The 56,616-nt window shown below is 69.6% G+C and carries 48 protein-coding genes (2 of these 48 running past the window's edge); 27 read left to right on the top strand and 21 right to left on the bottom strand.

What is annotated here, in order from left to right:
• From HUA78_RS11705 to HUA78_RS11695, 3 genes are all read right to left on the bottom strand, one after another.
• On the bottom strand, positions 1-281 hold the 5' end (the start) of the coding sequence (locus HUA78_RS11705) for an FIST signal transduction protein (RefSeq protein WP_174476291.1). 883 nt of this gene lie to the left of the window's left edge; the window shows 281 of its 1,164 coding nt (coding positions 1-281); it begins with the start codon at positions 279-281; the stop codon falls past the left edge of the window.
• A gap of 28 nt (positions 282-309) precedes the next feature.
• Entirely contained in the window at positions 310-2,166 is a 1,857-nt protein-coding gene (locus HUA78_RS11700) for a cytochrome C (RefSeq protein WP_174476290.1), read from the bottom strand.
• Between the two features lie 263 nt (positions 2,167-2,429).
• Positions 2,430-4,280, bottom strand: a complete 1,851-nt coding sequence (locus HUA78_RS11695) for an ATP-binding protein (protein ID WP_174459948.1) — start codon at positions 4,278-4,280, stop codon at positions 2,430-2,432.
• Between the two features lie 303 nt (positions 4,281-4,583).
• On the opposite strand from HUA78_RS11695, the gene HUA78_RS11690 reads away from it, so the two are divergent.
• The 5 genes from HUA78_RS11690 (at position 4,584) to HUA78_RS11670 (ending at position 12,210) form a co-directional block, all read left to right on the top strand.
• Positions 4,584-7,637 carry a helicase-related protein gene (locus HUA78_RS11690; RefSeq protein WP_174476289.1) on the top strand — a complete coding sequence of 1,018 codons (3,054 nt, stop codon included), beginning with the start codon at positions 4,584-4,586 and terminating at the stop codon, positions 7,635-7,637.
• Between the two features lie 158 nt (positions 7,638-7,795).
• Complete coding sequence (locus tag HUA78_RS11685; protein WP_174476288.1) at positions 7,796-8,590, top strand: TadE family protein; 795 nt, start codon at positions 7,796-7,798, stop codon at positions 8,588-8,590.
• Positions 8,569-10,104 (top strand): pilus assembly protein, encoded by a 1,536-nt coding sequence (locus HUA78_RS11680; protein WP_174476287.1) that lies wholly within the window; start codon positions 8,569-8,571, stop codon positions 10,102-10,104. Before HUA78_RS11685 ends, HUA78_RS11680 begins: the two co-directional genes overlap by 22 nt.
• A gap of 1 nt (position 10,105) precedes the next feature.
• Complete coding sequence (locus tag HUA78_RS11675; protein WP_141641799.1) at positions 10,106-11,056, top strand: hypothetical protein; 951 nt, start codon at positions 10,106-10,108, stop codon at positions 11,054-11,056.
• Positions 11,057-11,619: 563 nt separating this feature from the next.
• A complete protein-coding gene (locus HUA78_RS11670; protein WP_174457501.1) occupies positions 11,620-12,210 on the top strand; it encodes a hypothetical protein in 591 nt (196 codons plus the stop codon).
• Positions 12,211-12,228: 18 nt separating this feature from the next.
• Here the strand turns inward: HUA78_RS11670 and HUA78_RS11665 are convergent, their stop codons facing one another.
• The 4 genes from HUA78_RS11665 to HUA78_RS11650 all read right to left on the bottom strand — a co-directional run bounded on the left by HUA78_RS11665 (position 12,229) and on the right by HUA78_RS11650 (position 14,327).
• Positions 12,229-12,603 (bottom strand): VOC family protein, encoded by a 375-nt coding sequence (locus HUA78_RS11665; RefSeq protein WP_174457416.1) that lies wholly within the window; start codon positions 12,601-12,603, stop codon positions 12,229-12,231.
• Between the two features lie 124 nt (positions 12,604-12,727).
• Positions 12,728-13,291, bottom strand: a complete 564-nt coding sequence (locus HUA78_RS11660; RefSeq protein ID WP_141641797.1) for a hypothetical protein — start codon at positions 13,289-13,291, stop codon at positions 12,728-12,730.
• 3 nt (positions 13,292-13,294) lie between these two features.
• The gene (locus HUA78_RS11655) at positions 13,295-14,056 is read right to left on the bottom strand and encodes a hypothetical protein (protein ID WP_174457415.1); all 762 of its coding nucleotides are present in this window, start codon (positions 14,054-14,056) and stop codon (positions 13,295-13,297) included.
• 46 nt (positions 14,057-14,102) lie between these two features.
• The gene (locus HUA78_RS11650; protein WP_141641795.1) at positions 14,103-14,327 is read right to left on the bottom strand and encodes a hypothetical protein; all 225 of its coding nucleotides are present in this window, start codon (positions 14,325-14,327) and stop codon (positions 14,103-14,105) included.
• A 174-nt stretch (positions 14,328-14,501) separates the two neighbouring features.
• Between HUA78_RS11650 and HUA78_RS11645 the strand changes: the two genes are divergently transcribed.
• Positions 14,502-15,155 carry a hypothetical protein gene (locus HUA78_RS11645; protein ID WP_141641794.1) on the top strand — a complete coding sequence of 218 codons (654 nt, stop codon included), beginning with the start codon at positions 14,502-14,504 and terminating at the stop codon, positions 15,153-15,155.
• On the opposite strand, the gene HUA78_RS11640 is transcribed toward HUA78_RS11645, so the two are convergent.
• The 3 genes from HUA78_RS11640 to HUA78_RS11630 all read right to left on the bottom strand — a co-directional run bounded on the left by HUA78_RS11640 (position 15,041) and on the right by HUA78_RS11630 (position 18,419).
• On the bottom strand, positions 15,041-16,099 hold the full coding sequence (locus HUA78_RS11640) for a hypothetical protein (protein WP_174464945.1): 1,059 nt from the start codon (positions 16,097-16,099) through the stop codon (positions 15,041-15,043). The genes HUA78_RS11645 and HUA78_RS11640 overlap by 115 nt on opposite strands.
• 38 nt (positions 16,100-16,137) lie before the next feature.
• Entirely contained in the window at positions 16,138-16,515 is a 378-nt protein-coding gene (locus HUA78_RS11635; protein WP_141641792.1) for a hypothetical protein, read from the bottom strand.
• Positions 16,516-16,655: 140 nt separating this feature from the next.
• Positions 16,656-18,419 carry an ABC transporter ATP-binding protein gene (locus tag HUA78_RS11630; RefSeq protein ID WP_174459943.1) on the bottom strand — a complete coding sequence of 588 codons (1,764 nt, stop codon included), beginning with the start codon at positions 18,417-18,419 and terminating at the stop codon, positions 16,656-16,658.
• A gap of 158 nt (positions 18,420-18,577) precedes the next feature.
• On the opposite strand from HUA78_RS11630, the gene HUA78_RS11625 reads away from it, so the two are divergent.
• The 4 genes from HUA78_RS11625 to HUA78_RS11610 all read left to right on the top strand — a co-directional run bounded on the left by HUA78_RS11625 (position 18,578) and on the right by HUA78_RS11610 (position 24,364).
• The gene (locus tag HUA78_RS11625) at positions 18,578-19,018 is read left to right on the top strand and encodes a hypothetical protein (protein ID WP_174457411.1); all 441 of its coding nucleotides are present in this window, start codon (positions 18,578-18,580) and stop codon (positions 19,016-19,018) included.
• A gap of 175 nt (positions 19,019-19,193) precedes the next feature.
• Positions 19,194-20,327, top strand: coding sequence for a molecular chaperone DnaJ (dnaJ, locus tag HUA78_RS11620; protein ID WP_141641789.1), 1,134 nt, complete (start codon positions 19,194-19,196; stop codon positions 20,325-20,327).
• A gap of 249 nt (positions 20,328-20,576) precedes the next feature.
• Positions 20,577-22,742, top strand: a complete 2,166-nt coding sequence (locus HUA78_RS11615) for an ABC transporter substrate-binding protein (RefSeq protein WP_174457410.1) — start codon at positions 20,577-20,579, stop codon at positions 22,740-22,742.
• A complete protein-coding gene (locus HUA78_RS11610; protein WP_174476286.1) occupies positions 22,739-24,364 on the top strand; it encodes a WD40 repeat domain-containing protein in 1,626 nt (541 codons plus the stop codon). Before HUA78_RS11615 ends, HUA78_RS11610 begins: the two co-directional genes overlap by 4 nt.
• Here the strand turns inward: HUA78_RS11610 and HUA78_RS11605 are convergent.
• Entirely contained in the window at positions 24,358-25,050 is a 693-nt protein-coding gene (locus HUA78_RS11605) for an NAD-binding oxidoreductase (RefSeq protein WP_174476285.1), read from the bottom strand. The genes HUA78_RS11610 and HUA78_RS11605 overlap by 7 nt on opposite strands.
• Before the next feature lie 58 nt (positions 25,051-25,108).
• Here HUA78_RS11605 and HUA78_RS11600 point away from each other — a divergent pair, with 58 nt between their 5' ends.
• Complete coding sequence (locus HUA78_RS11600) at positions 25,109-25,879, top strand: transglycosylase domain-containing protein (protein ID WP_141649303.1); 771 nt, start codon at positions 25,109-25,111, stop codon at positions 25,877-25,879.
• A 39-nt stretch (positions 25,880-25,918) separates the two neighbouring features.
• Here HUA78_RS11600 and HUA78_RS11595 read toward each other — a convergent pair whose 3' ends face one another.
• From HUA78_RS11595 to HUA78_RS11580, 4 genes are all read right to left on the bottom strand, one after another.
• Positions 25,919-27,733, bottom strand: a complete 1,815-nt coding sequence (locus HUA78_RS11595; RefSeq protein ID WP_174457407.1) for a serine/threonine-protein kinase — start codon at positions 27,731-27,733, stop codon at positions 25,919-25,921.
• A gap of 144 nt (positions 27,734-27,877) precedes the next feature.
• Positions 27,878-29,566 (bottom strand): hypothetical protein, encoded by a 1,689-nt coding sequence (locus HUA78_RS47495; protein ID WP_174457406.1) that lies wholly within the window; start codon positions 29,564-29,566, stop codon positions 27,878-27,880.
• Positions 29,567-29,580: 14 nt separating this feature from the next.
• Positions 29,581-30,531 (bottom strand): hypothetical protein, encoded by a 951-nt coding sequence (locus tag HUA78_RS11585; protein WP_371745554.1) that lies wholly within the window; start codon positions 30,529-30,531, stop codon positions 29,581-29,583.
• Positions 30,532-30,688: 157 nt separating this feature from the next.
• The gene (locus HUA78_RS11580) at positions 30,689-32,422 is read right to left on the bottom strand and encodes a CpaF family protein (RefSeq protein ID WP_174459940.1); all 1,734 of its coding nucleotides are present in this window, start codon (positions 32,420-32,422) and stop codon (positions 30,689-30,691) included.
• A 168-nt stretch (positions 32,423-32,590) separates the two neighbouring features.
• On the opposite strand from HUA78_RS11580, the gene ung reads away from it, so the two are divergent.
• The 5 genes from ung (at position 32,591) to HUA78_RS11555 (ending at position 36,904) form a co-directional block, all read left to right on the top strand.
• Positions 32,591-33,268 (top strand): uracil-DNA glycosylase, encoded by a 678-nt coding sequence (gene ung, locus HUA78_RS11575; protein WP_174459939.1) that lies wholly within the window; start codon positions 32,591-32,593, stop codon positions 33,266-33,268.
• A 74-nt stretch (positions 33,269-33,342) separates the two neighbouring features.
• On the top strand, positions 33,343-34,146 hold the full coding sequence (locus HUA78_RS11570) for an acyl-CoA thioesterase II (protein WP_141648105.1): 804 nt from the start codon (positions 33,343-33,345) through the stop codon (positions 34,144-34,146).
• Between the two features lie 51 nt (positions 34,147-34,197).
• Positions 34,198-34,692 carry a DUF3592 domain-containing protein gene (locus tag HUA78_RS11565; protein WP_174459938.1) on the top strand — a complete coding sequence of 165 codons (495 nt, stop codon included), beginning with the start codon at positions 34,198-34,200 and terminating at the stop codon, positions 34,690-34,692.
• An 89-nt stretch (positions 34,693-34,781) separates the two neighbouring features.
• A complete protein-coding gene (locus tag HUA78_RS11560) occupies positions 34,782-35,723 on the top strand; it encodes a hypothetical protein (protein WP_174466661.1) in 942 nt (313 codons plus the stop codon).
• The gene (locus tag HUA78_RS11555) at positions 35,723-36,904 is read left to right on the top strand and encodes a tetratricopeptide repeat protein (protein WP_174476284.1); all 1,182 of its coding nucleotides are present in this window, start codon (positions 35,723-35,725) and stop codon (positions 36,902-36,904) included. Before HUA78_RS11560 ends, HUA78_RS11555 begins: the two co-directional genes overlap by 1 nt.
• Before the next feature lie 76 nt (positions 36,905-36,980).
• On the opposite strand, the gene HUA78_RS11550 is transcribed toward HUA78_RS11555, so the two are convergent.
• Positions 36,981-37,349, bottom strand: coding sequence for a response regulator (locus HUA78_RS11550; RefSeq protein WP_141648109.1), 369 nt, complete (start codon positions 37,347-37,349; stop codon positions 36,981-36,983).
• Positions 37,350-37,423: 74 nt separating this feature from the next.
• Positions 37,424-38,782 carry a M24 family peptidase gene (locus HUA78_RS11545; protein ID WP_174459935.1) on the bottom strand — a complete coding sequence of 453 codons (1,359 nt, stop codon included), beginning with the start codon at positions 38,780-38,782 and terminating at the stop codon, positions 37,424-37,426.
• Positions 38,783-38,952: 170 nt separating this feature from the next.
• On the opposite strand from HUA78_RS11545, the gene HUA78_RS11540 reads away from it, so the two are divergent.
• Entirely contained in the window at positions 38,953-39,714 is a 762-nt protein-coding gene (locus HUA78_RS11540) for a M48 family metallopeptidase (RefSeq protein WP_141648111.1), read from the top strand.
• 233 nt (positions 39,715-39,947) lie between these two features.
• A complete protein-coding gene (gyrA, locus tag HUA78_RS11535; protein WP_174457398.1) occupies positions 39,948-42,731 on the top strand; it encodes a DNA gyrase subunit A in 2,784 nt (927 codons plus the stop codon).
• A 78-nt stretch (positions 42,732-42,809) separates the two neighbouring features.
• Here the strand turns inward: gyrA and HUA78_RS11530 are convergent, their stop codons facing one another.
• From HUA78_RS11530 to HUA78_RS11520, 3 genes are all read right to left on the bottom strand, one after another.
• A complete protein-coding gene (locus tag HUA78_RS11530) occupies positions 42,810-43,397 on the bottom strand; it encodes a hypothetical protein (protein ID WP_174476283.1) in 588 nt (195 codons plus the stop codon).
• A 135-nt stretch (positions 43,398-43,532) separates the two neighbouring features.
• Positions 43,533-44,369: a PfkB family carbohydrate kinase gene (locus HUA78_RS11525; protein WP_174476282.1), complete on the bottom strand. Its 837-nt coding sequence runs from the start codon at positions 44,367-44,369 to the stop codon at positions 43,533-43,535.
• 7 nt (positions 44,370-44,376) lie between these two features.
• Positions 44,377-45,048 carry a nuclear transport factor 2 family protein gene (locus tag HUA78_RS11520; RefSeq protein WP_141647562.1) on the bottom strand — a complete coding sequence of 224 codons (672 nt, stop codon included), beginning with the start codon at positions 45,046-45,048 and terminating at the stop codon, positions 44,377-44,379.
• Positions 45,049-45,283: 235 nt separating this feature from the next.
• On the opposite strand from HUA78_RS11520, the gene HUA78_RS11515 reads away from it, so the two are divergent.
• From HUA78_RS11515 to HUA78_RS11480, 8 genes are all read left to right on the top strand, one after another.
• On the top strand, positions 45,284-46,267 hold the full coding sequence (locus HUA78_RS11515) for an iron ABC transporter substrate-binding protein (protein ID WP_141647563.1): 984 nt from the start codon (positions 45,284-45,286) through the stop codon (positions 46,265-46,267).
• Positions 46,268-46,277: 10 nt separating this feature from the next.
• On the top strand, positions 46,278-47,843 hold the full coding sequence (locus tag HUA78_RS11510; protein WP_174476281.1) for an iron ABC transporter permease: 1,566 nt from the start codon (positions 46,278-46,280) through the stop codon (positions 47,841-47,843).
• A 93-nt stretch (positions 47,844-47,936) separates the two neighbouring features.
• Positions 47,937-48,155 (top strand): hypothetical protein, encoded by a 219-nt coding sequence (locus HUA78_RS11505; protein WP_174476280.1) that lies wholly within the window; start codon positions 47,937-47,939, stop codon positions 48,153-48,155.
• Between the two features lie 35 nt (positions 48,156-48,190).
• Positions 48,191-49,246, top strand: a complete 1,056-nt coding sequence (locus tag HUA78_RS11500) for an ABC transporter ATP-binding protein (RefSeq protein WP_174476279.1) — start codon at positions 48,191-48,193, stop codon at positions 49,244-49,246.
• Between the two features lie 89 nt (positions 49,247-49,335).
• Positions 49,336-49,641: a YkvA family protein gene (locus HUA78_RS11495; protein WP_246137681.1), complete on the top strand. Its 306-nt coding sequence runs from the start codon at positions 49,336-49,338 to the stop codon at positions 49,639-49,641.
• A 113-nt stretch (positions 49,642-49,754) separates the two neighbouring features.
• Complete coding sequence (locus HUA78_RS11490) at positions 49,755-50,585, top strand: SDR family oxidoreductase (protein ID WP_174457392.1); 831 nt, start codon at positions 49,755-49,757, stop codon at positions 50,583-50,585.
• 66 nt (positions 50,586-50,651) lie between these two features.
• The gene (locus tag HUA78_RS11485) at positions 50,652-51,323 is read left to right on the top strand and encodes a TIGR02269 family lipoprotein (protein WP_174476388.1); all 672 of its coding nucleotides are present in this window, start codon (positions 50,652-50,654) and stop codon (positions 51,321-51,323) included.
• Between the two features lie 6 nt (positions 51,324-51,329).
• A complete protein-coding gene (locus HUA78_RS11480; RefSeq protein ID WP_174459924.1) occupies positions 51,330-52,052 on the top strand; it encodes a double-CXXCG motif protein in 723 nt (240 codons plus the stop codon).
• Here the strand turns inward: HUA78_RS11480 and HUA78_RS11475 are convergent.
• Positions 52,049-52,444: an SRPBCC family protein gene (locus HUA78_RS11475; protein WP_141647570.1), complete on the bottom strand. Its 396-nt coding sequence runs from the start codon at positions 52,442-52,444 to the stop codon at positions 52,049-52,051. The two genes, HUA78_RS11480 and HUA78_RS11475, sit on opposite strands and share 4 nt — an antisense overlap.
• 264 nt (positions 52,445-52,708) lie before the next feature.
• Here HUA78_RS11475 and HUA78_RS11470 point away from each other — a divergent pair, with 264 nt between their 5' ends.
• Positions 52,709-56,616, top strand: partial view of a myxosortase-dependent M36 family metallopeptidase gene (locus HUA78_RS11470; RefSeq protein WP_174476278.1) — the 5' portion only. It continues 43 nt past the right edge of the window; the window shows 3,908 of its 3,951 coding nt (coding positions 1-3,908); it begins with the start codon at positions 52,709-52,711; its stop codon lies off the right edge, out of view.

Raw genomic sequence — 56,616 nt, 5'->3', positions numbered from 1 at the left:
AGGCCGACCTCCAGGTCGCCGGAGAGCGCGGACAACACCACGCTGCCCTCGTGGATGCCGGTGTTGTCCAGTTCGCCCGCCGTCGTGGCGCCCACCAGCCGGGTGCCCGGCGGCAGCCGCGCGCGCACCGCGCGGTTCAGGGCGTACGGGTCCCTGTCCCGCGAGGCGAACATCGTCACCAGCACGGGCTTGATGGCGCCCAGCTGGCTCAACAGGTCCTCCGCGGCGGCTTCGGGCTCCTTCAACGTGGTGCGAGCCGTCTGCATCTTCACTTGTGCCATGAAGGACCTCCGGGGGGACTGGCGGCGGCTAGAGGCCGGCGCGCGGGTGCTCGGTATGACAGGCGCCGGTGCACTGCTGGAAGGACTCTCTGCCTCCCCCGACGTACATGCTCTCGATGGGGCCGAACTTCGCCACGTGGCTGTCCGGGTAGCTCGTGTGGCACGACAGGCACGCGGCCTTGCTGGTGCGCTGGATGCTCTCCTTCGTCAGGTGACAGGAGGAGCACTTCTCCAGGGGCGCGTCGAAGCGGTTGGAGCGCGAGTGGATGAAGTGCGTGCGCACGAAGATGGGGCCTTCCAGTTCGAAGCCCAGCGGCGAATGGCACCCGTTGCACGCGGCGCGGTTGTCGTTGCCGTGCAGCACCTCGGACAGCTCTCCGCCCTCGCTGTGGCAGCTGTTGCACGGGCCCGTCGTCAGCGTCGCCTCGGTGCGCTTCTTCGTGCCCACCTGGATTTCGATGGTGCGCGAGCCCGGCACGTCCTCGCCCAGGTACACGCGGCGGCCCTTCACCGTCACCAGGTACGTGCCCGGCGTGGCGTCGGCGGGAATCTTGTACTGCCACATGTCCGTGTTGGGGCGGTCCCAGAGGCCCTCGCTGGGGAAGAACGCGCCGCGGAAGACGATGTTGGCGAAGGGCAGGATGGCGAACTGGGAGAAGACGCCATCGCGCGCCTCGGTGGCGACCACCTGCTCATCGACCTCCGGGTCCAGGAACGCGTCGATGTCGATGATGGAGCGGATGGGCTGGATGTTCTGTGCGGGGCCGATGATTTGCGTCATCAGCATCCGCTCCCGGTGCTTGCGGCGGTAGTACGTCGTCGTCGCATCGAAGAAGGCCCGATAGTACTGGATGCCCGCCGCGTTTCCGCCGACGGGCGCGACCTCATTGTAGGACGGCAGACTTCCCGAGGGGTGAAGCCGTTTTCCTTCCCCGTCCCGCAGGGTGACCTGGAAGGTGATTTCGGACCCGGGCGCGTAGGTGCCGTCGTGGCGCGGCGGGGTGAGGGCGGCCACGTCGATGCCGAAGCCGTACGCATAGTCCGGGTTCTGCACCTGCTCCACGGGGATGGAGTAGGGGGCGAAGGGACGCAGGCTCCAGCGCAGGCGCAGGGAGGTGGTGCCGGAGGTCAGCTTGAGGGTGCGCTGCTTGGCGTGCTCGTAGGCGTTGCGGACCTCGACGAGCGCCTCCTCCTCGAAGCTCCTGGCGCCCGTGCAGTCGTTGGGCGCGCGGCAGTCGGTCGTCGTGTGGATGGCGCGCAGGCGGCGGATGAAGAAGTCGTCGGTGCGGTCCCGGCGCTGGTGCTCGGCGCCGATGTTGAGGAGCACGGGCAGGCCGGTGAGGCGGCCGCGCGAGTCCACCGGCTCCACGGTGAAGAAGCTGGGCACGTCCATCCACGCCGCGCCCCGGTAGAAGCGGCGGCGGGTGAAGCCCGTCGGCCCGCCCAGGAGCACCGGCTCCTCGTCCACCGCGCGCACGCCCGACCAGCCCAGCCCGGCGAAGTCGCTGGTGGTGCGCAGCGTCTTCAAGTCCTTGTGGTCCGCGAGCGCCTGGACGGTGGCGCGGATATCAATCTGGCTGATGAAGAAGGTGCCGCCGGCGCGCACGCGCACCAATTCGCCCTGGCCGTTCTTCACCTCGAGCGCCAGACCCACGGGCTCGGGGGGGCGCGGGCGGCGCGAGTCGTCCCGGCCCGACAGCGCCTGGGCCTCCGACTCCAGCGCGTCCACCGCGACAGCCTCTTGCGAGTCCAGGTCCGGTCCGCCGCAGGCCACCAGCAACCCCGTCACCGCCGCCAGCAGCAACGTCTGGCTGGTCGTGGGGTAACCGAGCGGGCGGTGCGTACACGCCTCGCGCTGGGACCAGGGTGCTCCAAGTCCACCCATGGGTGAATCTCCTCGTACGTGTGGTTTCGGACGCCGCCATTGGCGCCCCGGCCAGTGGACCCTGTAGCCCTTCGTCGGGGGGACGATGTGGGCCGGGTCTCTCCCGTTTCCGGGTTTCCCCGGTTCGAGCCTTTTTAGCCGTACGAAGAATATCTGGATTGAACAGATGCCTTCAACTTCTAGGAAAATAATCCGCTGGGCTCAAACCCAGGAAGGCGTCAAGTGTCGGAATTTTCGCAATTCACTGAAGGAGTTACAGGAGGTCAGGCGCTGACTTGTAGGGGAAGGCAGGACCTGCCCTGGAGCGTCCTGGGAAGTTCAATGGTGAATTCCGCGCCTTCCCCGATTCGGCTCCGAAGGAGGATGGAGCCGCCGTGGGCTTCGACGAGCTGGTGGGCGATGTAGAGGCCCAGGCCGGTGCCGGGGTGGTGATGTCCTTCGCCGTGGACGCGCTCGAAGCGGCGGAAGAGGCGCTGCTGGTCGCCGGGGGCGATGCCGAGGCCCGCGTCCTTCACCGTGACTCGCACATGGGTGGCGTCGCCGTGGACGCTCAGGTCGATGGGCTGGCCGTGGCCGAACTTGAGGGCGTTGCTCAGGAGGTTCGTCACCACGCGGTCCAGGCGCAGCCGGTCCCACTGCCCGGAGGTGTCGTCCTCATGGATGCGCACGGTGAGGGCGCAGCCGGCGGCGGTGGCCTGCTCGGCGTGGCGTTCGGCCACTTCGCGCACCAGGGCGGCCAGGTCCATGTCCTCGCGGTCCAGCGTCATGTGGCCGGCGGACAGGCGCGACAAGTCGAGCAGGTTGTGCAGCAGCCGGCCCATGCGGCGCGCCTCGCTCTCCGCGCCGAGGAGGCCGTCCCGCATGCGGGGCTCGTGCGCGGTGACATCCAGCAGGCGCAGCCGGCGCAGCCTCAGCTGGAGCGAGCTGAGGGGGTTGCCCAGGTCATGCGCGGCCACGCCGATGAGCTCCAGCGCGCCCTGGGTCTCCGCGAGCAGGCGCGCGTTGTCCAGGGCGAGCGCGGCCCGGGCGGCCAGCTCCTCCATGAAGGCCCGGTCCACCTGGCCGTAGCGGCGAGCGCCGGTGGACAAGAGGCACAGCGCGCCCAGCACGCGCGGGCCCACCGCCAACGGCACGGTGAGGGAGGACGTCACGCCCAGCACGCGCAAGAGCTCCCCGTGCGCGGTGCTCTCCAGCGCCTGCGGCAGTCGCTCCGCGTCCACCTCTGGCAGCAGCTCCACGCGGCCCGTGCACACCACATGGTGGGGGCCCACCTCGTCGCCGTGCGGGCTGCGCAGGAGCGGCTCCCACATGCGGCTGGCCGCCTGCGCGTCCGCGCACGCCACGGCCTGGGGACGCACCTGGCCGTCCGCGGAGGGCAGGAAGAGGATGCACGCGTCGGCGACCTCGGGCACGCACAGGCGCGTGAGGGCCTCGCCCACTTCACGGGCGCCAGAGAGGGGCTGGAGGACGCGGCCCGCCTCGGCGAAGAGGGCCTGGGCGCGCTCCATGCGCCGGCGCTCGGTGATGTCGCGCGTCACCTCGGCGAAGCCCCGCAGGTGGCCGCGCGAGTCCCAGAGCGCGGTGAGCAGCGTCTCCGCCCAGAAGCGCGAGCCGTCGCGGCGCACGCGCCAGCCCTCGGACAACAGGCGCCCCTCGCGCGCGGCGCGCTCCAGGTGGGCCTGATGCACGCCCGCGGCGACCGCGTCCTCGGGGTGCAGGGGCTCCAGCGTGCCGCCGGTGACGTCCATCTCCGCCCAGCCGGTGAGGCGCTCGGCGCCGGCGTTCCACGCGGTGACGCGGCCGTTGGGGTCCAGGAAGCACAGCGCGTAGTCGGTCACCGCCTCCATCAACAGCCGCAAGCGCTGCTCGCTGTGCTCGTGCCGGGCGTGCAGCGGCGCGAGCGCGTGGTGCAGCACGAAGCCCAGCGCGCCCACGCCGGCAAGGCCCACGCAGCCGGCCAGCAGCGCCTGTCGCAGCGCGACGTGCGTGGTCTCCGTATGTGTGAGCAGTCCGTGCACCGCGGACAGGAGTGTCACGAGGAGCAGCAGACCGGCGAGCATGCAGGCGGACACACCCGCCCCGACTCGCTGAGCGAACGTCCAACGTCGCATCATGTGGCACTCCCCCCCATCCCTAGCGGGAACCCGCATCAGGAAGGCGACGTCCAGCATCCCTGATGTGAGGGAGCGGGAACATTGCCCGGTTGGACAAAGTCTGAGTCGCCCCAGGGCGCTTCGTGACTCTCCCAGGGTGGAAGTTGGACCACGCGGGGACCCCTGTTTCGGGGTCGGCGCGCGTCGGACGCGACAACTGGGGGTGTTGCGTGGCGGGCGCGGGGGCCCATCAGGAATGGCCATCGCCAGGGCAGGGGGTTATGAGGCGGACCCCCTCTTTGCTCGGGTCGTCCCGCACCGCCTATGTCCCTCGTCGAAGGTCTGAAGGTCCGCTACCTCCCGCAGCCCGAATGGGGTGTGGGACACCTGCTGTCGCTCCAGGAAGAAGGCGCCAAGGCGCTCGTCGTCTTCCCCGCTCGGGAGGACGCCCCGGTGCTGGTGTCCACCAAGGGCGGCGCCCTGGTGTCGTATCCGCTGCCACCGGGTGAGCCGGTGCTGACGTACAAGGGGCGGCTGGCCCTCGTCGTGGCCGAGGAGCCGGGCGCGCGAGGCCTGCGCCGTTACGTGTTGCGCTACGCGGACACGGGCGAGGAGGACGAGCTGCCGGAGTCGGAGGTGCGCGCGCTGCCCCCGCGCTCGGACCTCTTGTCCACGCTGCGCGAGGGCCGCGTGGGTGAGGCCCGCGCCTTCACGCTGCGCAAGCAGGCCCTGGTCCTGGACGACGAGCGCCGCTGTGACGCGCTGGGCGCGCTCCTGGCCAGCCGCATCATGGTGAAGCCGCACCAGGTGGGCGTGGTGCAGCGCGTGTTGTCCGCCCGCCGGCCGCGCTTCGTGCTCGCCGACGAGGTGGGCCTGGGCAAGACGATTGAAGCGGGCATGGTGTTCAGCGCACTGCGCCTGTCGGGCCTCGTGCGTCGGTGTCTGGTGGTGGCGCCCAGCCACCTCACCGTGCAGTGGTTGGTGGAGCTGTTCCACAAGTTCAACCAGCTCTTCACGCTGATGGACTCGGACCGCTACGCGCAGTCGCTCAAGGAGGTGCCGGATGTCTCCCCGTGGGCGCGCTTCCCGCTGGTGGTGACGAGCCTGGAGCTGCTCTCCCGCAGCGAGGAGCACCGCCAGGAGCTCGGCGCCGAAGGCGCGTTCTGGGACCTGGTCATCATCGACGAGGCGCACCACCTCAAGGGTGAGCGGGCCTTCGAGGCCGCGCGGGTGCTGGCGAAGAACTCCTGGGGCCTGTTGCTGCTCACCGCCACGCCCATGCAGCTGGACCCCGCCGAGTACCACGGGCTGCTCACGCTGATTGACGCGGCCACCGCGCCCAGCGTCGCGGGCTTCGAGGAGCGCCTGGCGCGCCAGGAGGAGCTGTCCACCGCGGTGCGCGCGCTGATGGAGGGCGGCAAGGGCAAGCCCGACGCGGCGGTGAAGGCGCTGGCGAAGCGCTTCCCCGAGGACGCGCGGCTCAAGACGCTCAAGGAGCCGGAGGCCCTGCTCCAGCACCTGGCGGAGACGTACAGCCTGAGCGACAGGCTTGTGCGTAACCGCCGTGCGGTGGTGGGTGGTTTCTCCACGCGCAGGCTGCATCGCCACCCGGTGACGCTGCCGGCGGAGGAGCTGAAGGTCCGCGACGCGGCGCTCGCCACGTTGGCGGCGGGCACGCTGCGGGGCGCGCCGCTGGGCAACGTGCTGCGCCGGCTGGAGTCGAGTCCTGCGGCCTTCGCGGGCGCGGTGCGGTCCAACCCGGTGTTGAAGGCGCAGTCAGAGGTGCTGAAGCTGCCCTCGCGCGACGCGAAGTTCGGCGCGTTCCTGGGGGTGCTGCGCGGCGTGTGGAAGGCGGAGCCCGCGGCCAAGGTGCTCGTCTTCACGGAGAGCCGGGACACGCTGGAGATGCTCCAGGCGGAGCTGGGGCGCGAGGGCGTGGAGGCGCTGGGCTACCACGGCGACCTGCCGCTCTTGGAGCGCGACAGGCAGGTGGCGCGCTTCCGGGGGCCGGAAGGTCCGAAGGTATTGCTGTGCACCGAGGTCGGCGGCGAGGGCCGCAACTTCCAGTTCGCGCACCACCTGGTCCACTACGATTTGCCCTGGAGCCCGGCCACGGTGGAGCAGCGCATCGGCCGGTTGGACCGCATCGGCCAGACGCACCCGGTGGAGATTCACGTCTTCGACTCGGCGGGCACGCTGGCGTCGGACGTGCTGACGCTGCTGGCGGACGCCGTCGGTGTCTTCGGCGAGACGGTGGGCGGCCTGGACGCGGTGCTGGAGGAGGTGGAGGACCGGCTCGCGGAGCTGGCGCTCCTGCCGCGCGAGGCGCGCGTGTCCTACGCCGCCGAGCTGAAGGCGAAGGTCGAAGCGGCGCGCGAGCAGGTGAAGCGCGCGTATGACCCGCTGCTGGACGTGCGCAGCTTCGACCGGCCCGCGGTGGAGCGGCTGGTGAAGCGCGCGCAGGAGCGGATGGGCCTGGAGCCCGACGAGGACGAGGACGGCGAGGCGCCCGGCGTGGAGGACGGCCTGTGGAGCGTCGCCCGGGACTTGGACGAGCGACTGGAGGAAACCGTCGCGGAGCTGGCGCGGCGGGTGGGCATTGGCGTGGACATCGACGAGCAGGTGGAGGCCTTCCAGGTGGCCTTCCAGTTCGGTCACGCGCTGAAGGTGGACGGGCTGCCGGGGCTGGACGTCATGGAGGACCACACGCGGCTGGGCACCTTCTGGCGCGACACGGCGGTGGAGGCGGAGGAGCTGGAGTACTTCGCCACCGGGCATCCCCTGGTGGAGGCCCTCTTCGGCTTCCTGCGCGACGGCCCCTATGGGCGCAGCGCCTTTCGTTTCATCGAGAAGCGCGGGCCGCTGAAGGCGCGTGGGGTGGAGCTGCTCTACCACGTGCAGCTCCCGGAGCCGGAGGACACCTCCCCGGGCGCGCGTGTGCCCAGCCGTCAACTGGCGCGCTTCCTGGAGCGCACCCTGCTGCACGTGGCCGTGGTGGATGGCGGCGCGGCGGGGCCCAAGGTGGAGGACTCGCTGATCCCCGCGCTGGAGGCCGATGGCAAGTCGCTCAAGGGCGACGAGGTGTCACGCGCCTTCCCGGGCTTCGACGCCTTCGTGGACGCGGCGGTGCCGGTGGGCCAGCGGGGCGCCGAGGCGGCCCTTGCGAAGCTCACCACCTCCGCGCGCGAGGCCATTGAAGCCGAGCGGGACTCCGCCCTGGAGCGCCTCCGGCTGTCCCTGGACCATCAGGGCCTGTCCGACGATGCTCTCGCTGCCCAGCTCGGCGCCGAACACTCGCACTACGAGCGGTTGCTCCAGGCCCTGAGTGGGTCCAAGGTGACTCTCGACTCCGCCTGCGGGTTCGTCATCAATCGCTGAGAATCCTCTCGGCGGGAAAGAAGTTGTGACGCGAGGTGTCAATTCGCTGATGCAGACAGTCCCACTGTGTCGTTGACAGTGGGACTGGGTACTGACTTTGGTTACCGGTCCACTTGACCGATTCCTCAATCAACAAGATTCAGGGAATTGAGTGATGTATGGTTCCCCGCGCCACGTCACCCACATCCAAGCAATCCGGACAGGCAGCGGTGGAAGCGGCTTTGACGCTCCCGCTGGTGGTGTTCCTGGTGTTGGGGACGCTGCAGCTCTTCATGATGCTGCAGGCGCGCATCCTCGCGCAGGTGGCGGTGTACCGGGCGGTGCGGGCGGGCAGCCTCAATCACGGTGACTGCCTGCCGATGATGCACGCGGCGATGGTGACGATGCTGCCGTCCATCGTCCGCACGGACAGCCCCCAGGTTCTGGCGGATGCGTTCCGGATGCGGCGGGACAACGAGTACCGGGTGATGAGCTCCTACGGGAACCTCTTCAACGGGCCCATGGTGGAGATTGTCCGCGACTCGCCGGACCCCGCGTGGGTGAACGCGCTCGCGGGCAACGAGGACCTGCTCTTCGACCAGCCCACGGACAACGACGCGGCGCTCGACAACCGCACGTTGGAGATCCGCATGGTGGCCTGGTACTACATGCGCATCCCCTTCGCGAACTGGGTGATGAGCCGGATGTTCCTGGCCCACTTCGGACTGCGAAACTACACGGCCACCAATCCGCTGATGCCGGCGCAGAAGCGCTCGGACTGGTGGAACGACGAGGCGCCGCCGCTCGGGCCGAATGACTGGCCGGGTGGCGCGCTGGACGAGCGCATGGTGACGTGGAGCAACCGGGGACACTTCGTCTTCCCCATCCAGGTCCACGCGGCGATGCGGATGATGACGCCAGTGATGGCCGACAACTTCTCGCGAGGTGCCGAATGTCCCGTTACCGGCTTCTGAAGACCTCGCGAGGGCAGGCCCTCGTGCTGTTCGCGCTGACGCTGCTCTTGCTCGCGCTGATGGTGCTGATGACGCTGGGCTTCGGCATGCGCGCCAAGGAGCGCGTCGAAATCCAGATGGCCGCGGACGCGGCGGCGTACAGCCAGGCGGTGGCGACGGCGCGCACGTTCAACGCGATTTCGGTGATGAACCGCGCGCAGGTGGCCCACATGGTGGCCATGGCCGGCACGCAGGCGCTCATCAGCCGCAGCAGCCAGGTCTACGCGGCCCACCTGGTCTGCACGCCCGTCTTCACGCCGGTGGTGTGGGAGCTGATGGACAAGGCCGCCGCCACGCAGGTGAAGATTCTCCAGGGCAGCGCGGGCAACCTCTACCGCGCGGGGCTGAACATCTACGGCCACCTGCTGCGCGAGCACATCTCCGAGCAGCGGCTCGCGCTGCGCATCGCCCGGGGTGCGAACCCGGAGCTGGAGGCCACGCCGGATGGTTCGGGCAAGAGCTTCCAGGAGCTCAACGGCGACGACGCGGTGCCCAACCACGAAGACCTGATGAACGCGGTGCGACGCGGCGGTGGCGGGTGTGGCAGTGGCGCGGTGTGCGCGGTGGGCGGCAGCACGTCGGCGCACCTCAACGCCACCATGGGCAGCCTGGGGTGGACGTGGGTGCACAACCGGCCCACGGGCGGCGCGGGGTTTGGCACGGGCGGGGCCGCGCGGTCCGCGGCCTTCCGGCGCTACAGCGCGGCGGCGGAGATGGACCCTTCGACGTACACCACCGTGTCGGGCCGCAACTCCTCGGGGCATGACCATGCGACCGCCATCCTGCCCACGCGGTGTGCCAGCAACCCGCCCCCCATTCCGGTGCCGGTGACGGATGCGTGGGTGATGTCCGACGAGCAGCAGACGCCCGAGGACCAGCACGTGTATGGCCTGCGCCTGCCGCCCGGTCAGGCGCCGGAGGCCGGCGAGCCGCTGTTCGAGCGGCACACGCTGGGCGCCTGTGTTTCCTGCCCGGGCATCTGGCCGTTCGCCATGGGCTACAACGTGGACTCGCTGCAGCGGGGCGCGGGCAACCACTATGGGCAGCCGAAGCTGTACTCGGTGCTGCACCGTGACTACGGCAGCGATGCGCGGCGGCGGAGCCCGGACCCGTGGAACCTCTTCTTCCGGTTCAAGTTCTCCGCGGAGAACACGACGGAGTTCGACAACGCCATTCCGCTGGGGCGCTCGCGTCCCACGGGGCGTGAGAGCGTGCAGCGCAACCAGGTCGCGTTGTCGGCGGGCATCGTCTACTACCACCGGCCGCGCGCGGCGGGGCAGGGGGGTGGATGGCGTGAGCCGCCGAACTTCCTCAACCCGTTCTGGCGCGCCACGTTGGTGAGTCCGGAGGGCTCCACGGATGACAGGCCCGCGGCGAGCCTGGAAGCGGCGGGCTTCGCCGAGCACGGGCGGGTGTTGAGGGAGCTGGAGCAGGCGGGGTATCGCGGCGGCAGCCGGCGGGGAGCGGGGTACTGACATGCGCTCGCGAGCGGCACGAGGACAGTCCCTCATCGAGACGTCGCTGGGGTTGATGGTGTTCATCACCATCCTCCTGTTCGGCATCTACTTCGCGGAGGTGGGGGCGCTGACGTTGAAGGTGCAGGAGGCCGCGAACTTCGCGATGTGGAACGCGACGGGCCGTGTGATGCACGACCCGGAGGACCGCGAGTGGCAGCGCCCCTCGGCGGTGACGGGGGCCCTGGCGGAGGCGAACGGCCGCTATGTGGACTACGACGGCCGCAGCCGTATGGATGGCGCGGGTGGAGTGCCGCTCCAGTTGGCGATTGCGCGCGCGCAGCCCATCCGGGTGGACTGTGAGGCGGAGCTGCCCGACGGTGTGCCCACGCTGAGGCCGGCGGATGCACAGGGGCCGCTGGCGTCCATGCGGGTGTTGTCGGAGGGGATGCGGTGCACGGCGTCCACGCAGCTTCGCGCCGAGCGCATCGGTCGCTTCATGGAGCCGAGCTTCTTCCAGGCGTCGCAGCGGCGCGCGGCGGCGACCTTCCGGGTGTGCGCGGCGGGGCGTGCGACGGGTGGCGAGTGCCGGGGACGGTTTGGCTTGTTCCTGGATGACTGGGGCCTGTCGACGGTGGATGAGGGGCGGGCCTGTCCGCTGAGCATGAACAGTGGGGCGGTCTGCGGCAATCGGGACTACTACCTCTGGGCGGAGCGTGTGTACCGGACGAATGGTGGAGGCGGTGGGGCGGGGTCGGCGCTCGCGGCGCTGGTGGGCTCGGAGTCGGTGAACGAGGACCAGTTCTTCATGAGCTTCCGGGGCGAGGAGGACCGCTATCAGGAGAACATCGGTGGGACGCACGCGGGTGGCCAGTCGGTCTGGGAGACGACGCCCTTCAGTGCGCCGAACCTGAATCGCCCGTACAACGTGGCCCGGCAGAACCGGTGGCTGGGCGGAGTGCGGGTGCGGTGAGGTCCGTGTTCGCCGCGCTGGTGCTGCTGAGCGTGGCCGCCGTGCATGCCGCGCCCGTGAACTCCAAGCCGGAGGAGGGCGCGAGCACCGCGTCCGCGAGTCCGAAGGTTGAAGCTGGTGCGAAGGCCGCGAAGGCTGGCTCCTCGCCCGCGCGCCCGACGGTGGAAACAGGTGGGAGCGCGGCGAAGTCGAGCGCTGTGTCCGCGAGTCCGAAGCTTGAGGCGGGTGCGAGTGCCGCGAAGTCGAGCGCTGCTTCTCCGAGTCCCAAGGTAGAAGCCGGTGCGAGCGGAGCGAAGTCGAGCACACCTACTTCGAGTCCAAGAGTGGAGGCAGGTGCGAGCGCGGAGAAGTTGCGCGCCTCGTCCGCGGTTCCGAAGGTTGAAGCCAGTGCGAATGCCGCGAAGTCGAGCGCTGCTTCTCCGAGTCCCAAAGTAGAAGCAGGCGCGAGCACAGCGACGAAGCCCGGTTCCGTGCCCACGAGCCCCAAGTCTGGAGCCGGCCCGAGCAGCGCACCCACGGGCGCGCCATCGCCGGACAGCGCGCCCCGCTTCGCCTGGCCGTCGATGCGCGTCCTGGAACAGGTGGACGCGAGTGAAGTGGTGGAAGCGGGCGGCGTGCCGGTGGTGCTTCGCGCGGTGGTGGTGAAGGAGCGCGCGGAAGACCTCATCCAGCGCTTCGCGGATGCCTTCCGTGCCGGCGGCCTCCATGTCCCTCCAGGCGCCGAGCAACCCCAGCTCGCGAGCGGCGCGGCCATGCTCACCGCCATCGACATGTACCGGGGCATCACCTTCACCGTCATCCTCCAGCCACAGGATGTCGGCGTCACGCTCGTCTACCTGGGCGAGGCCAACCACACCCTGCGCCGTGAACCAGGCACCGAGGGCGATGTCGCGTCACTGCCCCCAGGGGCCCGACAGGTCTTGCGTGTGAATGACGAGGGCTCGAGGACGCTGTCCTTCCTCGTGCCCATGTCCGCGGGCGAAGTGGATGCCTTCTACGCCCAGGCGCTGCGCCGCGACGGTTGGCGCCGCGAGGACGGCGACATGACGGTGTACACGCGCTCGGGCGAAGAGCTGCGCATCGTGCACGAGCCCGCGGAGGGCGGTCTGCGCTCCGTCGTGCTCGTCCATCGGGGCCGCTCCCCCGCGCGGTAGACGGCCCACCCCGAGCCCTCAGTGCCCCGCGTGCGCGTGAAGCGCCACCGCGTTCCCCTCGGTGTCCTGGAACACCGCGAACGACCCCAGGGCCCCGATGGACGTCTTCTCCACCAGCACCTTGCCTCCCGCCTGGGCGACACGGCGGATGGCGCCATCCAAATCGGAGCCCGCGTCCAGGAACACCCGGCTCCCCTCCAGCGAGGGACGCATGTGCGGCGAGTGGATGAGCGCTCCCGTCACATCCCCCTCCTGCTTCCGGGTGAAGACGGCGATGCGCGTGCCGTGGAAGTCCTCCACCTTCAGCGTGGTGGACAGGACGGACTCGTAGAAGCGCGTGGCGCGCGCCAGGTCGACGACGGGAATCTCGAACCAGTTCAGTCGGTGGGCCATGACAGGTCTCCAGCTCGGCGGAAGTGCCGATGGGAGTCACCATGACCTCTGTTCCTGTCAGCCTTGTGTCAGGTTTGTTGCTCGCGACGGCGCGGCGTCCAACGCCCGCTCGCGGCCTCCTGCTTCAGGCGCGCAGCTTCTCGCGCAGCGTCTTGGCGCGGCCCTGCATGTCGGGGTCCATGCTGGTCAGCTCCACCGACTTCAGCCGCTGGTCCAGACTCTGCGGCACCTTCTTCGGCAGCTTGCCCTCTTCGGCCAGTCCCTCCAGCCGGGCCAGCGCCTTGTCGACGATGCGCTCGCGCGGATGGTCCAACAGGCTGTCGAGGAAGTACGCGTCCTCGGGCAGCTCCGGGTACTTCTCCAGGTAGTCCACCACGGCCTTCACCCAGTCGGCGCGCGTCTCGGACTCCGTGACTTTTTGCATGGCCTGCTTCTGGGCCTTGCGCTTGCCCTCTGGGTCGAACGTCTTCGCCAGTCCCTCGGGAAGCTCGCCGCCGGTGAAGAGCGCATCCGCGGCGGTCTTGTACTTCTGGTAGCTCGCGCTGCGCTCAATCTTCTGCTGCGCGGGGTCATCCTGGCGGGAGTGGTACTTGCTGCCCTTGGCGCGCCCCGCGTCGATTTCTCGCCACGTCTTGTCGCGCTTCCCGGAGAAGCCGCCGCCGCCGTTGTCGTCCCTGTCCTTGGCCATCCTTCATCTCCCCTTGCGTGCGCCCCAGAGCGCCGCGAGTCCGCTTTGGACGAGGGTGCGCACCGCCTCCAGCTCCTGTGCGGTCAGGGGCTGCTCCTCGTCCTGCTCCGCCTCGAAGAGCGCCTCGTCCGCATACGTCCGCAGGGACTGGGGCACCGGTGGAGCCGTCGTGTCCGCCACCAGCGCCGCCGAGCGCACCGAAGCGACTCCCGGCGACCACCCCAGCTCCAGCATGGCGTACAGCTCGAAGAGCAGGTGGCGGGCGACTCCGTATCCTTCGTCCGTGAGCCCCGCGGCGTCAAGCGCGCCCAGCAAGGCATCCTGCCGGTTCTCGAAGGAGTGCATCAGCCGCGTGCGCGCCTTCTCGTCGTCCTCCAGGTAACGCCAGGCCGCCTCGACGAATTCGCCCGTGGGCTCGTCCGGGTGGAAGGCTTGCGGCAGGGGAGCCTTGACCTTCTTCGGCCGGGGCGGCCGGGGGCCGTCCTCCAGGCGCACCGCGCGCCCCTCTTCCACCAGGTCCCAGAGGCCCAGCAGGTTCTGGTACAGCAGCCGGGCGATGTCGGGCGAGGGGAAGCGCGGCTCCTCCTCGAACAGCCCGGGGATGACGTCGCTGTGCGGGCGCCCCTCGGCGTGGGCCGCCTGCATGCGGGCGAGCACCTCCGCGGTGTCGCAGGGGCTGCCGGACACCTCCAGCAGTCCGTCGAGTGTCTGCGCGCCCTCGAACTCGCGCGTGAAATCGGCACCTCTGTCCTTGGAGCGGCTCATGGCGGCGGGGACGCTTACCCCGGCGGACAGCCGAGCGCACGCGGCATCAGTGCTCCTCGGGCCACTCGCCCATCAGCGCGTCCTGGCGCTCCTTGGGATTGGAGGTCCACTCGAAGTCCTCCGGGACGTAGCCGCCGCCGTGCTGGCGTTCGCCGTCCCAGCTCACCTGCGCGGTGAGGAAGTGTTCGTCCGGCTCACCCGTCACCTCGGCGCGGTTGCCGGGAACGGTGAAGGGGGTGTCCAGGGGTTCGTCGGGGATGATGATGGCCATGGTGGGGCTCCGCGCGGAGGCGCTCTGACGCCAGATGTCCGCTGGCGCACGCGCCCGGTGCTTCGTCGTTCAACCTGGGCAGGCGGACGCGGACACGGGAGCGGGTGGGAGCGAGCGGGCGTGGGCACGGCCGCCTTCCGTTTCCGACCCGACGCCCCTAGTCTCCGGCTCCTGATGGCCGAGTCCTCGCCCGAGACGTTGAAGACCGCGGTGCAAGCACTCTCCCGCGTTCACGCGGTGGAGGGCCCGCCGGGAGAGAATGGCCTGCGCACCGTCTGGCACATGGGCACCGACGGCGCGGAGCTGATGTCCCAGGTGGACTCGGACGGCCGGGTGCGGCGGCAGGAGCTGACGCTGCTGGAGGACCACTACATGTGGGCCAGCGGCGAGGGCGTGCGCACCGGCCGCGTGGAGTCCGAAGGTGAGCGCGCCCGTCCCGCGGCGGCCGTGGTGAAGGCGGACCCTCAACTGGTTCCCCACCGGTTGGTGCGAGCCGCCCAGGCGATGGGCACGTACACCGGGCAGGACCGCTACATCCTGCACATGCAGCGCGTGCTGGCGCTGGCCCGCGAGGGGCTGGAGATGGCGGGTGCGGGCATCATCCTGCGCGAGGCGCAGCGTCCGTCGGAGCCCACGCTGCCCTCGCTGGAGGCGCCGTCACCCGCGCCCGCCCTCGCGCCGGCGGCTCCCCTGCGATACGTGCATGGCGCGCCTCACCCTGAGGAGGTGACGCCGCCGGAAGCTCGTGGCTCCGAGGGGGTCATCATGCTCGTCGTGTTCGGCGTGGGCGTGGTGGCCGGAGTCCTGTTGCTCATCTGGCTGCTCTGAGCCGGAGCGACGTCGAGCCCCAGCAGCCGCAGCATGTCCAGCGTGGTGGGCACCGCGCCCCGGTTCCGGGGCAGGGTGATGTGCGCGTTCTCGGCCACGGATTGCACCGGGTGCACATCCATCACCAGCAGGGCCGTCACGGCGGCCGCGGGCACCAGCCGGGGGGCCCAGCGAGGCGTGGGACGTGAGGCCTCGCGGCCACTGCCTCGCGCCACCAGCATGATGCCCAGCACCGCCAATACCGACGTGCACAACCAGCGCACCTCACGCAGTCGCGTGGCCGCCTCCATGCCCGTGGCCACCCACTCCTCACGCGCCGATTCGGGCACCTGTCCCAGCCCGGTGAGCATCTCGAGGAAGTGACGCGCCTCCAGCGCGCCCACCACCGCCACCGAGCCCAGCGCCGCCGTCACCCCGCTGGCGAGCAGCAGTCCCCGGCCGCGCCTGCGCCCTCCGGCTGCCTCCGCGCACGACGGACCAAAGCGCGCCAGCGCGAGCCCCAGCGCGAGCCCCAGGAGCAGCGCGGCGCTCGTCCACGCACCCAGCAGCCGGGGCGCCATGGCGTGGCCGGTGCTCGTCGCGACGTCCAGCACCGTGGCCTGGGTGGACAGGCGCGTCAGGCCGGACATGGCGCGGCCCACCAGGACCTCCGTGCCCAGCAGCCCCACCATCCACGGGAGGGTGGCCATGCCCAACATGACGGCGAGCGGCACACGCCGCCCCAGCCCCGTGCCGGCCAGCGCGAGCGACAGCAGGGGCAACTCAATGAGTAGGGCCAACGCCACCACGGCGGCGAAGGGACCGGCGGCATCCACCGTGCCCGCAAGGGCCTCGGGACCGTGCAGCAGGGGTGCGAGCGTGAAGCACCACAGGAACACGGTAACGGGCACGGACGAGGCCACCGAGAGCCCGGGCATGAAGCGGAGCCGCAGAGTAACAAGCATTCCAGGAGAGACTAGTCTCTCCAGGTAATTCTTGGAATTCAGACTGGGGGACGACCGACCAGCCAGTAGACGACGCTGGAGAGGGCTCCGGCGACAGGAGACACGAGCACACCCAGCAGGTAGAGGCCGGGACAGTCGCCTTCGGTGCAGCCGATGCGGCTGTAGGCGAGGGCGCCGGCGAGCAGCAGCGGGACGTGCATGCCGATGAGGAAGATGCCGGCGCCGCGCACGACGAGCCCCCGGTACCAGGTGCGTGTCCACAATCGGAAGACGATGGGGACCAGGACCAGGGTGCCGGTGGCCGCGGCGGCGAGCGCGAGGTGGCGCGCGGACACGGCCACACACGCCAGGGCCGCGAGGGCCAGCGCGGGCACGAGCAGCAACGCGTTGAGGGACAAGGGCTCCCGATGACGCATCAGACAGGGGAACGCTGGCAGAGCCCGCGTGTGCAGGCAAGCGGCGCGGTGGGGGAATGTCCCCGGGTCCGCTTCCGCCAGGCCCGCGCGGTCGCCATCAACGTCTGAGTGGACGAGAACCCGTCGTGCCGCCGCCGTCGCTACGCCGCGACGGCGCCTTCACCCAGCAGCCGCAGGTAGCGGCCCCGCAGCGCGAGCAGCTCCGCGTGCGTGCCTGACTCCACCACGCGGCCTTCCTCCACCACGGCAATCACATCCGCGTCGCGCACGGTGGACAGCCGATGTGCAATCACCAGCACCGTGCGGCCGCGCATCAGCGTCTCCAGCCCCGCGCCTACCGCCGCCTCGCTCGCCGCGTCCAGCGCGCTGGTGGGCTCGTCCAGCAGCAGCACCGACGGCTTGCACAGGAACGCGCGCGCCAGCGCCAGCCGCTGCCGTTGCCCGCCCGACAGCCGGCTGCCTCGCTCGCCCACGGACTCGTCGAGCCCTCCAGGCAGCGCGCGCACGAAGTCCTCCGCGTGCGCCAGCGCGAGCGCCTCCCACAACTCCGCGTCCGTCGCTTCGGGCCGGCCCAGCCGCAGGTTGTGGCGCACCGTGCCGGAGAACAGCACCGGCTCCTGCGGCACCCACGCCACCTGTCCGCGCACGCTCGACGGCTTCAGAGACTCCAGCGGCGCGCCGTCCCACAGCACCCGTCCGCCCGACGACGGCAAAAACCCCAGCAGCACGGAGAACAGCGTCGTCTTCCCGGCGCCCGACGGCCCCACCAACGCCACGCGCTTGCCCGCGGGCACCACCAGGTCCACGCCCCGCAGCGCCTCGCGCCCGTCCTGATACGTGGCCTTCACGCCCTCCAGCACCAGCGCCTGCGACAGCGGATGGGCCGCATCCCCCGTGTCCGGAGGCGAGGGCTCATCCGCGATGGCGAACAGCCGCTCCGCCGCCGCCAGCCCCGTGAGCACCTGGGACAGCGTGCCGCTCAGGGATTTGATCGGCTGATACAACAGCAACGCAGCTGCGAGAAAGGACAAGAGCCGTCCCGCGAGCTCGGGGTCCGCGGACACCGCGCGCGCGCCCCACGCCACCGCCATGGCCACGCCGGCGATTCCGAGCAGCTCCACCGTGGGGCTCACCGCGCCGCGCAGGAACAGCGAGCGGCGCATCTCGCCCAGGTACTTGTCCGCCTCCACGTCGAAGGACTCGAGCGCGCGTGCCTGCCCGCCGTAGGCCTGCACCACTGGCAGGTTCTGCAGCTGCTCGGCCGTCAGCGACGTCAGCGCGCCCAGGCTCTGCAGCGAGCGGGCGGCGACCTTCTTCAGCGAGCGGGCGAAGCGATTGATGGGCAGCACGGTCACCGGCACCACGATGAACGTGAAGAGGAAAAGCTTCGCGTCGATGAGGAAGCACGTCGCCAGCAGGGCCACCGCTTGCAGCCCATCCTTCACGTACGATGACAACGCCTGCGTTATCGAGAACTCCACCAACGGCACGTCCGACGTGAAGCGAGACAACAGCTCACCGGAGTGTCGCCGCTCGAAGAACGCGGGCGGCTGGCCGAGCAGTCGCCCGTAGAGAAAACCGCGCAGGTCCGCCATGACACGCTGGCCCAGCCGCTGCATAAGGCCACCCTGGAGGAACTGGGCCAGGGCCTTCACCAGCGCGAGCGCCACCACCACCAGCGGCAATCGCCGCAACAACACGTCGCCAGGCAGCGACACCCCGGCCACGGTGACGGGCTGGTCCGTGAGCACCGCGCGCAACAGCGGCCCGACGACCCAGGCATACGCGGAGGTCGCCGCGGCGGCGACGAGTGACGCGCAGACACCCGCCGCCAGCAGCCGGCGGTAGGGGCGCAGGTAGCCGAGGAGTCGGCGGTAGACGTGTGGGGAGGGACGAGGAGCCACTGTTTGGCGGCGGACTCTGTCACCGAGTCGCCAAGAGGTCCAAGTCTAGAGGGACGTGAAACGTCGTGCCTTGCCGCCTGCTTTCCCACCAGCCGTCATCAGCAGGCAGGCCCGTTCCGTTGCCCCCCTCCGTCCCTGCGGACAGGTTCAGGGGAGCCATGGACACCAATAACGAAAAAGAGGTCCTTTTCAATCCGGGCTGCGAGCCGGTGGTTGAAGACGAGGAGCGTCGCCGGCTCCTGTGGCTCATGGCCGAGTACTTCCGCACCATCGGGTACACGGACATCAAGGCCCGTCTCCCTGGATTCATGCCGCCTCCCATCCTGTCGGGCACCATCGAGGACGCACGTCCCGACTTCACCTGCCGCCAGTCCGACTCGGCGCGCACGCCCATCATCCTGGAGATTGTCACCCCGGGCATGGTGGACGAGCCGACCGCGGAGAACCGGTGGAGCCTGCTGGCCAGCGCCGCCAAGCTCTACAACGCGGAGCTGCACTTCGTGGTGCCCAAGTGGGCGTCCAACGGAGCGGTGGATCCGGCGCTCAAACGCAGGCTGGCCCGGATGGAGCTGACCGCCAACCGCGTGTGGACCGTCTAGTCCTCCCGCCCCTACCCTGACCGCCCCGTCTCTCTTCAAGCCGCCCGGTGGCCTCCATGGCCCCCGGGCGGCCTTGGTTTTGCCCCTTGGATTGCTGGCGCGTTCCGCTGCGTTATAGTGACTCAGAGTTTTTCGCGGCGTCAAAAAGTCCAGCAAATTCCAGGGGTTGAAGCGAATGCCAGCAGCGGCGGCCGGTCAGAAACGCGACTATTACGAGATCCTGGGCGTCCAGAAGACCGTCTCCGCGCAGGAGCTGAAGAGCGCGTTTCGCAAAGTGGCGCTCCAGTACCATCCGGATCGCAACCCGGGAAACAACGAGGCCGAGGAGAAGTTCAAGGAAGCCTCGGAAGCCTACGAAGTGCTCAGTGACCCTGACCGGCGGGCGAAGTACGACCGCTTCGGGCACTCGGGCAACCCGTTCGAGGGCTTTGGTGGCGCCGGCGGTGGGTTCCAGGGCGTCAACATCAACGACATCTTCGGCGAGATTTTCGGCGACATCTTCGGCGGTGGCCGGGGGGGGGGGCGCCGCACCAGCTCGCGTGGCGCGGACCTGCGCTACAACCTGGAAATCACCTTCGAGGAGGCCGCGTTCGGCAGCCGTCCCAAGGTGACGATTCCGCGGCCGAAGAAGTGTGAGACGTGCACGGGCTCGGGCAGCAAGAGCGGCGCGGGCCCTCGCGCGTGTGGAACGTGCGGCGGCAGCGGAGAGCTGCGCTACACGCAGGGCTTCTTCGCGGTGTCGCGTCCCTGCGGGGACTGCGGCGGCACGGGCGCGGTGGTGCCGGACCCCTGCGCGCGCTGCAAGGGCTCCGGGAAGACGCCTTCCGAAGAGGTGATTGAGGTCGCCATCCCCGCGGGCGTGGACAACGGCACGCGGGTGCGGCTGACGGGCATGGGCGAGCCGGGAGACCGGGGCGGCCCCGCCGGAGACCTCTACGTCACCGTCATCGTCAAGGAGCACCCGCTCTTCCAGCGCGAGGAGTACGAGGTCTTCTGCGAGGTGCCCATCTCCTTCACCCACGCGGCGCTGGGCGCGAAGATCGACGTCCCCACGCTCGATGGGAAGGTGAAGATGACCATCCCCGCGGGCACCCAGTCCGGGAAGGTCTTCCGGCTCAAGAGCAAGGGCATCCCCCACCTGCACAGCCAGCAGCGGGGAGATCAGCACGTGCGCGTCGTCGTGGAGACGCCCACGGAGCTGTCCTCCAAGCAGCGCGAGCTCCTGGAGAAGCTCGCGGAGCTGTCCGGTGAGGAGTCCCATCCGCAGTCCAAGAGCTTCTTCGCCAAGGTGAAGGAGCTGTTCGGCTGAGCGAAGTCGCGGTGCGCGGGGGAGCCACGGCCGGCCGCTCGCCCTGGGAGCAGGGCCTGGGCCGGCGCGTCGTGGCCCGGGGGCCGCGTGCGTGTGGCCCTGGCGCCGCGCCAACGTGAGGAAGTCAACGTCCAGGGGCGGTGGGCGGTCGGGCACGAGGGGTGCAAAGCGGGAGGGGTTCCACGCGGAATCTTCTCCCCGCTCCGTTGTCGACGGAGGCGCATCGCCGCTGCTATGCACCCCACTGCCATGGAAGTCCTGCCCACCTTGCGCCGCTCGCTCCTCGTCGCGCTGGCCCTGCTGCTGACGGCCTGTCCTCGACCCTCACGCACCCCGCCTGCCGGTGGCGACACGGGAGAGGATGTCCCCACGGGAGATCCGTTCCCCAAGCGGCCCGCTGTCGAGGCGAGGAAGGACGCGACCGCGGACGCGGCGCTCGCCCAGGCGAGGCAGACGGCCCAGGCCACGCCCGACAAGAAGAAGGCCGCCGAGGCCTACCTGTCCGTGCGCAAGGCGTACCCCGCGACGACGGCGGGCCAGGACGCGCTCTACCAGGCCGGCGTCCTCTTCTTCGAGTCGAAGGACTACGTCAACGCGCGCAAGTCCTTCAACGAGCTGCTCTTCGAGAACCCCCTCTACAACCAGGCCGAGGACGCCAAGCGCAAGCTGGCGCTGTCCGCCATGGAGGTGGGCGCCTACCGCGACGCGTACCAGACGCTGTCCAGCCTCGCCGAGCGCGCCGAGGGCGCCGAGCGTGAGCAGCTCCTGCGCGACGCGGCCCGGGCGGCCGAGGGCGCGGGGCTGTATGGCCAGTCGCTGACGCTGGCGGTGGAGCAGGCGGGGCAGGCGAAGACGCAGCAGGAGCGCGACGCGGCGGTGGCCCGGGTGGAGGCGCTGGTGGAGGGCCGCGCGGACTTCGTGGACATCGCGCGCGTGGCGGAGGGCCTGCCCGCGTCCAACCCGGCGTGGCCCGTGCTCACCTTCAAGCTGGCGCGCGTCTACTACCACCTGCGCGAGTGGACGCGGCTGGAGGAGACGCTCAACCGCTTCCTCGCGGAGGCGCCGCAGAGTCCCTTCGCGCCCCAGGCGAGGGAGCTGCTCGCGCGGGCCACGCGGCGCGTGGAGGCGAAGCCGAAGACGGTGGGCGTGCTGCTGCCCATGACGGGTCGCTACCAGCCCATCGGCGAGGCGGTGCTGCGCGGCATCCAACTGGGCCTGGAGGGCAGCGACATCGAGCTGGTGGTGAAGGACACGCAGGGCGACGTCAACAAGACGGGCCAGGCGATGGAGCAGCTCGCCTTCGACGACGGCGCCATCGCCGTGCTGGGGCCGCTGCTGGGTGACGACTCCAAGCGCGCGGCGCTGGTGGCCGAGGAGCTCCAGCTTCCGCTGCTCACCATGACGCGCCAGGAAGGCGTCACGGACCTGGGCCCCTACGTGTTCCGCAACATGCTGACGAACGCCGCGCAGGCGGACGCCATCGCGGACTACGCCATCAACGTGAAGGGCTACAAGAAGTTCGCCCTCCTGTACCCGAACATCCCTTACGGAGTGGAGCTGGCGGACTCGTTCTGGGACCAGGTGACGGAGCGCGGCGGAGTCGTGCGGGGCGCGGAGCGCTACTCGCATGACCAGACGACCTTCACCACCGAGGCCAAGAAGCTGGTGGGCCGCTACTACCTGGAGGACCGCGGCGACTACGTCGAGGGCGTGAGGGACTTGCAGGGCGAGAACCTGGACGCCTTCCGTCGCCGCAAGGCGCTGGAGAAGGTGAAGAGTGGCGTGGAGCCCATCATCGACTTCGAGGCCATCTTCATGCCGGACGACTGGCGGCGGGTGAGCCTGGTCGCCCCGGCGCTGGCGGTGGAGGACATCGTCACCAACGCGTGCGACCCGCGCGATTTGGAGCGCATCCGCAAGACGACGGGCAAGAAGGAGCTGAAGACGGTGACGCTCTTCGGCGCCAACCAGTGGAGCAGCCCCAAGGGGCGCTCGGGCCTGCCGGAGCTGATTGAGCGCGGCGGCAAGTTCGTCACCTGCTCGGTGTACGTGGACGGCTTCTTCGTGGACTCGCAGCGGCCGGCGACGCGCACCTTCGTGCGCAAGTACCGGGAGGCCTACAAGCAGGAGACGGGCAAGGACCCGGGGCTCCTGGAGGCCATTGGTTACGACTCCGGGCGCATGCTGCGGCAGCTGGTGGAGAAGAAGGAGGGCGGGCCCCGCACGCGCGCGCAGATGCGTGACGCGCTGTCCAACCTGAAGGACTTCGACGGCGCCACCGGCCGCACCTCGTTCAACGAGAAGCGCGAGGCGGTGAAGCAGCTGTTCCTCTTGTCCATCGACAACAAGGGCGTCACCGAAATCAACGTGGACAAGGAGCGGGAGAAGGCGGCGTCGGGAGGCTCGGGTTCATGAGGCGGACGGCGGGGCTGCTGGCGGCGGGGCTGCTGGCGGCGGGGGGCGGCGGGTGCGCGCACCAGGCGGCGCGGCTGGCTCCCGACGTGGAAGCGCGGTTGGGTCAGACGCAGGGCGCCTTTCTCACCGGCGCGACGGCGGGGCTCGACAAGGGCCCCATCCTCAACCGGGCTGACTTCATCTGGGGCCTGGACTTCTCGCCCCGTCAGCACCGCGTCGCGTACACGCGGCTGGGCGCGCGCTCCTACTTCCTGTCCATCTGGGCGCTGGAGACACCGCCCCGGAAACTGGGCGACCCGCTCATCAATGCGTACGAGTTCGACGTGGAGGGCGTGGCCTTCTCGCCGGACGGCGGACTTGTCGCCACCGCGGGCCGTGACGGCGCCGTGCGCCTGTTCGACGCGGCCACGGGCGAGGCTCGCGGCGTTCGCGTCACCGAGGAGCCGCTCACCGTGGTGGCCTTCCACCCGGAGGGTCGCTGGCTGGTGGCGGGGGGCGTGAAGGGTCTGCTCACCGTGCTGTCCGTGCCGGACCTGGCCCATGCCTCCGAGGAGCGCGGACACGAGGGGCCGGTGAGCGCGGTGGCCTTCGCGCCGGACGGGACGCTGTATTCGGGCGGCTGGGACAAACACGTGCGCGCGTGGCGCACGGGGCTGGAGTCCCTGTCCTCACAGGCGACGCGCGCGCGCTTCGAGCGACGGGGTGGCTCGGCGGTGGTGGGCGGCTCGGTGAATGGCAAGGCGCCCGTCAGCTTCGCGCTGGACGCGCGCGTGCCCGCCATCGTCGTCACCGGCGAGGCGGCCACGGCGGCGGGCATCGACGTGGCCTTCCTGAAGGAGACGGTGGACGTGCCGGGTCCGCTGGGCACCACCCAGGCGCGGCTGGCGCGGGGCCAGTCCCTGCGCTTCAAGTCGCTGGTGGTGCGCGACGTGGACGTGGCGGTGTGTGACGCGTGCGTGCCCCAGGGTGTGCAGGGCGTGCTGGGCGCTCCCTTCACGGAGCGGGTGGGCGTGTCCTTCGACGAGGTCAACCACGAGGCCCTCTTCACGCTGAAGTCCGCGGCGCCGGAAGGCGCGGCGACGGTGGAGACGCTGGTGCTGGCGGCGCGTTCGGACTTCACCTTCCCCGCGTACGTCAGCGACGTCACCGTGGACGCGCGCGGGCAGCGGCTGGGCGTGGGCCTCTCGGAGCAGAAGCCGGAGCGGGACAGGGACGTGTACGAGCGCGAGCGTCAGGGCGTGGAGGAGCCGCAGGGGCCCTTCAACGCGGGCGCGGTGGTGGACGCGGCCACGGGCCAGGTGCTGCACAAGTGGCCCGTGCACCACGGCGTGGTGTCCACCGCGGCCATCTCTCCGGACGGGCGCTCGCTCGTCTCCGGAGGCTGGGACAAGAAGGTGCACCTCTTCACCGAGGGCGAGCCCACCGCGCGCGGGACGCAGACGTTCGACTGGTCCGTGCGCCGCGTGCGCTTCAGCCCGGACGGGCGCCTGGTGGGCGTGGCCGCGTGGACGCCGCAGGTGGCCAGCCGCACCGGGGAGAGCGAGCCGTCCGCGGTGCTGCTCGACGTGCGCTACGCGGAGGGCGCCTCCGTGGTGCCCCCCGGGGCGCCCGCCGCTCAGTAGTTGAAGAAGATGTGCTCTCGGGGCACGCCCCGGTCCTTCAGGGCGTCCATGACTCCCTGCACCATCCTCGACTGTCCGCAGACGAAGGCCCTGGAGTCCCCCACCGTGTCCTCGCCGAGGTGGGCCTGCACGTAGCCGGTGAGGCCCAGCCAGCCGCTCACGCCGGGCTGGCTGACGGTGCGCACCACCTGGATGCCCCCTTCCTCCCAGGAATGCAGCTCTCCCTGGTACGCGAAGGCGCCGGGGGTGCGCGCGCCGAAGTAGAGCTTCACGCGGCCGAAGGCCTCCCGCTCGCGGCGGATGCTGGCGATGACGGGGCGGATGGCGGAGATGCCGGAGCCGGTGGCGAAGAGGAGCACGTCATGTCCTCGGGCCCGCTCCAGCGGGAAGCCCTTCCCCTCGGGCGCGGACACGTTCACCTGGGCGCCTGGCGGCAGGCGGATGAGGGCGTCGGGCAGCGGGCTGCCGTCCTTGAGGAGGAACTCCCACCGTGCGCCTCTCGGCTCGGGCGGGGAGGCGATGGCGAACAGGCCCGCCTCCATTCCGGGCAGGCAGAGGCGGACGTATTGCCCTGGGTGCGCGTGGGTCCCCACAAGGGGCGTGCCTTGGATGTCGAGCACGAGGTCGGTGAGCCCGTCGGCTGCGGGGGCGCGGGAGGTGACGATGGCCGGATGCCAGTCGGGCATGGTGAGTGCGGTTTTAACCCGTGTGCCGGGAGCGTGCTGCCCCTGGTAGCCTGGGGCGGTGAAGAGTCTTCTCTGGATAGTCTTGTTCATGCTCGGCCTGGCCGGCGTGCTCATTCCGCTGACGTATCTCTATACGGCCAGCAAGCTGCCCCAGTTGGAGAGCGAGTTCGACGTCGACAAGCTGCTCAAGCACAGCATCGAAGGCGAGCGGATGAGCCTCCGCGCCGGGCAGTCCGAGCGCAACCCCCGTCCCATCGCCTTCAACCGCCCCGACTTCTCGCGCCTGCCGAAGGACCTGGTGGCGCTCTATATCCGCCACATGGAGTGCCCCCGCTACTTCCAGACGCCGCGCGAGGACGGGGCGGCGTGGGCGTGGCGCCTCTTTGTCGGCGCGACGGTGGGGACGGCGCCTCCGGGAGAGGGCGCCTGTGAGCGCCTGCTGGCCATGCGCATCGCCCAGGGCCTGGGCATCTCCGGCAACCTCCAGCTCACCGTGGCCGCGCACCGGCTGCACGCCTTCATGCAGAAGGACCAGCTCATCGCCTACGACCTGGCCATCCTCTACTTCGAGCGGGGCGTCGTGGGCGTGGAGGACGCGGCCTTCACCCTCTTCAAGAAGGAGCTCAGCGACCTGCAGCTCCCGGAGCTGGCGGAGCTCCAGCTCGCGCTGCCGCCCTTCTATCGCTACTGGGATATCCGCCAGTGCAAGAACCCCACGGTGCTGCGTCAGGACCGGGACACGCTGCTGGCGGACCTCGCGGGGTGGAAGCTGGTGAGCGAGGACCGGGCTCGCAACGCGACGTCGCAGAAGCTGGGCTGCCTGGAGTAGCGCGCACGACGTGCTGGAGGGCCTCGTTGTGCCCGGTGCTCAGGGCTTGATGAACATGCTCTCCAGCGAGTTGAGCCGCTTGTTGATGTCACGGCGGGTCTCCGTGTCCTCGGCCGCTTCGGCCTGCCGCCGGTACTTCGTCAGCAGATTCAGCATCGCGTCGGGGCTCGTCACGCGGCCCTGACCGATGAGCTCCGGCATCGACTCCTCCAGCGAGTCGATGCGCTTGAGGAGCCTGCCCCGGGACATCGCGTCCGCGCTGACCGTGGGCTTGGAGGTGCTCGCGGGGCGACCGGAGCGAGCCACGGCGGGGGTCTCCGGCTCCTCGAGCGCGGGCGGTGGGCGGGCCGTGGGAGGCGCCTGCTCCGCGTGGTCAGCGGGGGCCGTGGCCGCCAGCGCTCCGTTCGTGTCGAGCGGCGTGGGGGCCGCGTCTTCTTCGGCCGGGGCTGGGCTGCCTCCTGGCTGGTCCAGTGCGCCAGTCGCGAGCGGGGCGGGCGGAGGCGGCTCGGCGAGGACCTCGCGCGAGGGGACGTCTTCCCGCGCGGCGGCATGCGTGAGCGGCACGGCGCGGGGCGGCTCCCGGAAGACGATGGCGGCGGCTCCGGCGAGCAGCGCCACGGAGGTTCCAAGGGCGACTGCGACGGGCAGGTACTTGCGCGTGCCGGTGGGCTGGGGAGCGGGCCGGGCGCCTTTCTCCGGCGTCAGCTCCGGAGGCACGGGGACGGGCGTGGTGGGGCGTCGCGAGGCCGCGTCCTCCGCCGAGGGGGGCTTCTCGTGGGTGGGCGCGAGCGCGCTGGGATTGGAGCGGGTGGAGCGCAGCGAGCGGCGCAGCTTGTGGAGTTGCTGGCGCAGCGCGTCCGCCGAGTTGGGCCGCGTCTCCGGGTCCTTCGTGAGCATCTGGAGGATGAACGCATCCAGCGCGGGCGGCAGGTCGGAGACGAACTCGGAGGGGCGGGGAGGCCGCGCCTCCACGTGCTTCATCAGCAGATCCACGGGCGAACTGCCCACGAAGGGCAGCCGGCCCGTCACCATCTCGAACGTCACCACGCCCAGGGCGTAGAGGTCGGTCATCGGACCCACCTCCTGGCCTCGCGCCTGCTCCGGGGCCATGTACTCCGGCGTGCCCACCACCATGTCCGTGCGCGTCTGCGCGGTGCGGCCGGTGGGGCCCTGGCCCCGCTTGGCGAGCCCGAAGTCCAGCACCTTCACGTAGCGCGAGCCGTCCGGCTGGCGCACGAGGAAGATGTTGCTCGGCTTGAGGTCCCGGTGCACCACGCCCGCGCCATGCGCGGAGGCCAGCGCGGCGAGCACCTCGTCCAGGATGGGCAGGGCCTCCAGCACGGGCAGCCGGTTCTTCTCCGACAGCACGGCGTCGAGCGGCTGACCCTCCAGGTACTCCATGACGATGTACTGCCGGCCGTCCGGCACCTGGCCGAAGCCGAAGATGTCGATGATGCCCCGGTGGCGGATGGCGTTCACCGCGCGGGCCTCGGCCAGAAGCCGCTCCACCTGCTCGTTGGAGTGGGCCAGCTCCGGACGGAGCACCTTCACCGCCACGCGCTTGCCGATGAGCGGCTGGATGCCCTCGTACACCAGGCCCATGCCGCCCACGCCGATGCGAGCGCGCAGCTCGTACTCACCCAGCTTCAAGCCGATGAGCGGATCCTTCGGCACGTCCGTCAGGGCCTCCAGGGTGCTCTGCACGACGACCTTCGGCTCGTCCGCCATCGGCGATGCCGGGGCCGACGGTGGGACGTGGAACGAAGCGAGTGCCACGGTGCCGTCCCTCGGACACACACCAGTGTCCGCGGGGACGGGAAAACCACAGGTTTCGCAGTTCAGCTCGGAAGCCATCTCGGGCCAGGAAGAAAGGTCAGCGTACCAAGACGAGGTGAATGACGCGATGTGGTTCGGACCCGAGTGCAGGGCGAGCGTTCAAGCACCGCACACCCCGCGGCGTCGACCTGTCCAACAGCGTCGGACAGCCGACGGATGACCCTATTGGATGGGCACACATCCCGTCGTTGGCAGGGATGCGCCCTCACCGCCGTTGTTCTCGCCGCCCGCGCCGCCGGCCCCCTGGGCGATGGTGACCCCGCCATCCAGGGTGACCTGACCCCGCTGACACCAGATGCCCACCGATGGACCGCCGCCCCCACCGCCCCCCATTCCGCCGGGGCCGCCGGGGCCGCCTGAGCCCCCGTTGCCGCCGACGCCGCTGTAGGTTCTGATGGTCTGGCCGGACTCCTCCGTGATGATATCGGCGAAGGCGCTGCCCAGGCCTCCGTCCCCGCCGAGTCCGCCGACGCCGCCCGCGCCGCCCTTGCCGCCCGCGCCGCCTCCGAGCGTCTCGATACGGGAGCCCGCTTCCAGGGACACCTGGGCGTCGAACACGAGCAGGCCGATGGACGCCCCACCCCCGCCACCACCCGTGCCGCCCGTGCCGGGGCAGCCTCCCGCGCCGCCGCCGCCGCCACCGCCGCTGGCCGCCACGTCCACGGTTCTGTTGGTGAGGATGCAGCCGCCGCCGCTGCTGCCTCCGCCACCGCCGCTGCCCGTCTGGCCAGGCTCCCCAATTCCTCCTTGCTGCTCAACGCCCACCGACCAGGTCTGGTTCTCCTTGGAGAGCACCCCCAGGCCGGAACCGCTCGAGCCCGCGTCGCCTCCGCCCCCCTGGGCTCCCCTGCCGCCGTGCGTGCCCGTCCCCGCGACGCAGATGCAGAGGCCGCTTGCCGGACAGGTGAACTCGGTCTTGTCGCCGCCGATTCCTCCAGCGCCTCCCAGCAACGGGGCTCCGGATGAGGGGCCCGGCTCGCCCGGGCCGCCGTCGGCACCCGAGGTCAGGTGCGCGCCATTCGCGCCTCGGCCTCCAGCGCTTCCGCCGACGCCGGGACAGAGGACGTTGACGCCGCCTTCACCTCCGATTCCCGGTATCACCCTCGGGTTTCCCGTGGTGACCGCGCCCACCAGGCCCACCGGACCCTCCGCGCCCGCATCGCCAGTCAGGCCCTGTGCACCCGTCGCGCCGCGTCCCGCCTCCAGCACGGTGTGACGCAGCCGCACGCCCGAAGCGTCGATGACCTTCAAGGCGATGGAGGGCTGCCCGGGCTCCACCGCGTCCGCGGAGCGGATGTGCAGGTACTCCAGTACGATTCCCGCGTCCGTCACGCCCCGCACGGTGAGGCCCGTCGTGCCGCCGTTGTCCAACACGGCCACCTGGCCACTGACGCGTCCCCAGCCGCCGTCGCGCCCCGAATAGCCACCGTGCACGGAGACGGGCATGTCCAGCACCAGCTCGCCCTCGTCATAGGTGCCGCCCGCGAGGTACAGCCGCGTCGGGGCGCCGCCGTCCCACTGGCGCAGCAGCCCGAGCGCGTGGCGCACGGTGCGCAGCGGAGCCTCGCGGGTGCCCGTGCCGGCGACGTCGTCGCCGTACACCGGGTCGATGAAGAGGCCCGCGCTGGCCCGACCATCCACGCCGTCGCAGTCGGAGTCCTTGAACTCATCGTCCGGAGGGTCCTCCCCGGTGTTGGTGGGGATGCAGCCCGCGTCTGGCACGACCTGCTGCTCGCACCGTCCCTCGTCGCGGCAGCGCTTCTGCGCGGCGTCGAAGTCGTAGCAGCCCCCCGCGGAAAGCACCGCCGCGAGCGCCGTGCCCATCGCTCCGAGCGTCCAGATTTTTCGCATGGGATTCCTCGAAGTCACGGCCACGTCCCGGACAGTCCGACCATGGCGCCACCGGAGCTCACGGCGGCGGAGGGGAGGACCTGCGGGGGCGGGTCATCGGGCCACAGGAACATCACCGCGCCAGCGACGATGCCCGCGGCGCCCACGCCAAGGGCCACGCGGCTCACCGTCTGCGCCTGCTTTCCTTCCGACACCAGCGCCTTCGAGTCGCGCACGGGCGCGTCGACCGTCCCCTTCTCCAGGGTGTCATACCGGTCCCGGGCCTTCAGGTAGAACACCGTCCCCACTCCCGCCAGCACCACGCCTCCGGCCGCGGGCAGCCACGCCCAGCGGCGCGCGGAGGACGTCGTGGCGACGGCGACGGACGGTGTTTCCGTCGGCGGTGGCGTGACGCGCTCCACGGGCGGCGGCGCGTCCTTCACGGAAGGCCGGGCCACCCGCGTGGGAGGTGGCACGTCGTCGATGGGCGGCGCGGGAGGCAGTCCCCGCAGCGCGCGCTGCGTGTTGAGCACCACCACGTCCAGGGCCTGGGTGAGGGCGTCCAGGAGCTTGTCCTCCGGCACGTCGAGGACGAAGTGCTCGGAGATGAGCATGCCGTCCTTCGCCGCATAGGCGCGCGCCCCGGCGCGGTAGCCGCCAGCACGTGGGCCCAGCTCCGCCACCAGGACGACCTCCGCCTTGCTGGCCGTGCCGAGCCACTGGAGACACGGGGCCTCCGTGCGCTTGCAGCGCAGCAGCGTGCGGCGCCGCGTGGCGGGCAGCTTCCGAGTGACGTTCTCGATGCGGATGACGCGCAGCCCGCGCGACTCGAGCTGCTCCGCCACGTGCTCCTGCGCGAACTCGACGATGTGGGCCGGGGCTCCCGTCGCATCCGGTGGGGCGATCAACACACTCAGGGGCCCCTGCGGGAGCGCCGTGGGCGCCTGGGCGACCACGGAGAGAACGGCGACGAGGGAGATCAACACACGATCACTTTCCCCCCGACACGACCTCCTCGCAAGGCCGGGAATCAGGGGCTGCTCACCTCGGGTGGCATCGCGCACGCTCTCGGTGCGTGCGGTGGGAGCTGACCCCACCGCCCAGGTAGGGCGGTGGGAGCACTCGAGGACTGTCAGTCAAACTTCAGCGGCGGGGGCGCTCGGGGGGCGCGGGGCGGATCTGCGTCTTCTCGGAGGTTTCCTTCGGCCCCGAAGGGGCGCTGGTGTCCTCGTCTTCTTCATCGTCGGCGGGGCGGGAGGGGATGGACGGCGGGGGTCTGCGCGCGGCGAGCGCGGGACGGGCGCCGCCGGGGGGCGGAGGCCTGGGTGGGGGCGTGCCGGGGCGGCGCGGCGGCGGGGGGCGGCCCGCGTCGGTGAGCAGCTCCTCGTCCACTTCCACCTTGGCCTCGGAGGCGAAGGGGTTCCGGGTCGGAGGCGGCGTCCGGTCGTCATCGCCCTCGTCGGGAGGCGGCGGTGGACGCGGCGCGGCCACGGGCCTGGCGGCGGCGTGGCCCGCGGGCGGGGTGGCGGTGGCGGGCCGGGCCGCGGGAGGCGGCGTTGCCGGCTTGGCGACGGACGCGGGGAGGCTCGCGGGCACCTGCACCTGGACGGGGGGCGCGGCCTTGGCGTCGCGGGCATCCTGCCGGAGCTTCTCCTCGAAGTCGGACCACTCCTTCTTGAAGTGGTCGGGGTCCGGACGTCCCTCCTCGCGGTGCTTCAGCGAAGGGGCCCAGCGCACGGTGTACGCCTCGCCGGCGTGGAAGACGGGCGGAGGAGGGATGCCGTACGTCGCCGGGTCGAAGAAGGACTCGTCCAGGTCAGCGAAGCCGTACGCCTTCGCCTTGGCGACGAAGTTGGGGATGATGCCCGTGGGCGCGTGGTAGCCGAGGATGTGGTCGTCCTCGTCCTTGGTGACGGGCGTGAAGACGAAGATGTCCTGGGTGCGGTAGTCGCCCTTCTCGGTGAGCGGCAGCACCTCCGACAGGGCGCTCGTCTTGCGACTGCCGTCGTGGAAGCGCTCGCAGCAGATGATGAAGTTGATGGCGCTGGCCACCTGGGCGCGGACGGCGACCATGGGCAGCTCGATGCCGGACATGAGGCACAGGGACTCCACGCGGCGCAGCGTGTCCGTGGGCGTGTTGGCGTGCGTGGTGGCCAGCGAGCCGCCGTGGCCCGTGTTCATCGCCTGCATGAGGTGGAACGCCTCGCCACCGCGCACCTCGCCGACCACGATTCGGTCCGGCCGCAGGCGCAGGGCCGAGTGCAACAGGTCTCCCATGTCCACGCCGCCCTTGCCGAACTTGTCCGGCGGACGGCTCTCAAAGGCGACGACGTGTGTCTGGTTGAGCTGGAGCTCCGCCGAGTCCTCGATGGTGAGGATGCGCTCCTCGTCGGGGATGAGGGAGGAGACGATGTTGAGCAGCGTCGTCTTGCCGGAGCCCGTGCCGCCGGCCACCAGCATGTTGAGCTTGGTGGCGATGCCCGCCTCGATGAGCCGTGCCATCTGCGGCGTCAGCGAGCCGAACTTCAACAAGGAATTGATGGTGAGCTTTTCCTTGAAGAACTTGCGGATGGAGATGGTGGTGCCCTTGCGGGCAATCGGCGGAATCACCACGTGGATGCGGCTTCCATCCGGAAGGCGCGCGTCCAGGCGGGGCCTTTCCTCGGTGAGCATGCGGCCGACGAACTGGGCCATGTTGCGCGCGGCACCGATGAGGCCTTCCTCGGTGAAGGTGGCGTCCGTGCGCGACAGGCGGCCCTTCTTCTCGATCCACACGTCGGTCGGGCCGTTGATCATGATCTCCGACACCGCCTCGTCGTCCAGGTAGGGCAGGACGGGCTTGAGGAAGGCGCGGAGTGACTCGGTGTACATCGTCATGGCGCCCCCCAGGCTAGCGCGGCCAGTGCCTTCCGCCCAAGAACCCGCCGTGCCCGCCCGCCCGCCTCCTGTGGCGCTGTCGGCTCTCCGACGGCGTCACGAAAGGGATGGGCCCCGTGGGAAGGGGGTGTTTCAATGCCCCGCCGAGTTGGTCGGGGAGGCACTCACATGTTGCAGGACAAGCTGCCGAAGGACTGGAAGCAGGCGCTCAAGGCCGCGCTCGATTCACCTTCGTTCCAGGAACTGGAGCGCTTCGTCGCGCAGGAGCGCCAGGAGGCCACCGTCTTCCCCTCGGAGGAGGACCTGTTCTCCGCCTTCCGGCTGACGCCCTATGCCGACGTGCGCGTGCTGCTGCTGGGCCAGGACCCGTACCACGGGCCAGGGCAGGCGCATGGGCTGGCGTTCTCGGTGAAGCCCGGGGTGCCCTCGCCGCCCTCGCTGGTGAACATCTTCAAGGAGCTGGAGGCGGACGTGAAGGTGCCGCGTCCCAAGGACGGCTCGTTGATTGCCTGGGCGGAGCAGGGCGTGCTGCTGCTCAACGCGGTGCTGACGGTGCGCCAGGCGGAGCCCAACAGCCACGCGGGCCATGGCTGGGAGGCCTTCACGGACGCGGTCATCCGCGCGGTGAGCGAGAAGACGGAGCCCGTGGTCTTCCTGCTGTGGGGCAAGTACGCGCAGAAGAAGAAGAAGCTCATCGATGCCACGCGCCATGTCGTCATCGAGGGCACGCACCCGTCTCCGCTGTCGGCCAGCAGCGGCTTCTTCGGCAGCCGGCCTTTCAGTGCGGTGAACCAGGCCCTGGAGTCCAAGGGCCGGCCGCCCATCGACTGGCGCCTGACGCGGTGACACGCGCACGCCCGGTCGCCCGGCGCTGACAGTCCGTTCTCGGCGGGCGGTGGCTTGATACGGTGCGTCGCGACATGACCGCCGCCTTCCTCGCCGCCTCCACGCCCGAGCCCGTCGGGCCGAACCGCTACCTCGTCCGCTTCACCTCGCCCTGGTACCAGGGGCGGGGCGCGTATGGAGGCCTGGTCGCGGGCACCGCGCTGCGCGCGCTGGAGCACACGGTGGGTGACGCGGCGCGGCCGGTGCGCTCCTTCACCATGCACTTCTGCGCTCCCGCCGTGGAGGGCGAGGCACGGGTGACGACGCGCATCGAACGGGCGGGGAAGCTGGTCACCCACGCCACGGTGCGCGTGGAGAACGACTCCGGCGTGGTGGCCATGGGCAGCGCGACCTTTGGCGCGGCGCGCGGAGGCGCCATCGAGTACCTGGAGATGTCGCCCCCGAAAGTCCCGCCTCCGCACGAGGTGCCGATGACTCCGGACGACGTGCCCATGCCGGACTTCTGCCGCTTCTTCGAGTTTCGCTTCTGCATCGGCTCGGCGCCGTACGCGGGGGCCGCCGTCGCGGAGACGGGCGGCTGGCTGCGCCCGAGGGAGCCGACGGTGCTGGATGCGCCCCTGTGCGTGGGGCTGATGGATGCGTACCCGCCCTCGGTGCTCTCTCGCGTGGACGGCTTCCGCCCCGCCGCCACCGTGGACTTCACGATGCACTTCTTCCAGACGCTGCCTCAGGCGGGCCTGAAGCCGGACGCCCAGTTCCTGCGCACCGGTCGCTCCCTCCAGGCGAGTGGAGGCTACTCGGAGGACTTCCAGCAGCTGTGGACCGAGGACGGCCAGCTCCTGGCGCAGTGCCGGCAGCTCTTCGTGGTGATGGGCTGAGAGACGGGCCGCAAGCCGTGCCGCCCGGGGGCTTCTGGTAGTGTCCGCGCGGTGCGCGTGCTCTGGGTCGTCATCTGCGTCATCTGTGCGCTGCTCGCGGCGGTCGGCGGAGTCTTCGTGGTCGCCGGTCTCAAGGACGTCCTGAGGGCCCTGCGCTCCCGCCGCTGGCCCACCGTGCCCGGCACCGTCCTGGCCGCCGAGGAAGTGGAACACCGCCTCCCGGTTCCCGGCCAACCCGAGCCCCGCATCCATTACGAAGCCCGCGTCCAGTACGAGTACTCCGTGGGCCGCGTGCTGGTGGGCACCGCCACCCTGCGCGTGGACCCCACCGCGCGCACCAACCCCCAGGACGCCCAGGCCACCCTGCGTCGCTACCCGCCTGGACAGTCGGTCCGGGTCGCCTACAACCCACGGGACCCGACGGACGCGGTGCTGGAGCCCGGCGCCCATGCGCCCAGCTTCGTCCGGCTCATCGTGGGGCTCGGGCTCGTGGGGGTGGGGGCCAGTATTCCGCTCATTGCCCGCTGGTTCATGGCGCGCCTGTAGGAAAAACTCCGTCCAGGACGCAACTGATCCACACAGCCCACGAGAATCCCTCACATTCTCTTTCGGTCGTCCCCGTTCCGAGGTCTTTCATGAGTGATCGCTCCATCCGCCGCGGTCAGCAGCCCCAGTCTCGGTCCACGCAGACCGCCCAGAACACGCCGGTGGTGAAGAGCACGACCACGGAGAAGGTGGTCAAGGACACGAACACCGGCGTCCAGACGACCTTCCAGGACGGCCGCCTCCAGAGCCACTTCGAGCGTGAGAAGAGCACCACGCAGAACTGGAACACCAGCTACAGCACGGAGTCCCAGCACGAGTCCTCCGGGCGCGTGACGGGGCCCCTGGCGGGCCTGCTGGGTCAGATTCCGAAGGTCGGCATCGACGGCCAGTTCACCAAGGGCGCGGCGGTCAAGAAGTTCGAGGGCGGCTTCGGCGACGCGAACAGCGTGGCCCAGGGCTACGGCAAGATGAGCGTCCTCGAGGCGGAGCTGAAGGGCTCCGGCGAGGTCGGCATCGAGGGTGGCAAGCTGTTCGCCCGGGGTGACCTGGACGCGAAGGCCACGCTGGTGGACGCCGAAGGCACCCTGCGCGCGGGCGTCGGCCCGATTCAGGCGGAGCTCCAGGGCAAGGCCTGGGTGGGCGCCAAGGCGGGTCTCCACGGTGAAGTGACGCTGGACCCCATCAACGGCAAGTACGCGGCTCGTGTCGGCGGTGACGCCTTCATCGGCGCCCGCGCCGGTGTGACGGCCAACGTGAAGCTGGGCGACTACGGCGGCGTCACCGGTCGTGCGGAGGCGTGGGCGGGTGTCGGTGTGTCGGCCCGTGCCGAGGCGAGCTGGGACAACGGCCGCTTCAAGGCGCGCGTGGACTTCGGCGCGGCGCTGGGCATCGGCTTCAAGCTGGGCTTCGACGTCGACATCAACTTCGGCAAGATCGCCGACGCGGTGAAGAGCGTCGTCGAGAAGCCGGTCGAAGTGGTCAAGAATGTGGTGAAGTCCGTCGGCAACTTCTTCAAGGGGCTGTTTGGCTGATGGCGGAGACCGCCAGGTACGACGCACTTCTCGCAGCCGGGGAGCTGGACCAGGCACGCCGTGAGGCCGAGGCCGCGCTCAAGCGCGATGCTTCGGACCTGGCGGCCCGGGTCGCGCTCGCCCGGCTCGCGGCATTTGATGGCAACGAGGCCCAGGCGGAGTCGTGGCTTCTGGGCCTGAGCGCGGAAGAGCCGGGCGTGCAGCTCGTCCGCGCCGCGCTCCTCACCCGACGCGGCGATGCGGCCGGCGCGCTGGCGCTCTATCGGAAGGTCGCGAAGGCGCAGCCCCAGCGTGCCGAGGCGTGGTTCGGCCAGGGCTACCTGCTGGCGGAAGCGGGCGACAACGCGGCGGCGCAGTCGGCGCTGGAGCGCGCGGTGAAGCTGGCTCCGGACGCGGGCATCCACCACTTCCACCTGGGGCGCGTGCTCTTCGCGCAGGAGAAGCTGAAGGACGGCTTCCACCACCTCCAGGAGTCCTTGCGCCTCAACCCGAGGCACGGGCCCAGCTACCTGGTGCTCGCGGTGGCGCTCCAGGCAGGTGGCGAGTTGGAAGCCGCCGAGGAGCTGCTCACCACGGGCCTGAAGGTCCTCCCGGACGACCCGTATCTGCTCAACGGGCTGTGCAACGTGCTGCTGGCGCGAGGCAACCTGCCCGGCGCGGTGAAGGCGGCGGAGACGCTGGCGCGCGTGGAGCCGGACAGCCCGGCGGCGCAGGGGAACCTGGCGCGGCTGCGGCTGGCGCAGGGCCGGCTGCCGGAAGCGCTGGAGCTGTGCCGGAAGCTGGCGTCGCGAGGCCAGGCCACCGCGCAGAGCCGCATGGTGGAGGGCATGGCGCTGGAGGCCACGGAGCCGGTGGACATCCCCGCCGCGCTGTCCGCGTGGCGCGAGGCCGTGAAGCTGTCCCCGGACGACTGGGCCCCCGCCAACAACCTGGGCAATCTGCTGATGCGCATCCCGGAGGATGAACTCCCGGGTGCCGGACAGCAGGCGCTGGAGGTGCTGGAAGAGGCGCATCGCCGCGCGCCGGAGCGTCCGGAGCCCCGGCTCAATCTGGCGGTGGTGCACGCGCGCCTGGGGCAGAAGGACCAGGCGAAGTCGCTCGCGCGCGAGCTGCTGGCGCTGCCCCGCCTCGCTCCTGAGTGGCGCGAGCAGGCCGAGCGACTCATCCAGGCGTTGGCCTGACGTGAGTGCGTGAAACAGTGCCCGAGGCGATGTCGAGCCTCGGGCGCTTCCGACTGTCTCACCGTGTCGCGATGTTTCAGGCCGCGACGTTGGCGAGCTGTTTCATGAGCAGCCGAATCAGCTCCACCGGATGGATGGGTTTGGGCAGCAGCTCCGCGCCGTAGCGGATGGCGACGGGGATGAGGTCATCGAGCTGCTCGTGTCCGGTGAGGAAGATGAAGGGCGCGTGGCACTCCTTCAGCTCTCGCATGGCGATGAGCACGTCCGCGCCATTCATCTCCGGCATGTTGTAGTCGCAGAGGATGGCGGAGATGTTCTCCAGGTCTTGCTGGAAGGCCGCCTCCGGAGACTGCACCGTCACCACGTGGTAGCCCGCGCTCTGGACGATGTCCGATACCAGCGAGAGCACGAACAAATCATCGTCGATTACCAGCACGGTCTGCATCGCGCTCTCCCGGCAAGCCCGGCTCATCCTATGAGCCGGGCCAGCCTGGAGGGTAGGGCGCGCGACGCAACTCGTCAGCGCGGCCTGGGAGCCGCAGGTCCCGATTGCCCCGGTGCGGGCGCGGAGGGAATGAGCACGAGGTCTTCCTGGGGAGGAATCAGGTACTCGGCGCCCGTCTCGGTGACGACGGCCATCTCCTCCACGGAGACGATGCGCTGCGCGTCCGGAGCGCCGTCCTGCCAGGCGAAGAAGCCGTCGAAGGCGAACACCTGTCCGGGGCGGACGATGCGCAGGGACTGTCCCTTCGCGGGCCTGGGCTTCGCGCCGCCGGAGAGGGCGGGGCCCACGTCGTGTGCCCAGTAGCCCACGGGATGACCGGTGCCCCACATGACGGGCTCGGAGCCCGCCTCGCGCATCCAGTCACGCTGGGCCTTGTCCACGTCCCACCCGGTGGCGCCGGGCTTGAGGGCCGCCAGGGCGATGCGGCTGCCCTTCTTGCCCTTCTCCCACTTCTCCAGCGCGTCCTTCGGCGGCTGTGTCTCACCCGGGGCCAGCACGTAGGCGAAGCGCTGGATGTCCGTCACCCACATGCCGCCCACGCGGATGCCGAAGTCCGTCTGGATGAAGTCACCCGGCTGGATGACGCGCTCGGTGGCGTGTGAGTGGCCTCGCGTGGGCCCGCTGTTGACGTTGGGGTTCTGGTCCGGCGCCCACGCGTCCCCCACGCCCAGCTCCGCCATGCGCTTCTTGAGGAAGCGCGCCACGTCCACGTCGCGCGTCTTGCCCGGCACCACGCTCTGGTACGCCTCCACCTCGAGCTGTGAGGTGAGCGCGGCGGCCTTGCGCAGGATGTCCACCTCCTCGGGCAGCTTCACGGAGAGCCACTCGGAGACGACGTCCTCGGCGGACACCAGCTTCTTGCGCTGAGCGGGGGAGAGCGCCTTCTCCAGCGCGGTGCGCTGCGAGGAGGACAGCCCGTCCGCCACCGTCACCGCCGTGGAGGCGTTGATGGCGATGCGCGCGGGCTTCGCGGCGGCGAGCCTCGCGGCCACCTGCGCGTAGAGGTCCACGCCGCGCTCCAGCGGAACGACTTCGTCCAGCGGCCCCACTTCGCGCAGCGCCGTGGCCTCGCCCGCCGGTGACAGCGCCACCGCGCGCACCGCGTCGCCCTGTCGAAGGAACAGGAAGGCCGCGGTGCCCCCCGCGTTCTCCCCGCCGACGTGGATGGCCAGCGGGTCATTGTCGTTCTCCCGGCAGAACACCACCCAGGCATCCACGTTGGCGCGGGCCATGGCCTGGGGCAGCAGCTTCTGGATGCGCTCCTTGCGGATGCGCGGCCAGGGGTCGCCAGTGACGACGGAGTCCCCGGCCGCGCCCGCCAGGGGAGCGGAGAGGAGCAGGGCGGAGAGGAGGGCGTGCCGGGCGCGCTTCATGCGTCGGAAATCCTTTCGGGGGAAGGCGCGGCCATCATCCCCGACCTCGTCCGCGCCGAGGACCGCCCCCATGTGAAGTCCTATCGAGCCCTCGTGAAGAAGCTCTCTGTCAGTCCAGACAAACCGGTGCGCGCAAGCGTCTGCGCCGTGGCTCGTTTAAGGTGATGACCATGGCCAAGAGCTCCTCCCGCAAGTCCGCCACGAAGGTGAAGGTGAAGAAGCCCGCCGCCCGTGCCGCTGCTCCCAGGAAGGGCAGGGCGAAGGCGAAGCCCGCCGCCGCTCGCACCCCGGCGCCCGTCGAGGCTCCTCCCATCGTCCTCGAAGCCGAGCCCGTCTTCACCGACGAGCCCGGAATCAACGCGCCCAAGGCGCTGCCCTCGGGCGAGGAGGGCAACGGCCGCGTGCTGCCCTTCGAAATCGACCCCAAGCGCATGGAAGAAGGGCTGCGCAAGCTCCAGGGCGAGGTCGTCCACTGGGCCAACAAGGGCCGCTACACCCGCGTGCGCTTCAAGTTCCGGGGCAAGCAGCTGCTCCCCGACCTTCCGCTGGCGGCCGTCGTCGCCGCGGAGGGCCTCACCTTCTACTGGGGCGGCATCCTGCGCGTGCTCATCGCCAACGTGGTGGGCCACAGTGTCTTCCAGGTGGAACTCGTGAATGACGCGGAGAAGCGCGTCCAGGCGGGCAAGGAGGCGCTGCTGTCGGGTGACGTGGACCAGGCGCTGACACTGTTCCGCGAGGCGGTGTCCATGGACCGGGATTCCGCCGCCGCGCACCTCAACGTGGGCGTGGCCCTCAAGCTGAAGGGAGACCGCGAGGGGGCTCTCGCCGCCTTCGAGAAGGCCCGGGCGAAGGACCCGGAGGGCCCACTGGGAACCGAGGCCGAGCGCCTGGCAGCCCCCCTGCGCCCCGCGGGGACCCAGCGCCCCTCCTGAGGCCTCCGAAGGGCCTGAATTTCTCGCGAAAAAGCGGGCTGAAACGAGGGGGTTCGAGCGTTCAGTAGGGGGCGCTTTTTCGCGCCCCTTCGACCTGTTATCGAACCACTTCGACCTCCGGGCGCTCACCCCTTCGTTTCCCCTGTTGACGTAGGGAAATCCAGGGGTTACGAACGCTCCCACACTGGATGGCGGCCCCTCGCGGGGTCCCTCCGCGACCACTCCCAGAGCCCATGGCCGACGACACTACCGACAAGCCGGCACCGCCCTCCCCGCCTCCGCCTCCCGACGGCGCCGGAGAGCTCATTCCCGTCAACATCGAAGACGAGATGCGCCGCTCGTATCTCGACTACTCGATGTCCGTCATCATCGGTCGCGCGCTGCCCGACGTCCGCGACGGCCTCAAGCCCGTGCATCGCCGGGTGTTGTTCGCGATGAACGACCTGTCGAACTACCACAACCGCCCGTACAAGAAGAGCGCGCGCGTGGTCGGTGACGTCATCGGTAAGTATCACCCGCACGGCGACTCATCCGTCTACGACGCCATGGTGCGCCTGGCGCAGCCGTGGAGCCTTCGCTACCTGCTGGTGGACGGCCAGGGCAACTTCGGCTCGGTGGACGGCGATATGCCGGCCGCCATGCGCTACACCGAAGCGCGCATGGACCGCTTGGCCGAGGAGCTGCTGGCGGACATCGACAAGGAGACCGTCGAGTTCGGCGCCAACTACGACGACTCCCTCCAGGAGCCGCTCGTATTGCCGGCGCGCTTCCCCAACCTGCTCGTCAATGGCAGCAGCGGCATCGCGGTGGGCATGACCACCAACATCCCGCCGCACAACATGACGGAGGTCATCAGCGGGACGCTGCACCTCATCGACCACCCGACGTGCACCGTCCGGGACCTGATGGAGTTCATCACCGGCCCGGACTTCCCCACCGGCGCGTTCATCACCGGCCGCGAGGGCATCCACCGCGCCTACGAGACGGGCCGCGGGCAGATTACCGTGCGCGCCCGGTCGGAAATCGAGACGTCGAAGAAGGGTGACCGCGAGGCCATCATCTTCACGGAGATTCCGTACCAGGTGAACAAGGCGCGGCTCATCGAGAAGATCGCCGAGCTGGTGCGCGAGAAGAAGCTGGAGGGCATCAGCGACATCCGTGACGAGAGCGACCGTCAGGGCATGCGCATCGTCATCGAGCTGAAGCGCGACGCGATTTCGCAGGTGGTGCTCAACAACCTGTATGCCTCCACGGCGCTGGAGACGACGTTCGGCGCGGTGATGCTGGCCATCGACGGCGGCCAGCCGCGCACGCTGAACCTGAAGGAGATGCTGGACCGCTTCGTGGCGCACCGCCGCGACGTGGTGACGCGCCGCAGCCGCTACGAGCTGCGCAAGGCGATGGCGCGCATGCACATCGTCGAGGGCCTGCTGGTGGCCCAGGACCTCATCGACCTCGTCGTGAGCCTCATCCGCGCGTCCAGGGACCCGGATGAAGCGCGCTGGGGCCTGATGAACATCCTGTCGCCCACCCTCTACGAGCACGAGCGCTTCGCGAACCTCCAGCGCATCGACTACGCGAAGGCGAAGGCGCAGATGGAGATGCTCGTCTCGCGCGCGCGCAACGAGGAGCCCGCCTACCAGGGCCTGGCGCACAAGTACGAGGGCGCGGGCTTCAGCCAGGAGCAGGCGCAGAACATCCTCGAGATGCGCCTGCAGCGCCTCACCGGCCTGCAGCGCGAGGAGCTGTTCCGCGAGCTGATTGCCCTGGTGCGCGACGTGGCGCGCCTGCAGGACATCCTCGCCAACGAGCTCTCCCTGCTCACCGTCATCAAGACGGAGTTGATGGAGATTCGCGAGCGCTACGGCGACAAGCGCCGCACCGAAATCATCGGCGCGGTGGACGACATGACCAGCGAGGACCTCATCGCCGAGGAGACGATGGTCGTCACGCTGTCGCATACGGGCTACGTGAAGCGCTCGCCGCTGTCGGAGTACCGGGCGCAGAAGCGCGGTGGGCGAGGCAAGACGGGCGCTGCGACGAAGGAAGACGACTTCGTCAGCAAGCTGTTCGTGGCCAGCACCCACGCGTACCTGATGCCGATTACGACCAAGGGCAAGCTGTACTCGCTCAAGGTGCACCAGATTCCGCAGGCCAGCCGCACGTCTCGCGGCAAGGCGATGGTGAACCTGGTGCAGTTCGGCGAGGGCGAGCGGCTGGCGCAGGTGTTGGTGACGCGCGACTTCCCGGAGAACCGCTACGTCTTCTTCGTGACGAAGAAGGGCGTGGTGAAGCGCACGGACCTGAGCGCGTTCGACAACGTCCGCTCCAGCGGCATCATCGCGCTGGGCATCGACGAGGGGGACGAGCTGGTGGCGGTGATGATTACCGACGGCACCAAGGACATCCTGTTGTCGACGGCGTCGGGCATGAGCATCCGCTTCCCGGAGACGGAGGTCCGCTCCATGGGCCGCCAGGCCTTCGGCGTGAAGGGAATCACGCTCGATGAGACCGACGAGGTGGTGGGCGCCGACGTGGTGGAGAACGACTCCGCCATCCTTACCGTGACGGAGAATGGCTACGGCAAGCGGACGGAGGAGTCCGAGTACCGGCAGCAGGGCCGTGGCGGCAAGGGCATCATCGACATCAAGGCCACCGAGCGGAACGGCAAGGTGGTGGGCCTCCTCCAGGTAAAGGAGTCCGACGAGGTGATGCTCGTCACCAACGGCGGCATGCTCATCCGCATGAAGGTGCGGGAAATCTCGGTCATCGGCCGCAACACGCAGGGCGTGCGGCTGATTGCGCTGGAGAACGACCAGGAGAAGGTGATGGCCCTCTCCAAGCTGCCCGAGGGCGAGGAGTCCGAGGAGGAGACGACGCCTCCGGCCGAGGTCGCTGGCGCCACGGACGTGGCCGCCGAGCCGTCCGCGTCCGAGCCCGCCGCGTCCGAGCCGGAGGAGCCCACCGAGGCGCCCGTGGCCGACGAGGGCGGTGGCTCCGAGGAGCCGCAGGCCTGACGTTGGCTTGAGCCGAGACGTTTCAGCCCCTCTCTCCCGCGCTGGGAGGGAGGGGCTTTTTCATGCGGGATGCCGTGGCTAGAGCAGGCCGGTGAGGGAGAGGGTCGCCAGGCCACTCAGTCGAGACAGTCCCTCAGGACTGTCGCAGGCGGCCAGGTCCGTGGAGAGGTAGGTCGTGGTCCTCGTGACGGTGGCACCCTCGAACTTGCCCGACTCCACCGTTCCCACGTTCGTCAGGACGGCGAGGTTGCCATTGATTTGCGACGACACGCGCGTCTGAATCAGCGTCGAGGTCTCTCCCGTGTTCCAGGTGATGACGGAGGTCGAGGAGCCGATGCTCAACAGGTCCATGCAGGAGAAGCCGGGCCTGAAGCTGCGGATGGTGTTGGTGCCAGAGGTCACCGTTCCTCCCAGCAAGGAGACGCAGTTGGAATAGACAGTCGTGGTGACGACTGTGACGTCCTGCTCCACGTTCTTGAGGGGCGGCGAATAGTTGATGGCCGACGAGCCGACAAGGCATTCGACGAGCGTCAGCAATGGTTGCTCCGAGTGGATCAGCTCTCCCTGGGGAGAGGGAGGCTGTTCGCGTCCATCCTCACCGCAGGCCGCGAGCACGGCGACAACCAGCATCGAGATGGCAACGGCACTTCGTGGACCGTAGTGCATGTCTGACTCCTGGAGGTTTGTTGGCGGCGCACTATCCACCGTGTCGCCGTGCGAATCCCAGACATCATGAGCAGGATTTGAACTCGAGCAGGTGGAGCGCAGCCACGAACGACGCGAGCAGAATGTTCCAGGGAGTCAGCGAAGCGCCGCGGGCAATCGCGTCACATCCAACCTGGGCACGCCGACCTGGGTCACCGCCTGCGCGCCGAACCAGTTGGCCAGCTCCGCGCAGCGCGCGAGCGACTCCCCGCGCAGCAGCCCCAGGGTGAAGCCCGCGAGGAAGCAGTCTCCCGCGCCCGTCGGGTCCACCTCCTCCACGGGCCAGGACGGCACCTGGAGCGTGTCTCGCGCGGTCAGCACCGTGCATCCCTTCGCGCCTCGCGTGACCACCAGACACGTCTTCGCGCGCACGGCGTCGATGTCCAGCACACGCGCCTCCTCCTCGCTCGCCTTGAGCACGTGCAGGTGCCCCAAGAGCGCCGCGAACGGCGTGTCCTCGAGTCTCTGATTGAGCACGCGGCCGTGTGCATCCAGGGTCCGCAGCAGCCCCTGCGCATCCGCCAGCACCTGGGTCGCGTGCTGGGACATCCGGATGAGCGTCTCGGGCAGCACCTCCCCCATGACTCCACAAGCGAGCGCCACCCGTGCGTCGAAGATGATGTCCTTGGGGCGGATGGGGGCGGCGCGCGCACCCACTCGCAGCACCCGCTCCTCCTGGCTCAGGTCCGCGATGAACCGCGTGGTGAGCGTGCCCGGGACGATGAGCGGCGGATACCGCACGCGGTCAGCATAGGCGAAGTCCTCGCCCGCGACGGCCACCACCGCGTGGTCCACACCCATGGCCTCCAACACCGAGGAGATGTACGCCGCCGAACCCCCGAGCGTGTGCACCGTGTCCCCCGGGCCTCGCGACAACACGTCATGGCAGTAGTTGCCCACCACCAGCGCATCGCACGAGGACCTGGGAGGCATGGCGGGCCTACTTCCGCGTGAAGCTCGCCGGCACGGGCGCGCCCGCGGACTTCTCATCCGTCCACGAGATGTGCAGCACCCACCAGCGCTGGCCGTCGAAGATGAGCTGTACGTTGTTGATGCCACGGGAGAACGGCTGGCTCTCGGGCGACTCGCGGGACTCGTACGCGCTCAGCACGTTGACCAGGTCTCCATAGCCGGCGACCTGCCGATGCGTCTCCTTCTCGAAGAAGCCTCGCGTCTTGAAGAGCTCCTCACTGAAGGCCGCGTAGTCGTCGGGGGTGATGGGCGCGACACCCGGAAGGCCACCGGGCCTGGCGCGCTGGACGGAGACCAGCTGCGCGCCGGGATAGAAGAGGGAGCGGAAGCGCTGCCAGTCACGCGGCTTGCCCGCGGGTCCGCTGATGACGTCGTAGAGCGCGGCCAGCAGCCCGTCCTGCGTCTTCACGTCCTCGGGGCGCGCCTGGGGCATCTTCTGGAGCGCGACCTGGGTCTTCTCCGCCGACAGCTTCATCGGGTTGGGCATCGCGGACTTGGGAGCGGAGGGAGGACTCGCGGGCGCCTGTGGCTTCGCGGCGGGACTTCCCGTCGCGGGGGCGGGCGCGGCGGAAGGCTGGGCAAACGACGGAGCCGCGAGCAACAGGGTCGCGGCGCACACTGCGGTGTACAGACGATGCATGGGATGAACCTCCAAGACGTCAAGGAAGCACCGCGCGGCAGATTATCCCGATGTTCGTGGAACTGTCTGATGCCGCGCGCGGTCCGGAGTCGATGTTCGCGCTTCGACAGTCCGTGCAGGCAACACGGAGGGCCGGGGCCCGCTTCCCGAGGGCCGCCTCCAGGGCCTCGCGAGGCGCCCTCGGGAGCACGCAACGGGTGGAACCGTGCGGGCGTGTCCGTTAGGGTGCCGCGCCATGATGCGCAAACTCCTTTTGACCCTGCTGTTGTCCGTGTCCTCCACCGCGCTGGCGGCCGAGACGCTCACCGTCTACTCCGGCCGCAACGAGAAGCTGGTGGGGCCGCTGCTCAAGAAGTTCACCGAGAAGACGGGCATCGAGGTGAAGGTGCGCTACGGCGAGACGCCGCAGCTCGCCGCCACGCTGCTGGAGGAAGGTGACAAGACTCCGGCGGACGTGTTCTTCGCGCAGGACGCGGGAGCGCTCGGCGCGCTGGGCAACGCGGGCCGGCTCCAGGCGCTGCCCAAGGCGACACTGGACAAGGTGGACGCGCGCTTCCGCTCGCCGACGGGGCTGTGGGTGGGCACCAGTGGACGAGCGCGCGTGGTGGCCTACAACACGAAGAAGGTGAAGCCGGCGGACCTGCCCAAGAGCATCCTCGGCTTCACGGATGCGAAGTGGAAGGGCCGGCTGGGCTGGGCGCCCACCAACGCCTCCTTCCAGGCGTTCGTCACCGCGCTGCGGCTGCTCAAGGGCGACGAGGCGGCGACCGCATGGCTCAAGGGCATCCAGGCCAACGAGCCGCGCGTCTACAAGAACAACGCGGCCGTCGTCGAGGCGCTGGGCCGCGGTGAAATCGACGCGGGCTTCGTCAATCACTACTACCTGTACGCCGCGAAGAAGAGCAACGCGGAGCTGCCGGTGGCCAACTACTTCGTCGCGGCGGGAGACCCGGGCGCGTTGGTGAACGTGGCGGGCGTGGGCATCCTCCAGGGGACGAAGCAGGTGGACAACGCGCACAAGTTCGCCGCGTTCCTGCTGGAGCCGGAGGCGCAGACGTACTTCTCGCAGGAGACGTATGAGTACCCGCTGGTGAAGGGCGTGAAGACGGCGGAGGCGCTGCCGTCGCTCGCGAAGGTGGGCTCGCCGGACCTGGACCTGTCCAGGCTCGACGACCTGCGCGGCACGGTGAAGCTGCTCCAGGACACCGGCGTCCTCTGAGGCCAGCGAAGTGACGCGTCGTCCTCCGGGGTGGTTGCTGGTATCGGGGCTGGTGGTCGCCGCGCTCGCGGTGCTGCCAGCGGTGTATCTGGGTGTTCGCGCGGCGGAAGCCGATGCGGACACGTGGGCCCTGCTCTGGCGTGACAAGACGTGGGGCCTGTTGTGGCGCACGCTGGGGCTCGCGGTGGCGGTGACCGCTTGTGCTGCCCTCGTGGCCCTGCCGCTGGCGTGGCTCACCACGCGAACGGACCTCCCGGGACGACGCGGCTGGACGGTGTTGTTGTGCGTGCCGCTCGCGGTGCCCACCTTCGTCAGCGGCTACGTGCTGCTGGCGACGTTCGGCAACGGGGGTGTGTTGGAGGAACCGCTGTCGCGCTGGGGGCTGCCGGTGCCCTCGGTGTATGGCTTTCCCGGCGCGCTCCTGGCGCTGACGGTGTCCACGTATCCGTATCTCTTCCTCGCGTTGCGCGCGGGCTTGCTCTCGCAGGACCCCGCCTGGCTGGAGGGCGCGCGCAGTCTGGGCATGAGCCCGGCGCGAGCCTTCTGGAAGGTGACGGCGCCGCTGTTGCGTCCGGCCTTCGTGTCCGGCGCGCTGCTCGTCGGGCTGTATGTGTTGTCGGACTTTGGCGCGGTGGCGCTGCTCCAGTACGACGCCTTCTCGCGCGCCATCTACGTCCAGTACGAGGGCGCGTACGACCGGACCTATGCCGCGCTGCTGGGACTGGCGTTGGTGGTGGTGACGGCGGCCGTGCTGGTGCTGGAGGTTCGCCTGCGAGGACGCGCGGGCTACCACCGCAGCGCGAAGGGGGCCGCGCGGGTGTCCGCGCCGGTGTCGCTGGGACGCTGGCGGCTGCCCGCGCTGCTGCTGTGTGGCGCGGTGGTGGCGGTGGGCGTGGTGCTGCCGGTGGGAGTGCTCGTGTACTGGGGCGTGCGGGGGCTGGTGGGGGAGAGCGCGTCGATGATGGCGCCGGCGCTCGGCTCGGTGCTCGCGTCGGTGCTGGGCGCGGTGGCGTCGGTGCTGGGCGCGTTGCCGCTGGCCTTCCTCGCGGTGCGATATCCGGGACGGCTCACCCTGGCGATGGAGCGAGTCTCCTACGTGGGTTATGCGCTGCCGCCCATCGTGCTGGCGCTGTCGCTCGTCTTCCTGGGGGTGCGCGCGCTGCCGTTCCTCTACGGCACGCTGGCGATGCTGGTGCTGGCGTACGTGGTGCGCTTCCTGCCGCAGGCGGTGGGCATGGTGCGCTCGGCGCTGCTCCAGCTCAATCCCCACCTGGCGGAGGCCGCCGCGTCGCTGGGGCAGTCTCCTCCGGCAGTGTTCCGTCGCGTCACCGCGCCGCTCTTGCGTCCCGGGTTGCTGGCGGGCGCGGCGCTCGTCTTCCTCACGGCGATGAAGGAGCTGCCGGCCACGCTGCTGTTGGCGCCCATCGGTTTCGAGACGCTCGCGACGCGCGTGTGGGGTGCCACGGCTGAGGGGCGCTTCGCGGAGGCCGCGCTGCCCGCGCTGGTGCTGATGGCCATCTCCGCGTTGGGTGTGGGGCTGCTCGTGTCGCAGGAGGGCGACGCACCTCGGGGCTGACGCGTGTGCCCTCATGCGTCGCGATTCTCGAGGCGTGAGACGCGTAGACGATGGTTCGCTGGAGGTGCTGGGGCCCTCTCCTCTGGCAACATCGTGAACAGCGCCCCCCTCGGCAACTGCAAGCCGAAGACGGCCGTGCGCAAGCCGGCGCGGAGCAGGCTCTCGGGCCCGAAGGTCTTCGACTCGCGGTGGGCGGCGCACAAGGAGGCCGCCCTGCCGGAGGTGCTGGCGGACGGCATCGTCTCCCTCGTCGACGAGGACGTGAAGGTGGACGTCGAGAAGCGGATGGCAGCTCGGCCGCCCTGGAAGTAGCGGCGGAACGCGGTAGGGTGCGCGGCGCCTTCGCCATGTCCCTGCTCACGCTCGACGCCCTGTCCCTTCGCTACACGCCCAGCGGCACCGCCGCCGTGGATGGCCTGTCATTGTCGGTGGAGCCCGGCGAGGTGGTGGCCCTGCTCGGCCCCTCTGGCTGCGGCAAGACGACGACGCTGCGACTGGTGGCGGGCTTCGAGCGTCCCGGTGCGGGCACCCTGACGCTGGACGGCCGCGTGCTCGTGGGCCCCGGCGCCTTCGTGCCTCCAGAGCAGCGCAGCGTGGGCATGGTGTTCCAGGACTACGCCCTGTTCCCACACCTGTCCGTGCTGGAGAACGTGACGTTCGGCCTGTCGAAGCTGTCGCGGCGCGAGGCGGAGGACAAGGCGCGCGCCATGCTGACGCTGTTCGGCCTGGGCGAGTTCGCCTCGCGCATGCCGCACTCGCTCTCTGGAGGTCAGCAGCAGCGCGTGGCGCTCGCGCGTGCATTGGCGCCAGGGCCGCGCGTGCTGTTGTTGGACGAGCCCTTCTCCAGCCTGGACAGCGGGCTGCGTGCCTCCACGCGCATCGAGGTGCGCCGCGTGCTCAAGTCGTTGGGGGCCACGGTGGTGCTCGTCACGCACGACCAGGGCGAGGCGATGGCCTTCGCGGACCGGTTGGCCGTCATGCGCGCGGGCAAGGTGGAGCAGGTGGGCACGCCCGAGTCCGTCTACTCCGCGCCGCGCACGGCCTTCGTCGCGTACTTCCTGGGCGGCACGAATCTATTGCCCGGCATGGGTTTCGGCGGTGGAGCGCGGACGGTGTTGGGCAACCTTCCGGTGATGGGGCAGGCGAAGGGCAAGGTGCTGCTGTCGCTGCGTCCGGAGTCACTGCGGCTGGTGCCGGACACGGATTCGGTGGCGGTGGGCGGGGCCCTGCGCGCGGAGGTGCTGTCGCGCGAGTTCCAGGGCCCCAGCGCCGAATACACCGTGGCCTGTGGTGGCATGGAGCTGGTGGTGCGTGGGGCGCCGGAGCTGTCGCTGCGGCCGGGAGACCGGGCGCGGCTGGAAATCGTGGGGAAGGCGGGCGTGCTGGCGGACAGTCCGGATTAGGTTGGCTGTCCTCCGGGCAGGCAGGCGGCGTACGCTGGGGGTGGCTCCCGGGGTGCAATCACCCGGCCTCCCCGTGCGTAGAGGTGGGTATGAACATCGCAGGTCTTCGTGGCATGGGCACCCGCTTCTTTCAGTACGTGAGGGACCCTCGCGTGGCGCTCTGGCGGAAGCTGGCCGGAGTGGTAGCGGTGGTCTACTTCCTGTCGCCGGTGGACGCGGTGCCGGACTTCATCCCCGTGTTGGGCTGGTTGGATGACCTGGGCATGTTGTCCGCGGCGGCGTTCTTCATGGTGCGCGAGGTTCAGCGCTACCGACCCGAGCAGCCCTGGGACGGCGTCCCGAGGGATGCGGAGGGGCAGGAGCGCGTGCCTCCCACCGTGCGAAAGCACGTCTGACCCGGAAAGTTCCGCCCGGAATTCCTGACTCCAGCAGTGTCCCGGGAATGTGACGCCCCGCGTCCGCGAGTTCCCGTGGTGCGCGCGGAGGGGACGCGGAATCATGGGCGTGCATGGACACGTCCCAGGGCAGCAAGGTGGTCCTCGTCACGGGAGCCTCCTCGGGTATCGGCGAGGCCTGCGTCGAGCTGCTGACGGTGCGCAAGCACCTCGTCTACGGCACCAGCCGTCAGCCCTCGGTGCGGGAGTCGGTGGGCTACCGGATGCTGGAGATGGACGTGACGCAGGATGCGTCCGTGCGCCACGCGGTGGAGACGGTGCTGGCGCGTGAGGGCCGCATCGACGTGGTGGTGAACAACGCGGGCCATGCGTTGGCGGGAGCGGTGGAGGACACCTCCGTGGAGGAGGCGTGGCGGCAGCTCGATACCAACGTGTTGGGCGTGTTGCGCGTCTGCCAGGCGGTGTTGCCGTCCATGCGCGAGCGGCGCTCTGGCCGCATCATCAACATCAGCTCATTGGGTGGGGCGGTGGGGTTGCCGTTCCAGGGTTTCTACAGCGCGAGCAAGTTCGCGTTGGAGGGGCTGACGGAGAGCCTGCGCCAGGAGGTGGAGGCGTTTGGCATCCACGCCACGCTGGTGCAGCCGGGGGACGTGCGCACGCGGCTGACGGACAACCGGGTGCGCGCGGCGGCGTCTGGCGAGGGCTCGGCGTATCGGGAGTCCTTCGAGAAGGTGTTGGCCATCATCGAGAAGGAGGAGCGCGAGGGCGTGCCTTCCGAGGACGTGGCGCGGCGGGTGCTGGAGGTGATGGAGGTGGAGGCGCCTGACGTGCGGTACTCGGTGGGGAAGCTCGCGCAGCGCGCGGCCCTGGTGGCGAAGGCACTGCTGCCCGCGAAGACCTTCGAGGGCATCCTGATGTCCATGTATGGTTTGAAGCGGCGCTGAGCGCTCAATCCCTGACGCGGCGCCGGTAAGGGCCACGACAGACCAGGGTGGTAGGTTTTGTCGCCTATGCGAGTCCCTTGCGCTTTCTGGCTGTCGCTGCTCGTCGTGTCCTGGTTGGGCTGTTCCACTGGCGGAAGGCCTCCCCTGCAGCAGGCATGGGATGAGGCCAAGGTGGAGTGCGACGACCCCGAGGAAGACCGGTGCGTCACCCTGCTATGTCTGGATGACGCCTGCGGCTTCTACCGGTGTGAGGATACGCCGGGAGCAATCGTGGAGGCGCGCTTCCCGCCCTCCCGTCCGCCAGCGGCTGCTGCCGCGCCGGGCAGTGGGCCTCGGAGGAACTGGGGCGGAGCACAGAACCTCCCGCGTGGCGCCGTCATGACGTTTCCCAATTGGAATGGCGCCCCCGCGCGGATCATTCCTCCGTCACATCAGCTTACGGCCGGCCGTTGGGAGAAGCACCACATCTTCCCGCAGGAACAAAGGCTTCAAGATTGGTTCGTGCGTCAGGGCGTCAAGATCCATGACTACACCATGCCCATCCCGCGCGATCTTCATCAACGAATTCACAATGTGGGAGGACACGGAGGGCAGTGGAATGAGGCGTGGCGGGTCTTCATCAGGAGCAAGCCTGGCGCCTCACCAGAAGAGATTTTCAAGCACGCTGGGGAACTCATCTACCGTTTCCAGCTCATCGGTGGCCCCATCCGACCGTACTATTCCAAGCCAGGAGCGTGATGGCGGATGCCGCGATTTTTCTGGGTGGATGAGGACTACGCCGTTACTGCGAAGTACCGGGGGTACGTGGATGCATCGCACCGATGGCATCTGCCGGGCTTGTTGAAGTGCCCCATGTGCGGAGCAACATGGGGAGGCCTGGGGCACCACTTCCCCGGCGTGGACCTGACACAACTGCCAGAGCATCGCGAGTTCGAGAAGGCCCGACCCGAGCCCCTTCCGGAATTCACGCGCCTTCGCGAACGGGTGCGCCCCCTGGTGCCTCCCCATGCCGCGCTACCTCCGGGCACGAGCTTCGGCCCGTTGGTGGGTACTTCGTCCGGAAAGCTCCCGGATTTCGTGTGGCTCCTCGATGTGCTGCTGCTTGACCAAGAGATGGTTGAGCAACTCCAGGTCGGAGGACTGCAAGGGCTTCAGGCCTTCCCGACGGCTCTGCGCTTCAAACAGAAGAACCCACCGGACCTGTTGGAACTCCAGGTGGACCCGCACGGCATTCTGCATGCCGACTGCATCCCGCCAGAGGAACCCCCTCCGTGCGCGACCTGTGGTCGAGTCGGCTTCAGTCGGCCCGACGAACCCATCCTGGACGCGGCCTCGCTGCCTCCGGAACTGGACCTGTTCCGATTGGCGAACTTCGCGACGATGGTTATCGGCACAGAGCGATTCAGGGCCGCCGTGGTCCGGCTCGGCCTGGACGGCCTCACCTTCCGCGAACTCCCGACGCGTTAGCGGGCCTTGTCGAGCGCCTGCTTCATGGCGGCCATGCCTTCCTCAATCATCGGGCCGACGACGGCGCTGGCCTCGTGGGGCAGGAAATCCGCGGTCCACACGACCCGGCTCCCCGTGCCCTCCGTGAAGACCTGGACCGCTCCGTTGTAGTGGGTCAGCGGTCCACCCTCCGCGCCCCACACGAGGCGCCGTCCCTCGTCGTCCACCGTCACGATGGGCTCCTTGACCACCATTCCGTTGCGGAAGGTGACCACTCGGGCCCCGGGCTCCAGGCGCGTGTCGACCACGAACCCGGGAACCAGTCTCGTGTGGAGCGCACCGATGTCGCGGATTGCATCCCAGACAAACTCGGGCGTGGCGCGGGTCGTGATTTCTTTCCGGATGGAAGCCATGTCGTGTGCTCCTGAGGTGAGCCCTGCTTCTAGGAGGTGCTCGCCAGCTTCTCTTGGAGAATCTTGCGGCCCTCCAGGACCTTCGAGGGCTGCCCTCTGTCCATGCGTGAACTGAAGTAGCACCAGTCGCGCACCCGTGCCTGTCAACCCCTGGCAAGGGGTACGGCTCAAAAGACAAGCACTCTTCGCGAGTCCGGTTTCTGGATGGTTTTTGTAACTGGATGATGGAACTCTTCTGCTCCCCCACGAGCCCAGGAGCTCGCCATGAGACTGTCCGGTCTGTTCGCCAGTGTCGTCCTGGTGACGGTGTTTCCTGTCCTGGCCCGTGAGCGATTGCCGACGGTGGATGTCTTCACCACGGCTCCGTCTTCTTCGCTCGCACACCTCGCTCGTCCGGACGCTCCGGGTCTTTCCATCGCACACGAAGAGGAGCGCCTCGGCGTCCCCACCTTCGTCTGGGGTGACGGGACCCAGGCGAAGGTGTCCGCGAGCGCCGCGCCCCAGCGTCCCGAGCAGGTCGCTCGTGGGCTGTTGGAGCGGTACGCACCGGTGTATCGCCTGGAGCGCACGGACGCCGACCATGTGCCAGTGACCGCCGTGCAGCGACTTCCCTCCGGGGGTGGAATCGTCACCTTCGGACAGCGCGTGGAGGGCATCGAGGTCTTCCGCCAGTCGTTGAAGGTGTTGTTGGATTCGCGCCAGTCCCTGGTGGCGATGTCGGGGCACCTGAGTCCGGTGGGTTCGACTCCGCGCTTCTCGAAGGGCGCGGCGTTCATCCTCCAGCCCCGCGAAGCGATTGCCCGGGCCTACCGTGACCTGGAGGGACACGCGTTGCCGCCAGCGAGCCTCGCTGAAACGGGCCCCGCGCGGCCGCCCTACCAGTCCTTCGAGCTGTCACCGGGTCCCAGGACGGTCCGGCTGCGAGGGACCACGAGGACGAAGCCCGTCTACTACCCGATGCCGGACGCGTTGGTGCCGGCGTACTACGTGGAGCTGGGCACCGAGTCCGTGACCGAGGGACCTGGCGACCTCTACGCGTATGTTATCGCCGCTGACGATGGACGGCTGCTCGTCCGCCACTCGCTCACTCGAGAATCGGAGGCCTTCACATACAAGGTATGGGCGGACACCGCTTCGCCCTTCGTTCCCTTGCATGACCCCACGGGTCATCAGGGCAGCCCTCACCCCACGGGCCTGCCGGATGGTTATCAGGCGCCCCTGGTGGCTCCCAATCTGGTGACGTTGCGCAACGCGCCCTTCAGTCGGAATGACCCGTGGCTGGCTCCGAGCGCCACGCGCACCGAGGGCAACAACGTGGAGGCCTACGCGGACCTGGTGGACCCCTATGGCGAATACGGCCCAGGGGACCTGTACGCGGTCCTCTCCGAGGCGGGGGTCTTCAGCCATGGCTATGACCATCGCCACGGGCCGAGCATCACCGACGAGCAGCAGATGGCGGGCATCACCCACGCCTTCTACGTCACGAACTTCCTGCACGACTGGTTCTACGACTCGGGCTTCGACGAGGCCGCGGGCAACGCGCAGCACGACAACTTCGGGAGGGGAGGGCTGGAGGAAGACTCCATGGTGGTGGGGACGCAGGTTTTCTGGGCGCGCAACAACGCCATGATGGACACTCCGGCGGATGGGGCGCGGCCGTTGATGACGCTCTTGATCTACGACAACCGCTCCGCCAGGGACCTCTACGTCCAGACCTCTGGGGGTACGAAGGGGCCCTTCATGCTGGGGTTCGCGGACTACGGCCCCCAGGTGTTCGACGTCAGCGCCAACGCGGTGCTGGCCGTGGACGGGGTGGCGGGCGGCACGGTCAACGATGCCTGCGAGCCATTGACGAACGCGGCGGAAGTCCAGGGCAAGGTCGCGGTCGTGGACGGGGGCAGGAGGTGCGACTCGCTCATCAAGGCGATGCACGCACAGCAGGCGGGAGCGATTGCTGTCCTCAGCGCCCCGAGGAACCTTGTCCGGAATGCCATGGGCTTTCCCGGTCGCTCCAGTGTCGTCACCATCCCCGTGGCCAGCGTCACGACCGAGACGGGGGCGCTGGTGCGCGCGGCGCTCGAGGAAGGAGACACGACGCTGCGGCTCGTGCGAGGGGGGCCCGCCAGGGATGGCGCGCTCGACTCAGGCCTCCTCGCTCACGAGTGGATGCACTACATGTCCAATCGCCTCGTCGGTGACGGTGTCGGCCTGTTCAATGGCCAGGGTGCATCGATGGGCGAGGGTTGGAGCGACTTCGCGGCGCTGCTGCTGAAGGCGCGCGCGGAAGACGCGCAACTTCCCGCGAACGCGCACTTCAGCGGTGTGTATGTCCCCAACGGGTACATCCGGGCGGCTGAAGCCAATCAGGCATACTACTGGGGGGTCCGTCGCTATCCATACACGACGGACCTGGGCAGGAACCCGCTCACCTTCCGGTTCATCCAGGACGGAGTGTCCTTGCCGGAGGGAATCCCTTTCAACGGCGAGCCCGCGCAGTGGCCGAACGCGGAGTTCCACAACTCCGGAGAGGTGTGGGCCGTCATGCTGTGGGAGTGCTACGTGGCGCTCCTGCGCGACACGGAACGCCTGTCCTTCGCGGAGGCCCAGTCGCGAATGAAGGATTACCTCGTCGCATCGCTCAAGCTGACGCCCGTGGACCCCACGTTCCTGGAGGCGCGGGATGCCCTGCTCGCGGCGGCGTTGGCGCGAGACTCCCGCGACTTCGAGCTCTTCTCCCAGGCGTTCGCCAGACGTGGCGCTGGCCTGAGGGCGGTGGCTCCGCATCGAGACTCCCTGGACCACGCGGGAGTCGTCGAGAGCTTCTATTCAGGCAAGGACCTGTCCCTTGTGCGCTTGGAGCTGATTCAGGGCGCGCGCTCCTGTGACGACGACGGCATCCTGGATGCGGGAGAACAGGCACGCGTGCGCCTCACGGTCCGCAATGCGGGGACGGGGCGGTTGGAGCGGTCGACCCTGACGGCGACGAGCGACTCGGGCGACCTGATATTCCCCGAGGGGAGCACCTGGTCCATTCCTCCGTCCGACCCCTTCCAGGAGGTGCGCGCGGAGTTCCCCGTGGAGCTCCTGGGCGGCACGTCGCGACGATGGCTCAACATGAGCCTCGCCTTCCGGGACGAAGCGCAGACCGTGCCGGGAGACCAGACCGCGTCACTTCCGCTCTGGGTGAGCCGGGATGAGGTCCTCGCGTCGAGCGCGACGGAGACGGTGGATGCGGAGCGGCACCCCTGGCGCTTCGAGCACGACCCCTCGGACAGCAGGAGGTCCTGGGTGCGTGAAGTCTCCGCTGAAGGGGGATATCTGTTCCATGCCCCCAACCTGAGCCATGTGGGGCTGCGGGCCCTGGTCTCGCCCCCGCTCCAGGCGGCCACGGACCGGCCGCTGCGTTTCACCTTCCGACATCGCCACGACATCGAGACCTATTTCGAGGACGAAGCGCCGCCCGTCTATCTCGATGGGGCCGTCATCGAGCTGAGCACGGATGATGGGCAGACGTGGACGGACCTCGGCGAGGCGGCGACGCCCACGTACAACGCCTTCCTCGAGGACCCCTGGGGCTACGAGAATCCGCTCGCGGGCCGTTCCGTCTACAGCGCGAGGAACAGCGGCTACCCCGCCTTCGAGACGGTGAGCGTGGACCTGGGCATGACGTACGCGGGCCAGACGGTGCGCGTGCGCTTCCTCTACGGCACCGACTTCATCGACAGCGTCTTCGCCACGATCGCTGGCTGGGATGTCGACGACCTCCACTTCGAGGGGCTGGTGAATACGCCCTTCACCACGGTGGTGGACGACGCGGGGCTGTGTCTCAACCAGGCGCCCGTGGTGAGTCCGGTGCCGGAGCAGGAGGTGAACGAGGAGAGCCGCGTCGAGGTGACGGCGGAGGGAACGGACCCGGAGGGGGCTGCGCTGACGTACGCGTGGACCCAGACCTCGGGGCCGCCGGTGACACTGGAAGGAGCGACGACGGCGACGGTGCGCTTCACGGGGCCCAAGGTGAAGGAGCCCACGGAGGTGAAGCTGCGAGTGGTGGCGAGTGACGGGAAGCTCCAGAGCGCACCGGTGGAGGCCGTGGTGCGAATCCGGGACTCGAAGCCGGACGGGTGTGACGACTGCGCGTCGGGAGGACCGGGCGCGTCGCTCGCGTGGCTGTT

It is taken from the genome of Myxococcus sp. CA033 (assembly GCF_013336625.1).
GTDB lineage: Bacteria > Myxococcota > Myxococcia > Myxococcales > Myxococcaceae > Myxococcus > Myxococcus llanfairpwllgwyngyllgogerychwyrndrobwllllantysiliogogogochensis.
Note: the sequence above shows the minus strand (reverse complement) of the source record. Positions and strands in the feature narration are given on the sequence as shown.

Bases quoted from the DNA above. Each gene is read 5' to 3' on its own strand.
- HUA78_RS11670 (WP_174457501.1), top strand. From the start codon at position 11,620: ATGCGCGTCCTGGAACAGGTGGACGCGAGTGAAGTGGTGGAAGCGGGC.
- HUA78_RS11605 (WP_174476285.1), bottom strand. From the start codon at position 25,050: ATGCCCGACTGGCATCCGGCCATCGTCACCTCCCGCGCCCCCGCAGCC.
- HUA78_RS11580 (WP_174459940.1), bottom strand. From the start codon at position 32,422: ATGACGATGTACACCGAGTCACTCCGCGCCTTCCTCAAGCCCGTCCTG.
- HUA78_RS11655 (WP_174457415.1), bottom strand. From the start codon at position 14,056: ATGAGCCGCTCCAAGGACAGAGGTGCCGATTTCACGCGCGAGTTCGAG.
- ung (WP_174459939.1), top strand. From the start codon at position 32,591: ATGTTGCAGGACAAGCTGCCGAAGGACTGGAAGCAGGCGCTCAAGGCC.
- HUA78_RS11555 (WP_174476284.1), top strand. From the start codon at position 35,723: ATGGCGGAGACCGCCAGGTACGACGCACTTCTCGCAGCCGGGGAGCTG.
- HUA78_RS11515 (WP_141647563.1), top strand. From the start codon at position 45,284: ATGATGCGCAAACTCCTTTTGACCCTGCTGTTGTCCGTGTCCTCCACC.
- HUA78_RS11560 (WP_174466661.1), top strand. From the start codon at position 34,782: ATGAGTGATCGCTCCATCCGCCGCGGTCAGCAGCCCCAGTCTCGGTCC.
- HUA78_RS47495 (WP_174457406.1), bottom strand. From the start codon at position 29,566: ATGCGAAAAATCTGGACGCTCGGAGCGATGGGCACGGCGCTCGCGGCG.
- HUA78_RS11480 (WP_174459924.1), top strand. From the start codon at position 51,330: ATGCCGCGATTTTTCTGGGTGGATGAGGACTACGCCGTTACTGCGAAG.
- HUA78_RS11650 (WP_141641795.1), bottom strand. From the start codon at position 14,327: ATGGCCATCATCATCCCCGACGAACCCCTGGACACCCCCTTCACCGTT.
- HUA78_RS11640 (WP_174464945.1), bottom strand. From the start codon at position 16,099: ATGCTTGTTACTCTGCGGCTCCGCTTCATGCCCGGGCTCTCGGTGGCC.
- HUA78_RS11500 (WP_174476279.1), top strand. From the start codon at position 48,191: ATGTCCCTGCTCACGCTCGACGCCCTGTCCCTTCGCTACACGCCCAGC.
- HUA78_RS11550 (WP_141648109.1), bottom strand. From the start codon at position 37,349: ATGCAGACCGTGCTGGTAATCGACGATGATTTGTTCGTGCTCTCGCTG.
- HUA78_RS11660 (WP_141641797.1), bottom strand. From the start codon at position 13,291: ATGGCCAAGGACAGGGACGACAACGGCGGCGGCGGCTTCTCCGGGAAG.
- HUA78_RS11485 (WP_174476388.1), top strand. From the start codon at position 50,652: ATGCGAGTCCCTTGCGCTTTCTGGCTGTCGCTGCTCGTCGTGTCCTGG.
- HUA78_RS11475 (WP_141647570.1), bottom strand. From the start codon at position 52,444: ATGGCTTCCATCCGGAAAGAAATCACGACCCGCGCCACGCCCGAGTTT.
- HUA78_RS11690 (WP_174476289.1), top strand. From the start codon at position 4,584: ATGTCCCTCGTCGAAGGTCTGAAGGTCCGCTACCTCCCGCAGCCCGAA.
- HUA78_RS11615 (WP_174457410.1), top strand. From the start codon at position 20,577: ATGGAAGTCCTGCCCACCTTGCGCCGCTCGCTCCTCGTCGCGCTGGCC.
- HUA78_RS11490 (WP_174457392.1), top strand. From the start codon at position 49,755: ATGGACACGTCCCAGGGCAGCAAGGTGGTCCTCGTCACGGGAGCCTCC.
- HUA78_RS11495 (WP_246137681.1), top strand. From the start codon at position 49,336: ATGAACATCGCAGGTCTTCGTGGCATGGGCACCCGCTTCTTTCAGTAC.
- dnaJ (WP_141641789.1), top strand. From the start codon at position 19,194: ATGCCAGCAGCGGCGGCCGGTCAGAAACGCGACTATTACGAGATCCTG.
- HUA78_RS11635 (WP_141641792.1), bottom strand. From the start codon at position 16,515: ATGCGTCATCGGGAGCCCTTGTCCCTCAACGCGTTGCTGCTCGTGCCC.
- HUA78_RS11645 (WP_141641794.1), top strand. From the start codon at position 14,502: ATGGCCGAGTCCTCGCCCGAGACGTTGAAGACCGCGGTGCAAGCACTC.
- HUA78_RS11570 (WP_141648105.1), top strand. From the start codon at position 33,343: ATGACCGCCGCCTTCCTCGCCGCCTCCACGCCCGAGCCCGTCGGGCCG.
- gyrA (WP_174457398.1), top strand. From the start codon at position 39,948: ATGGCCGACGACACTACCGACAAGCCGGCACCGCCCTCCCCGCCTCCG.
- HUA78_RS11520 (WP_141647562.1), bottom strand. From the start codon at position 45,048: ATGCATCGTCTGTACACCGCAGTGTGCGCCGCGACCCTGTTGCTCGCG.
- HUA78_RS11530 (WP_174476283.1), bottom strand. From the start codon at position 43,397: ATGCACTACGGTCCACGAAGTGCCGTTGCCATCTCGATGCTGGTTGTC.
- HUA78_RS11665 (WP_174457416.1), bottom strand. From the start codon at position 12,603: ATGGCCCACCGACTGAACTGGTTCGAGATTCCCGTCGTCGACCTGGCG.
- HUA78_RS11610 (WP_174476286.1), top strand. From the start codon at position 22,739: ATGAGGCGGACGGCGGGGCTGCTGGCGGCGGGGCTGCTGGCGGCGGGG.
- HUA78_RS11700 (WP_174476290.1), bottom strand. From the start codon at position 2,166: ATGGGTGGACTTGGAGCACCCTGGTCCCAGCGCGAGGCGTGTACGCAC.
- HUA78_RS11540 (WP_141648111.1), top strand. From the start codon at position 38,953: ATGGCCAAGAGCTCCTCCCGCAAGTCCGCCACGAAGGTGAAGGTGAAG.
- HUA78_RS11625 (WP_174457411.1), top strand. From the start codon at position 18,578: ATGGACACCAATAACGAAAAAGAGGTCCTTTTCAATCCGGGCTGCGAG.
- HUA78_RS11545 (WP_174459935.1), bottom strand. From the start codon at position 38,782: ATGAAGCGCGCCCGGCACGCCCTCCTCTCCGCCCTGCTCCTCTCCGCT.
- HUA78_RS11525 (WP_174476282.1), bottom strand. From the start codon at position 44,369: ATGCCTCCCAGGTCCTCGTGCGATGCGCTGGTGGTGGGCAACTACTGC.
- HUA78_RS11595 (WP_174457407.1), bottom strand. From the start codon at position 27,733: ATGGCTTCCGAGCTGAACTGCGAAACCTGTGGTTTTCCCGTCCCCGCG.
- HUA78_RS11695 (WP_174459948.1), bottom strand. From the start codon at position 4,280: ATGATGCGACGTTGGACGTTCGCTCAGCGAGTCGGGGCGGGTGTGTCC.
- HUA78_RS11675 (WP_141641799.1), top strand. From the start codon at position 10,106: ATGCGCTCGCGAGCGGCACGAGGACAGTCCCTCATCGAGACGTCGCTG.
- HUA78_RS11685 (WP_174476288.1), top strand. From the start codon at position 7,796: ATGGTTCCCCGCGCCACGTCACCCACATCCAAGCAATCCGGACAGGCA.
- HUA78_RS11680 (WP_174476287.1), top strand. From the start codon at position 8,569: ATGTCCCGTTACCGGCTTCTGAAGACCTCGCGAGGGCAGGCCCTCGTG.